A 49,312-nucleotide genomic window follows, 5' to 3' on the forward strand; every position below is an offset into this window, starting at 1 on the left:
TTCCCCAGCGGCGGCGGTGTCAGGAAGTACACGAGTGCGGAGGGCAGCAAGCTCACCGACACCACCCGCTTCGACGAGGCGAGCGGAAAGCTCGTCTCCACGATCGTGGAGACCCTCTCCCCCGGCACGCTCACCGCCGACCCGGACGTGGAGGCGGGCGGTGACGCGGACGCCGCCGCCCCTCTGGGCGTGGACACCCTCACCCCCACCTACACGTGGAAGCAGGCCGTCACCGGCACCGATTCCTGGCGGGTGACGGGGGTCGGCAACGTCGCCGACGGCGTCCTGTCGTCCGCCGGCTACGACACCAAGGGCCGCATCGCTTCGATCAAGGAAGCCGCCGCAGGGGAAACCCCCGAGCAGTCGGTGACGGTGAAGTACTCGGCCGCGACGACGGCCACCGCCGCCGCCGCGGGTGAGTTCGCGGGACGGGTCAAGGAGATCACCGTCACGACCGGTGCCACCACCCAGACCCTGGCCCGCTACGCCTACGACACCACCGGGCTGCTGCGGTCGGTCGCCAACCCCGTCGAGGGCACCGACACCGTCTCCTCCTACGACTACGACACCACCGGCCGCGTCTCCGACGTCGCCTCCCCCTCCAACGGCACCTGGGACCTGTCCTTCCCCGGCGACGCGGTCGCCCCGAACGTCGAGGCGGTGGGTCCTGCCCGTCCGACCTCGCAGTCGGTGTTCTCGGGTGCCTCCGGCATCACCGACACCACTGTGACGACGCCGCCGGCCACGGATTTCACCACGGGTGAGATCTCCGACCCGCAGGCCTACCCCCGTCACTGCAACCGTGCCACGGACTGGCTGTGGTACCTGGAGAGCGGCTGCGCGGCGTGGGCGGCGCACTACGGCTGGCACAAGCCGCTGTGGAAGCAGACCCCGACCAAGCACTGGGTCGTGGGCATCAACAACGACGGCTGCAGCACCCCCGGTCCGAACGTCAGCAAGCCGGGCGGCTTCAACTTCCGTACCGCGTGCGACATGCACGACTACGGCTACGGCCTGATCGGCAACACGTACAAGGGCTACCGCTACTACCTCGACCGCAACAAGAAGGCCGCTGTCGACAACGCGTTCCACACCACGATGAAGACCTACAGCTGCAAGGCCTACTTCATCACCAAGCGGCCCGCCTGCCGGACCTTCGCCTACGCCTACTACAAGGCCGTCGGCCTCAAGGGCAGGCCCGTCAACGGCGCCAACGCCACCTGACCCACCAAGCGTGACCGGGCCGGGTGGCAGAGCCCCACGCCACCCGGCCCCCCTCCTCCTCGCACCTGCCTTTCTCGCACACCTCTCACACACCCTTCCGGGCCGAGCCACGCCCGTTTCCCGTTGGAGCAGCATTGAAGAGACCGATATGGGCAGCGGTGGTCACCGTGATGATGACCGCGGCCATCGGCGCGGTTCCGGCCCACGCAGCCGTCGCACTCACCAGCGCCACTACGGCAGCCGCGGAAGCGGCAGTGACAGCGGTGGCCGAGGGTGATCCGATCGACCCGCCGCTGTACGACGAGACCGCCGACGGCGCCACCGTGCGCGTCAACGTCGTCACCAAGGACCGCGCCGACCTGGCCGACGCTGCGGCTGCCGGCACCACGCGGCAGTCGTTCGAGACCCTGCCCGTCGTCACCCTCGAAGTCGACCAGAAGGGGCTGCAGGACCTCGCCGCCCAGCCCGGCGTGGTCAGCGTCACCGAGGACGTTGCCTCGCGGCCCACCGCCGACGACGACAGCGTCTCTCTCAGCAGCGCGGAGGACACCGCCGACGCGGCCACGGCAGCGGGCGCGACCGGTCAGGGCGGCACGATCGCCGTCCTGGACACCGGCGTCGACACCAGCCACCCCTACCTCAAGGGCCGGATCGTCGCCGAGGCATGCTTCTCGCCGATCGTCCCCGACTCCTCCGCCACCAGCCTCTGCCCCAACGGAACCGCCCAGCAGGAGGGCACGGGCAGCGCGAACACCGGCACCGGGCCCTGCCTGACCGTCCACGGCTGCGACCACGGCACCCACGTCGCGGGGATCGCCGCCGGCAACGGCGCAAACCTCACCGGCGCACCCGCCGCCGGCACCGCCCCCGGCGCGAACATCGTCGCCATCCAGATCTTCAGCCAGTTCAACTCCGAGGACTTCTGCGGCACCCCCGAAGACACCCCCTGCGTCGCCAGCTTCGCCAGCGCCCAACTCGCAGGCCTCGAAAAGGTCCTGCAACTCAAGCAGGCCGGCACGCCCATCGTCGCGGCGAACCTCAGCCTCGGCTCCGGCCGCTACACCACCGCCTGCGACAACGACGCCCGCAAGAAGGTCATCGACGACCTCCTCACCGCCGGAGTCGCCACCGTCGTCGCGGCCGGCAACAACGCCTACGACAACGCCGTCACCAGCCCCGGCTGCGTCTCCTCCGCCATCACCATCGGCTCCACCACCGCCGACGACCAGCTCTCCGCCTTCACCAACCGCGGCCCGCTGCTGGACCTGTTCGCCCCCGGCACCAGCATCCTCTCCTCCGTGCCCGGCGGCGGCTACGCCACCAAGAGCGGCACCTCCATGGCCGCACCCCACGTGGCAGGCGCCCTCGCCGTCCTCCACCAGGCCTTCCCCGACAAGAGCATCACGAGCCTCGAGTCGCTCCTGAAGAACACCGGCAAACCCATCACCTACACAGGGGCCACCACCCCCCGCATCGACCTCACCAAGGCACTCGGTTACACGCCCGACAGGACCGGCGACTTCAACGGCGACGGCAAGTCCGACGCCGCCTACCTGTACGGCTACGAGCCCAACGCCGACGGCACCAACCACTCCGCCCTGTGGCTGCAGGCCTCGACCGGCAGCGGCTTCGCCAGCCCGGTCAAGAAGTGGGACTCGGGCGGCGGCTCCTGGGACGGAACCCTCAGCAAGCCCGTCTCCGGTGATTTCAACGGCGACGGCAAGTCCGACGTGGCCGTCCTCTACAAGTACGCCAACACCGCCGACGGACGCGGCCACTCCGCCCTGTGGACCTTCACCTCAACCGGCACCGGCTTCAACAACCCCGCCAAGGTCTGGGACTCGGGCGGCGGTTCCTGGGCCTGGGACAGCAGCAAGCTCGTGGCCGGTGACTTCAACGGCGACGGCAAGTCCGACGTGGCCGTCCTGTACAAGTACGCCAACACCGCCGACGGACGCGGCCACTCCGCCCTGTGGACCTTCACCTCCACCGGCACCGGCTTCAACGCCCCCGCCAAACTGTGGGACTCCGGCGACGGCTCCTGGACCTGGGACAACTCCGCCCTCATGGCGGGCGACTTCAACGGCGACGACAAGTCCGACGTGGCCGTCCTCTACCGCTACGCCAACACCGCCGACGGACGCGGCCACAGCGCCCTGTGGACCTTCACCTCCACCGGCAGCGACTTCAACAACCCCGCCAAGGTCTGGGACTCCGGCGCGGGTTCCTGGACCTGGGACAACAGCAAGCCCGTGACCGGCGACTTCAACGGCGACGGCAAGTCTGACGTAGCCGTCCTCTACCGCTACGCCAACACCGCCGACGGACGCGGCCACAGCGCCCTGTGGACCTTCACCTCCACCGGCACCGGCTTCAACGCCCCCGCCAAACTGTGGGACTCCGGCGACGGCTCCTGGACCTGGGACAACTCCGCCCTCATCGCAGGCGACTTCAACGGTGACGGCAAGTCCGACGTCGGCGCCTTCTACCGGTACGCGAACACCGCCGACTCACGCGGCCACTCCGCCCTGTGGACCTTCACCTCCACCGGCACCGACCTCAACAACCCGGTCAAGGTCTGGGACTCGGGTGCCGGCGACTGGTCCTGGAGCCGGACCAAGACCATCTGACCCGGACGCGACCACCTGACAGAGCGCGCCCCGCCGGAACCACCTGACAGAGCGCTCCCAGGCCCGTAACCACCCCTGGAACACCCGTCCCGGGTGGCGGAGAACACACCGCCGCCCGGGACGCCCTGCGTTCCGCGTTCCGCGTTCCGTTGTTCCACCGCGCTCTCGGCTCAGAGGTCGTACACGACTGTGACGGGCGCGTGGTCCGACCAGCGCTCGGCGTGGGTCGCCGCCCGCTCGACGTACCCCTTGACCGCCTTGGCGGCGAGCCCCGGCGTCGAGATCTGGTAGTCGATGCGCCATCCCGAGTCGTTGTCGAAGGCCCGCCCCCGGTAGGACCACCACGAGTACGGCCCCTCGACCTCCGGGTGCAGGGCCCGCACCACATCCACGAAGCCGCCGTCCCCCTCGTCGAGTACGCGCCCGAGCCATTCGCGCTCCTCCGGCAGGAACCCGGAGTTCTTCTGGTTGGCGCGCCAGTTCTTGAGGTCCGCGGGCTGGTGGGCGATGTTCCAGTCGCCGCACACGACGACCTCGCGGCCGTCGGCGGCGGCCCGCTCCCGCAGACCCTTGAGGTAGGCGAGGAACTCGCCCATGAAGCGGACCTTCTCGTCCTGCCGCTCGGTGCCGACCTCACCCGAGGGCAGATACAGACTCGCGACGGTGACCCCGGGCAGATCGGCCTCGACGTACCGGCCGCTGTCGTCGAACTCCTCCGACCCGAAGCCGACCTGGACGCGGTCGGGCTCGCGGCGGGTGTAGAGGGAGACGCCGGCGCGGCCCTTGGCAGCGGCGGGGGCGTGCGTGACGTACCAGCCCTCGGGCGCGCGGACCTCCTCCGTCAGCTGCTGCGGTTCGGCGCGCACCTCCTGGAGGCACAGCACATCGGCGGAGGTCTCGGCGAGCCACTCCACGAAGCCCTTCTTCGCGGCGGCGCGGAGTCCGTTCACATTCACACTGGTGACAGTCAGCACCCGGGCACGATACCCGCAGACCGAAAACGCCTGGCGGCGGCAACATGCATAGATGTACCTTGAGCGGTATGAATATCCGCCGGGTCTCCTTCGACCACCCCGACGCCGTCAAGCTCAACGACCAGGTCCAGGCCGAGTACGCCGCCCGCTACGAGGACGAGGGCGACGCCACCCATCTCGACCCGGCGATGTTCGATCCGCCGTCCGGCCTGTATCTGATCGCGTACGACGAGCAGGACCGCCCGGTGGCCACGGGCGGCTGGCGCGGCCACGACGAGGAGTCCGAGGAAGGCTATCTGCCCGGCGACGCCGAGCTGAAGCGGATGTACGTCGTCGAGGAGGCCCGCGGACTCGGCCTGGCCCGCCGCATACTCGCCGCCCTGGAGGAGGACGCCCGCGCCGCCGGCCGCACCCGTATGGTCCTGGAGACGGGTGACCGACAGCCGGAGGCCATCGCCCTCTACACCTCCAGCGGCTACGAACCCTCCGCGAAGTTCGGCTACTACCGCCACCACGAGGCAAGCCTCTGCTTCGCCAAGAGCCTTTAGCGGCCCGCCCGGCAGCCCTTCCGGTCAGGCCGGTCAGGCCCGCAGATAGGTGAGCACCGCCAGCACCCGGCGATGCGTCTCGTCCGCCGGAGGCAGATCCAGCTTGGTGAGAATGCCGCCGATGTGCTTGCCGACGGCAGCCTCGGAGACCACCAGCTCGCGGGCTATGGAGCCGTTGGACCGGCCCTCGGCCATCAACGCCAGCACCTCGCGCTCACGCGGGGTCAGCCGCTCCAGCGGATCCCGCCGCCGGCGCAGCAACTGTCGTACGACTTCGGGGTCGACGACCGTACCGCCGGCCGCGACCCGGCCCAGCGCGTCGACGAACTCCTGGACCTGGCCGACCCGGTCCTTGAGCAGATAGCCGACCCCGGTGCCGTCGCCGGAGTCGAGCAGTTCGGCGGCGTAGGCCCGCTGGACGTACTGGCTGAGGACCAGCACGGGCAGCGCGGGCCGGGCCTCCCGCAGCTTCACCGCCGCGTGCAGCCCCTCGTCCTGAAAGCCGGGCGGCATGCGTACGTCCGTCACCACGATGTCGGGTTCCTGCTCGGCGACCGCCGCGAGCAGCGCCTGCGCGTCCCCGACGGCCGCCACGACCTCGTGGCCGACGCGGGTGAGCAGCCCGATCAGCCCCTCCCTCAGCAGCACGCTGTCCTCGGCGAGGACTATGCGGAGCCCTCGGTTCGATCCGTCAACTGGCTCCACTCGCAAGGAATCTCCACCCGCAGCGACGTCGGTCCACCCGGCGGGCTGGACAGGGAAAGTCTGCCATCGAGCACTGACACCCGGTCGGCGAGCCCGGTGAGCCCGCTGCCGCCGGAGGCGTCCGCACCGCCCCGTCCGTCGTCCCGCACGGTGACGACGAGCCGGCCGTCGCGGTGGCCGCCGGCGACCTCGGCCCGGCTCGCCCCGCTGTGCCTGTCCACGTTGGCGAGCGCCTCGCAGACCACGAAGTACGCGGCGGACTCCACGGCCCGGGGAAGCCGGCCGGGCACGTCGAACCCCGTGACATCCACGGAGACCACGGACCGGTCGGCCGCGTCGGACACCGCGGCCTGGAGCCCGTAGTCCGCGAGGACCTGGGGATGGATCCCGTGGATCAGCTCACGCAGCTCCTCCAGCGCGCTCCCCGCCTGCTCCTGCGCCTTGGCGAGCTGATCGGCGAGCGGCCCCGGCGGCGCGTCCAGCCGGGCCAGCCCGAGCGTCACCGACAGGGCGACCAGGCGCTGCTGGGCCCCGTCGTGCAGATCACGCTCGATACGCCGGCGCTCCGCCTCGAAGGCGTCGACCAACCGGACGCGGGAGCGGGCGAGTTCGACGACCCGCTCCCCCAGCTCGACATCGCGCCCTGCGATCAGCAGCCGCGTCAGCCCGGCCCGCGCCCCGGCGACGACCCCGAGGACATAGACGCCCAGGGCCAGCAGCACCAGTCCGCCGATCGAGCAGCCGAAGGCGGTCGGCCAGTCGGTGACCGTCCACTGCTTGAGCACCTTGGCCTCCTGCCCGTCGCCGACGGTGGCCATCAGCACCGGAGTCGCGATCACGGACACGGGGAACAACAGCCCGACGCCGACGACCAGGGCGTCCACGGGCCACAACAGCCCCGCGAACAGCAGCGTGTATCCGAGCTCCCGCCAGGTCGCCCGCTCCCCCAGTCGCACCGCCAGCCAGGCCCGCAGCCCCGGCGCGACCGGCGCCCGATGCGGATCGGGCACCGGCCCTGGCTCGACGATCCGCAGCCTGAGCCGCTCGACACGGGCCACGGGTATCCCGGCCAGGGCGAGGGCGGCGAGCAGCGGCAGGCCCACCAGCACGAGGGTGAGGGTTGCGCCGGTCACCGCGAGGGCCAGGACCAGCACCAGGACGAAAGATCCGGTCACCGCCCCGCTGACCAGATAGGCGACAGCCCGCCAGGGCCACCACGACAACGCAAAACCCGGCCGGGCCATGGCCTGCCACACGTTCTTCGGATGCATACGGATCACGGTAGGAGGCACCGGCGAACCGGGCGATGGGCCCAGTGGGCGTCCTCGGGGTATGGCTGGCCCTACCCCGACACTGCGGGACTCGACCGCCCGAACCATGACATTACCTGTCGATCGTAATATTAATTACACCAGACCACAAATTACGATGGGGACACCTGGCAATGGCCCGGCGGAGTCGAGGGAGGAACTCAGTGGCGCGCTACACCAAGGAACACAAACAGGTGACGCGGCAACGGATCATCGAGCGGGCCGGCCGCCGGTTCAAGCAGGACGGCATCGACGGTTCCGGTATCTCCACGCTGATGTCGGACGCCGGGCTCACCAACGGAGCGTTCTACGCCCACTTCGAGTCCAAGGACGACCTCGTCGCCAACGTCGTCGCCCAGCAACTGCGCACACAGGTGGAGCACTACGACACCCTGCGGCCCGGCCGCGACGGACTCGAGGATCTCATCCGCGGGTATCTGTCACCCCAGCACCGGGACAACCCCGGCGACGGCTGCCCGAGCGCCGCCCTCCTCGACGAGATCGGCCGCTGCGGCGACGCGACCAAGGACGCCTACACCGACGGCGCGAGGGCCATCCTGGACGAGCTCGCCGCCCGCCTGGCACCCGGGGATCCGCAGTCCGCCCACGGTCAGGCCATCGGCATCTACACCATGGCGGTGGGAACGCTGCAGCTGTCCCGCGCGCTCTCCGACCGGAAGTTCTCCGACGAGGTCCTCGAGCGGGGAATCGAGAACGTCCTCGCCGTCGCGCGCTGCCAGTCGGTACCGACCGAGTGACCACCTGACAGACGCCAGGACACCGGTGCAGGTCAGTCACGTAGACAGGTGACCAGAGCCGCCCACACCCCACCCGGCGCCACGGCTCTGCGTCAACATCTTCGGTCTTCGGCCCGTACGCCGACCGCACGCCGACCGCACGCCGACCGCACCGCGACCCTACGGCCGGCCGAAGAACTCGAGGGCTGTCGGCACGAACTGCTCGTGGTACTGGAAGATGCCGCCGTGGCCGCCGTCGGGGTAGATCACCAGTTCGGAGTTGGGCAGGCGGCGGTCCATGTCGTAGGTGTTGGACGTCGGGACCATGCGGTCGTCGTCGCCGTTGGCGACGAGCACGGGGATCTTGATGACGGACAGGTCCTGCGGCCGTGCCAGGCCCCAGCGGTGGATGGCCTTGAGCTGGGAGAAGTAGGACTTGAGAGCGATCGCCTTGTCCCGGTCCTGGGTGCGTTCCTTGAGGCGGGCCAGGAACTGCTTGCCGGCGCGGATGCCGTTGGGGGTGCGGGTGAAGAAGAGGAACTGCTTGACGTCCTGGAAGGTGAGCAGTGCCCGGAGGGTGTCGTAGTGGGAGATCCGGGTGACGTTCTTGATGCCTTCGCCTCCGGCCGGGCCGGTGCCGGCGAGGATCAGTCTGCGGATGAGCTGCGGGTCGGTCTGGGCGATGACCTGGGCGATCATGCCGCCCATCGAGAAGCTGAGGACGTCCACCTTCTCGAAGCCCAGCGCTCGGATGAAGGTGACGGAGTCCCTGGCCATCTCCTCGATGGTCTTGGGCGTCTTGCCGGTGGTAGCGCCCACGCCCCTGAGGTCGAAGGTGATCACCCGGTGCTTGGCGGCGATGCCGTCGACGACCCGGGGGTCCCAGTTGTCGAGGACCGCGGCGAGGTGGGTGATGAAAATGATCGGCATGCCGGTGCGGGGGCCGAGGTCGCGGTAGGCGAAGGTCACTCCGTCGGCGGTGACGGTGCGGGTCTGCGCGTTCTTGTACGACGTCACCACGTCACCTCGTGTTTCGCGTGCGTTCACGGTCGTGCCCTTCAATGCGGTTTCCAGGTCTCCCGACTGCGACTGCGGTCCGGGGCCGGCGGCCGGAGGAGGTCCCGGCCGACGATTGAAGTATGACCATACTTTCATCGGGCCGCAAGTGGGCGAGCCGATCGAGACGAAGTTATTGAATTACATTCACAATGCAATACATTGGAGGAGACGACGGAGGCGAGTGGCCCTCCCGGCGGCAGAGGGGTGTGTGGGGTGCGATACAGGAAAGAGCACAAGCAGGCGACCAGACAGCGGATCATCAAGACGGCGGGCCGCCGCTTCAAGGAGGACGGCATCGACGGCTCGGGCATCACGGCGCTCATGAAGGACGCCGGGCTCACCAACGGCGCCTTCTACACCCACTTCACGTCCAAGGACGACCTCGTGGCCACCACGATCGCCGACCAGCTGCACGCCCAGAACGCGACCATCGTCGCGCACGCGGAACCGGGCCGCGCAGGCCTCGAACAGATCGTGCGCTGGTACCTCTCCCCCTGGCACCGCGACAGCCGCGACGTCGGCTGCCCCTCCGCAGCCCTGCTCGACGAGATCGGACGCTGCACACACCCGACCAAGCAGGCCTACACCGAGGGCGTACTGGTGGTCGCCGACGGCATCGCCGCCCGCCTGGCACCACACGACCCGCTCTCGGTCCGCGCCGTGGCACTCAGCTCGTACGCCATGATGGCCGGCACACTCCAGCTCTCCCGAGCCCTGGCCGACCCCCAACTCGCCGACCAAGTCCTCGATCAGGGCATCCACAACGCCCTCGCGCTACTGGACGTCGAACACGAACGCACTTGCGCGGTGCGCTGACGGACGTTGGCGGGGGGCCGGGGAGCGCACTCCGCTCGCACTCCGCACGGCCCAGGCCGCGGCAACTCCGCCGCTGGCACGACACCCTCGTGCAGGAAGAGTGGATCACTCGACAGCCGCATCCTGCACGTCGGCGACCCGGCGCCCCGTGGGCCCGCCGGACAGGGCGCGGCGACGAGGAGCAAGGCCGCAGCGCGGCAAGGCCGTTGACACACGAGGCCCGCTGATCGCACGCGCGGTACGGGCCGCCCGCGTCGCCGACAACGCCGCTGCTATCGCGGCCACCTGCCGAGCAGGACCGGGCGCACGAGATCCAAGGCGGCAGCGGAAGTTCGTAAGGGGAAGTTCGTGGGGGGGGGAAGTTCGTAGGGGGAAGTTCGTAGGATGACGGGCAGGGCGAAGCCGTAGCGCAGAGGTCGTCGCGCGCGGTCTCCAAAACCGCGAGGACGCCGGTTCGAATCCGGCCGGTTTCGCCTGGGCCTGCGGCCTTCGGCGTTAGCCAGGATCACGCTCGCCATGTCTCCTTGCTTCTGGCCGACCTGGACCGCCTGATGATGCTCTGCGGTTCGTGCTGCAGCGTCTGAACAAGTCGCCCCCAGATACGCGGCACGGCCTCGAACTGAACCGGCCTGAAGGTGTGTTGAGGACCGGACCCTTGAATCCCCAGCCTCCACTGACACTTGAGTGAAAGCCCGTGAGGCAATCCAGATCTGGAACACGGCCGTTCCGTCGATCAGGTCGGCCGCCGGTCCCTTGTTGGGCTTCTTCCGCACTCGCCGCACGGTAGGGCAGGTCGTAGCCGGGCCGCCGACCGCGGCCCGGTTCACGCCGTCAGCGGCGACGAGGGGACGAGGGGACGAGGCCATGTCATGAACGAACGCACTGACACGTTCAGCTCCGGCAGACGTGCGGTCACGTTCCGGGTCATGGGTGTCCTCGAGGTCACCGGCGGCCTCATCACCGCCTGGCGCGACGGGTTGGGAGCTACGGTAGGGGGGTGTGGGCGGCTCGGTGGTGGACGTAGTCGCTGGTGTGCTGTTCGGCCCAGCCCTGCAGGTGTCGCAGTGCGGTGGTGGCGCCGCGGGCGAGGTCGGTCAGGGCGTACTCCACCGTCGGTGGGCGGCTGGCGTGCACGGTGCGGGTGATCAGTCCACCGGCTTCGAGGTCGCGGAGGGTCTGCGCGAGCATCTTGTCGCTGACGCCGCCGGCACTCCGGCGCAGCTCGGACCAGCGTTGCGGGCCGTCCATGAGATCCACCAGGACCAGGGTGGCCCACCGGGCCGTGACCAGGTCGAACAGCTGCCTGCTGGGGCAGGAGGGATTGCGGACGTTACCTCGCGCGCTTTCCTGCACGTGCTCACCTCACCTGAAGGTATGTACTTCCCAATAGAAAGTAACTCAGTGACAGTGAGTGGGCCAACCCTGATCGTCAAGGAGTGCCTGCGATGACCGACGATGCCGTGACCCCCGCCGCGAACACCGTGACGGTGCTCGGCGGCCCCACCGCCCTGATCCACCTGGCCGGATGGACACTGCTGACCGACCCGACCTTCGACGCCGCCGGCACGGAGTACCAGGACGGCCCGGTCCTGGTGCGCAAGACCGCCGACCCGGCGCTGAAGCCCGCACAACTGCCCGCCCTCGACGCCGTCGTGGTCAGCCACACCGGGCACCAGGACAACCTCGACACCGCCGGGCGTACGGTGGCCTCCGGCGCCTCGGAGGTGTTCACCACCGTCGCCGGCGCCACCGATCTCGGGGGCGCGGCCGTCGGCCTGGAGCCCTGGCAGACCCGGACCCTGTCGAAGCCGGGCCGCACGCCGCTGAACATCACCGCGGTCCCCGCCCGCCACGGTCCCGTCGGCACCGAGGCCATCACCGGTCCGGTCACCGGCTTCCTCCTGCACACCGACGACGGGTCGGCACCGACGGTGTACGTCTCCGGTGACACCGTCGACCTGGACTCGATGAGCGACCTGGCCGGCCGGTACCGCGTCGACGTGGCGCTGCTGCACCTGGGCGCGGCCGGCTTCGAGGAACTCGGCGACATACGACTGTCGCTGACCGCGGTCCAGGCCGTCGAGGCCCGCCGCCGCCTCGGCGACCCCCTGGTGGTGGCCGTGCACGCCGAGGGCTGGGCGCACTACACCGAGGACCGCGACCACGTCCAGCAGGTCTTCGAAGACTCTGGCGTCCCCCTGCGTTGGCCCACCCCGGGCCGGCCCATCACCCTGCCGGACCCGCACACCCATTGACACCTCACCCGGCGCCGCCACCAATGCCCCTGCCTGCTCGGCGAAGAACGTGGCGAAGTGGTCGGCGCCGGGTGCCTTGTGCGGCAGAACGTTGCGGACCCAGTCTTGGGTGAGCTCGGCGCCGAGCGTGAGGACGGGTGGAGTCAACGGGCCGTAGGTGTTCTCGTCCGCGCAGCCCGAGCCCGCCAAGGGCGACCTCGTCGAGGCGTACCTGGCCCGCAGGGACGGGCGCTGGCTCCAAAGCCTTGCCCCCCCAGGTCGACACGGCCGCGCAAACTCCGCAGGAGCGGCCGCCAGCCGTCTTCGACCAGCAGGCCGAGGACGATCCAGCCGACGGCGATCAGCGCCCTGCGGAGCAGCGGACTCCCGAGGTTCACGCCTCGCACGATACGGAATGGGCGGCTCCGGGGTGACCGAGCCGCAAATGCAAGAATCCCGCCCAACTCCGAGAGTTGGACGCGATCTTGATCCGTTGACTAGCTCACCAACGGTATTGCGGTGGGGTGTTCACGAGTGGGGCTGACGTGCGGCGCCGCGAGGCCCCGAAGATCGCTCCCCATGCCACCGAAGATCATTACCCGAATGGCAGATCGAGGTGACCAGCGGCGGCCGCATCTGGTATCTCCTCGACGCTTCCCGGGCAACCTGTTGGATCACCTTCGCAGGTACGGGGCACCCACGAGCAACAGACCGGCGCTGACAGCCCCGTGAGCCGCGGGACAGGGCAGCGAAATCGACCGCCCTGTCCGCCCTCTGGCATTCAAGCCCAGAAACGACGAAGTCCCGTCCGATCGAAGTGATCGGACGGGACTTCGTGAACCGCCTACGAGCCAACTCGTGAACGGCCCCGGCCGGTCAGGAGAGGGATTTGTACGACCCCCAGCCGCTCCCGACCTTCGTAGGCGCCCCGAACGCCCCCTTCCCGTCCCCGCTCTGGCGGTACAGGTTGCCCGCGGTGTCGCGGGCGACGAGGTCGGACCGGCCGTCGCTGTTGAGGTCGCCGACGCCGACGACGGCGTTGTACGAGGCTCCCCAGGAACCGAACAGCTTCGTACGGGCTTTGAAGGTGCCCCTGCCCGTGCCGCTGAACCGGTACAGGTTGTTGGCCTTGTCCTGGGCGAGCAGGTCGCCGATGCCGTCGCCGTCGAGGTCACCGGCGCCGACGACCTTCTTGTAGCCCCGCCAGTCGGCGTACAGCCTGACCGGCGCGGAGAGCTTGCCGGCGCTGGTGCCCTTGTAGAGGTAGACGGACCCGGTGGACGCCTTGCGGGCGATCAGGTCGGGGCGGCCGTCGCCGGAGACGTCGCCGGGGGAGGTGAGGATGTCGTGCTGGGTCCAGCCGGTGGTGGCGAGGGTGGTGTACGAGGTACTCGGCGTGACCGGGTAGCCGCAGCGCGGCTTGTACAGGCGCAGCGCCCCGTTGGCCATGCGCACGAGTACGTCGTTGCAGCGGTCGCCGCTCAGGTCGCCGAACGGGACCGGCCTGATCGAGGTGGGCCAGCCGGTGCCGGTGTTCTCGCCGTTGTCGCGGCTGATCCCGCCCTTTCCGTTGCCGTCGTGGAAGGCCAGGGCGCCCGAGCCGCTGAGGGTGAGCAGGTCACCGAGGCCGTCCGGACCCTCGATGTCGGTGAAGTCGTGGCGTACCGCCGAACCGCGCTCGGCGGAGCCCGTACCGGTGGCCACCGTGACCGGGGCGGCGGTGCCGAGGCCCGTCGCCCTCAGTGTCCAGGTGTAGTCGCCGTTGGGGAAGTAACTCCCGTTCGCCGCACGCCCGTTCCAGCTCGCCGACAGCCAGGCACGGATCGCGCCGCCGGTGAACGTACGGGTGACCCGGCCGGTCGCGGTGCTCTGTTCCGAGGTGAAGGTGAGGGACCAGGAGGTGACCGGGCGGGAGAGCAGCCAGGAACCCCGCCAGGGGTGGGCCGTCGCGGTGGGTACATCCACGAGGGTGTCGTCGATCATGTTGGCGAACGCGGTCGGGGTGGACGGGGCGACGCCGGTGGTGGTGACGCGCGTCTGCTCGTACGCGTCGAACCAGGCAACCAGGCCCGTGTACTCGTCGACCGTCCAGCGGTAACGGCGGTCGGCCGCCAGACCGGTGTCCGGAATGCCGGAGGCGAGGACCCGGGTGGTGCCGGTGGACGTGTCGGTGAGGACCAGCGCGTCGGTGGTGTGGTCGTGGCGGACGGTGAACCCGTCCCCGAGGAGCACGTCACCGGGCCTGACGGCGGTCGACTTGCGGGACTTGGTGTCGTACACGCCCGCCGAGGCCGTACCGCAGGCCCAGTACACCCAGCGGCCCGCCGCCTGGAGCTCGCCCGGCACGCAGCGGAGGCCCGGCACGGTGACCGTGGCGAGGGTCTTGTCCGCCGTGAGGCTGTACGAGGTGAGCTGGCCGGAGGTGCCGGTGGCGCTCCAGAGGGTGGAGCCGGCCAGGGCGGCGGCGCGAATCGTGCGCTTCAGCTTCTGGCCCCGGCCGAACTCACCGACGTACTGGGCGGGCGTGGTGCCGCCGGAGTTGTAGACGGCGTAGTTGTCGGAGACGTCGACGATGGCGCCGCCCCCGGTGCCGAACGCCAGTGAGCTGTTGCCCCATTCCTCGTTGATGGACACCAGGCGTTCCTTGCCGCCGCTGACCCGCTGGAGGTAGACGTCCTCGGGCTCCTCGCCGTCGTTGCCCCACATGATGGAGCAGCCGGTGCCCGCATACGGGCAGACGGGGTTGACCCTCTGCCCGCTCTTGGCGGCGGACGCGGTCAGCGTGGTGCCGTTGTTCGTGGTGAGGGTGCGGACGGATGTCGCGTCGTCGCCCGAGGTGTTCTCCGCGACGCGCAGGTGGCCCCGGCTGAGGGCGATCCCGCTCTTGGAGTTCTCGTACGGGGCGACCTTGTACAGCTTCGTCAACCGCGGGGCGCCGTCCGCGCCTTCGGTGATCCGGCGGACCCACCAGTCGGCGGCGCCCGTACCGCCGGTGACCAGGGCGGAGCCGTCGGGGACCGCCAGTGGGTTGCCGTAGGTGTCGTTCAGCAGAATGCGGCTGGAGCCGTCGGCCAGGGAGACGGCGGTGCTGCCGCCGTTGGGGTCCGTCAGCACCAGCCAGTTCCCGACGAGAACGGGCACGGGGGTGTAGATGTCCTCGTCGTTGCCGGGATTCCCGGCGACCGGGACGGTCTCCTCGGCGGTGAGGTCGGCGCGCGGCTTCAGATGCAGGCCGGAGCCGGGCGTGTACCAGCCGACGCGGTCCTCGGTGAGTACGACCTCCGGGTAGCGGTCCGTGCCGGTGAAGGCCACGGTGAACGCGGCGGTGGCGAAGTCGAGATAACCGATGCTGGGCGTGCGGACACCGTCAGCCCCAAGGCTGGTGTAGGCGAGCAGCGCGCCCGTCCGGTCACCGGTCGTCTTGGGCGCGTAGCCCCCGTACCCCTCCGTCGGGAAGCCGGTCACCGTACGGTCGCGCTGCTCGCCGTCGACGAAGTCGATCAGCTCCAGCCAGGAGCCCTCCACGACGGAGCCGTCATCCAGGACGCTGTTCTCGTGGGCCGAGACCACTGTCGACCCGTAGGTGCCGATGTAGTCGCCCGACAGGTCGACAGTCTGGAGCGGGCTGCCGTCAGGCCTCCACAGCACAGGGTATTCGTCGCGCTCGCGGGGCTGCAACGCCACGATGTCCCCGCCTTGCGCGAAGAAGCCCGAAGGGCACGCTTCGTCGATCTCGTCGCAACCGGAGCGGTCGTTCGGCTCGAAGACCCCGCCGGGTCCCCGCACGGTGACGGTCGTGCCGTCCGCGTAATTCGTCCACAACAGCCCCTCGACTTCGCTCTGCCGGTGCAGGAAACCGGTCTCGCCCGCCGAGAGCAGGCGCTCGGTGCGGGGGAAGTTCAGGCTGGGATCGTCCAGGACGATCTTGGTGGTGGCGGCTGTTCCGGCCACCGTTGCGGCCTGCGCCGCGCCGCCGCCGTCGGGCGTCGCGGCGAACAGGGTAATGGTGCCGGCCGCGACGGCGACCGTGAACGCGGAGACGAGCGCGGTCGGCCCGCCCCGTCTCAGGGCGTGTCTGCCCACGTGAAGTTCCCTCCCCCGGAGGGCTCCCCAGCCCTCGCACAAGTGAGCGGACTTTACCAGGGCTTGGGACGGGCCACGATCTTGCGTCCCGCTTCGTCCACTTGGCGACGAACGGCGTCAGGATCGCCCCTGGACCTGTGGACCTGCTCGTTCTGGAGAACTCCACGCACCTGTGGAGCGCCACGCGGAGCTGGCAGAGGTATCCGAGCGCTGACGCCGATGCCTCATGGCCGCGCCGCAGGTAAAACACGGATTGCCGTCAGCGCCCTGGGACTCCGAGTTGCCTCGCGGCGGCGTCGGCGGTCTGTGCCAGCAGGATGGCGATGGTCATTGGCCCGACCCCGCCGGGAACCGGGGTGATCAGGCGGGCGCGGGTGCGGGCGGTGTCGAAGTCGACGTCGCCGATGTTGCCCGGGTTGTATCCGGCGTCGATCACCACCGCGCCGGGTTTGATGTCTTCTCCGCAGATCAGCCGGGGCTTCCCCACGGCCGCGATCACGATGTCGGCTTCCCGGACCATCGCGGACAGGTCGGCGGTACGGGAGTGGCAGTAGGTCACCGTGGCGTCCTTGGCGAGCAGGAGCATTCCGACCGGTTTGCCGAGGATGGCGCTGCGGCCGATCACGACGGCGTGCCGGCCTGCGGGGTCGACGTCGTACTCGTCCAGCAGCCGCATGATCCCGCCGGGCGTGCACGACACGAAGCCGGGCAGCCCGAAGCTCATCGCGGCGAAGGAGTGCATCGTGACGCCGTCGACGTCCTTTTCCGGGGCGATGGCCTCGAAGGCCGCGCGTTCGTCGATGTGCTCACCGGCGGGGTGCTGCAGCAGGATGCCGTGCACGCCGGGGTCCTGGGACAAGGCGGTGAGTGTGCCGACCAGTTCGGCGGTCGTGGTGGTGGCGGGCAGAGGGACATGCCGGGAGGTGATGCCGGCCTTCGCGCAGCGCGCCTGCTTCATGCGGACGTACGTCACGGACGCTGGGTCCTCGCCCACCAGCACGGTCGCCAGGCACGGCGCCACGCCGGTGTGCCGTGAGATCTGCGCCGCTCGGGCGGTGGTCTCCTCGATGATGCGCCGGGCGAGCCCAGTGCCGTTCATGAGCTGGGCCGTCTGTGTCGGGGACATGGTCGCCTCCAGGCGTCGTTGACCACTCGCCCAGGCGCACGGCATCGACCGATTCGTCAGACCGCTCCCCGGTGGTGCTCCACCTCAGCGCCAGTCACGGCCCACACAGCACTTTAGTGAACATCCACGCCACCACCGGCGCCGACGACAACACCGTCCGCGCCCCCGGCGAACAACTCCGCGAGAAGATCAAGGCCCGCGAGCCGTACCACTTCAAACTCAAGCAGGGCCCCGACGCCCACGGGGCGATCCGTGCCATGTGCCCCGCCAGCGGCCCCTGCCCGTCGGTCAACTGCGCCCGCCACGACCGCCTGCACCCCCAGGCCCACACCACGATGCCCGCCCGGGTGATCAACCTCGACGCCCCCCAGCTGCGCACCGCCCACGCGGCAGCCCGGCCGACGATCCACAACCCCGACGCCGAACGCCTCGCGCCGCCGCCAGCGGATGCCCTGCCTCCGGCGTGCGTGGGTGGCTCCTTCACCGTGCCCGCTGACTCCGAGGCCGCCGACTGGCGTCTGGCCAAGTACCGCCAGGACGTCCACTACCTCCACACGTCCTGGCTGAACGCCTACAGGCCCATCCGCAGCCACAACGAAGGGGCCAACGGCCGCCTCAAGAGCGGAACGCTCGACATCGGCAACCCCAAGCACCGGCCCGCTCACGGGCAAGTCGCCCAGGCATTCCTCCTCGCCGTCATGCTCACCGTCGCCAACCTGAGAATCCTGGAGACCTGGCTCACCGAACACGCCGGGCCCGACGAACTCACCGACGCCGACTACGACGCCACCGGCCCCCTGCCTCCACTCAGCACCCCGGCCACCGCAGCGCCGGCCGACGGCCCCGGGCGCCATCCGCCACCACGCCCCAGCTGACACCAGGCCCGTACGACAATCCCGGCTCATCCACGCACGCCGATCGCCCCACGGTCCGGCGTGCACACTCATGCCCACACGCAGACAGGCAGCCGTACGACGGCCGACAGACCGCCCCGACGTGCGCACCCAGACCTCCCAACAAGCCCTGAAACGACGAAATCCCGCCCGATCAAAATGATCGGACGGGATTTCGTGAACCGTCTACGAGCTAACTCGTGAACGGCCTTGCGGTGGACCTGTGGGGATTTGAACCCCAGACCCCCTCGATGCGAACGAGGTGCGCTACCAGACTGCGCCACAGGCCCTTGCAACGAGTGAAACTCTAGCATCCCGATCCGGGTGCTCGGAAATCCGTTCCGCGTCGGTCGGGCGAGGTCGCCGCACGCGCCCTCACCTGGCCGGACGGCGGCCGGGAACAGCCCCGGAGCCCCCGGCGCAACCGTGTGCCGCTCGCTACTCGTTGGCCGCCCGGGGCCGCTCGCCGTCCTCGTACTGGTCGAACAGCGGGGTGCGGCCCCGTTCGCGGGCCCGGCGGGCGGAGGCCGCGCGGCGGGCGTCGGTGCGGCCGTCCGAGTCCTCCCCGTCGGTGTCGGCGTCGGTGTCGGACTGCGGTCCCGAGGACAGGGCCGGCTCCGCTTCCGTCTTGTCCTCGGTCACCGTCGACTCGTCCGCCGGCGACTCCGACTCGCGGCCCACCGTGCTGGACCGCGCCGAACTCCAGGCGTCCGGTGCGCCGAGGTCCACCTCGGAGGTTGCCCGGGGGGCGACCGGTGCGGTCACGTACGTCGGCAGTGGCACCGGGACCGGGTCCCAGCTGTCGCCGTGGCCGGGGCGGCGCTGGCGTTCGCGCTGCTGGTCGACCCACTCGGCGTGATCGGTCTGCTCGACGAGCGCACGCCGGTCGGCGGCGAGCGCGGACAGGCCGGGGTCGGTCTCCGGCTCCGGGTGCTCGTCCTGCTCCTCGGCGCCGGGGTCGGTGGACGGCCGCCGCCGGGGCTGGCGTTCACGCAGTCGCTGGGCGGCGAGCTCGGCCTGGCGCCGGTCCATCTGGTAGGCGAAACGGCGCCGTTCCTGCGTACGCAGATAGGCGATGTATCCGCTCAGCATGATCGCCGGGACGGCGGGGGCCCAGAGCAGGGCGAGGCCGCCGACCGCCGCGACGATCGCGCCGAGCGTGAAGGCGAAGAAGAGCATGACGGTCGTACGCCGTCGGCGCGCGAGCACCTTCGAGCGCCGGGCGCGCGCGGCGGCTTCCGCCGAGGTGCCCGCGCTACGGCGAGCCGCCGGTACGCGCTCGCGCCGCCGTTCCCTCGCCGGAGCCGACGCGTGGGCCTGCGCCTGCTGCTGCTCGCGCTTGGGTGCCCTCGGCTGTTCCTGCGCCGGCGCCGACGACTGCTCCTGCTGGGCCTGTGCCTGTACCTGGGCCTTTGCCTGGGGACGGGTCGGGGGCATGGCGAAGGCCCGGACGTCCACCGAGTCGGTGACACCCTCCGGGTCCACGGCGCTGTGCTCCTCCTCGTCGGTGGAGCGCGCCCGCAGGTCCTTGGCGTACCGGCGCTCCATGCCCGCCCGTCCGGACAGGAGCCGGATGGCGGTGCTGAAGCGTTCCGTCGGACGAGCCTCGTTCAGCTCGTCCTGCCTACGGAGCCACATCGGCACCAAGTAGGCGGCCCAGGCCCCGACAATGACTGCGTAGATGAGGCCGCTGCTGCTCACGCCTCACACGGTAGAGGGGTTTGCGTGAGGCCATCTGCCAATTGAGCCGGTGTGTCGCACGATCTGGCTGATATTTCGAGCTTTTTTTGTGATCGATGCGATCAGCGGGTCATCGAGGGCGCCCATTTGGCCCCCCAAGTCGATCGACAACCGCCCCTCTCGATTACTTTCGAACACTTATTCAATTTACGCTGGATTCCGCGGCGTCCTCTGGGATCGTGCCCGCTGCCAGCGGCTCAGCAACCCCTCCGGCACCTCTTCCGCGGTGAGCGCGAAGACGAGATGGTCGCGCCAGGCCCCGTCGATGTGGAGATAGCGGGGTCTGAGGCCCTCGTCACGGAATCCGAGTTTCTCCACGACCCGGCGACTCGGCCCGTTCTCGGGGCGAATGCAGACTTCGATGCGGTGCAGTCCGACCGTACGGAAGCAGTGGTCGACCGCCAGTGCGACCGCCGTGGGCATCACACCGCGACCGGCGACGGCCTCGTCCACCCAGTAGCCGACATGGCCCGAGCACATCGAGCCCCAGGTGATGCCGGCGACCGTCAACTGCCCGACCAGTTGCCCCTGGTACTCGATGGCGAACGGCAGCATCCGGCCCGCGTTCGCCTCAGCGCGCAGATGGCGGACCATCTGGCGGTAGGTCGGCCGGTGGGCGATCGGGCCGCTGGGCGTCGGCGGCGGGATCGTCGCCTCCCAGGGGCGCAGCCAGTCCCGGTTGCGCCGGTTGATCTCGCGCCAGGTGCGCTGGTCGCGCAGCCTGACGGGCCGGAGGACGACATCGCCTTCCACCAGCTCCACGGGCCAGGACGGGCTGTTCAGCTCGCACCCCCGCTGGTCTTGCCGGGTCTGGAGTGATCGCCGCCCCGGATCTGGTCGACTGCGTGCTTCAACAGGGGCTCCAGGACGGCCAGTCCGTCCTTCACCCCGCCGGTGGAGCCCGGCAGATTGACGATCAGCGTGCCCTTCGCGACTCCGGCGAGCCCGCGCGACAGCGCCGACGTGGGCACCTTGTCCCGGCCGAACGCCCTGATCGCCTCGGCGATGCCCGGGACCTCCTGGTCGAGCACCGCGCGGGTGGCCTCCGGGGTGCGGTCGGTGGGCGAGATGCCCGTGCCGCCGGTGGTGAGGATGACGTCGTACCCGGCCTCGACACCGGCCCGCAGGGCGCTTTCCACCGGGTCGCCGTCGGGCACGACCCACGGGCCGTCGACGGCGAAGCCGAACTTCTCCAGGCCCGCCGCGAGCAGGGGGCCGCCCTTGTCCTCGTAGACGCCCGCCGCCGCGCGGTTGGACGCGGTCACGACCATGGCGGCGTAGGGCGCGAGCAGCGGGCCCCCGAACCCGTCAGGCAGCGTCGGTGTCATGATCTGCTCCAGGTGCCCGACTTGCCGCCGGTCTTCTCCTCCACCCGTACGTCCGTGATGACCGCTCCCTTGTCGACCGCCTTGACCATGTCGATCACGGTGAGCGCGGCGACCGAGACCGCCGTGAGGGCCTCCATCTCGACGCCCGTGCGGTCCGTCGTCTTCACGGTGGCCAGGATCTCGACGGCGTCGTCCGCGACCGACAGGTCCAGTTTCACACCCGACACCGACAACGGGTGGCAGAGTGGGATGAGGTCCGGGGTGCGCTTGGCGCCCATGATGCCCGCGATCCGCGCGGTGGCCAGGGCGTCTCCCTTGGGGACGCCCTCACCGCGCAGCAGTTCGATCACGCGGGGCGAGACGAGGACCCGGCCGCTGGCGCGGGCGGTGCGGGCGGTCACGTCCTTGCCGGACACGTCGACCATGCGGGCGGCGCCCGTCTCGTCGATGTGCGTCAGTCGTTCGTCCTGCGTGCTCATGTGCTGCGGCGCTCCCGGTCGGGCCTGTTGTGCGCGACACGGTACTCCCCACGCACGCCCTTCAGCCGCCCCCGCCCGCCGCTCAGCCCAGCAGGACGACCTCGACCTCGGCCCCGGGCTCCACGGACTCCTGCGCCTCGGGTACGACGATCAGCGCGTCGGCGTGGGCGAGAGCCGCGATCAGATGGGATCCGGCGCCGCCGACGGGCCTCACCCGGCCGTCGGCGTACTTGGCGCGCAGGAACTGGCGGCGCCCGGAAGGCGAGGTCAGCGCCTTGTCCGTGTCCAGGACCGCTCTGGTCGTGGGCCGGTGGATGTCGGTGAGACCCATCAGGGCACGGATCGCGGGGCGCACGAACAGTTCGAAGGAGACGTACGACGACACCGGGTTGCCCGGCAGGGCGAGCAGCGGGGTGTGGTCGGGGCCGACGGTGCCGAAGCCCTGGGGTTTGCCGGGCTGCATGGCGAGCTTGCGGAAGTCGACGCCGGCGCCGGGTTCGTCCTCGTCGGAGACGTGCGAGAGGGCTTCTTTGACGACGTCGTAGGCGCCCACGCTGACGCCGCCGGTGGTGACGACGAGGTCGGCGCGGACGAGCTGGTCCTCGATGGTGGAGCGGAGGGTCTCGGCGTCGTCGGCGACCGCGCCCACACGGTAGGCGATCGCTCCGGCGTCGCGGGCGGCGGCGGTGAGGGCGAAGCTGTTGGAGTCGTAGATCTGGCCGTTGCCGAGCTTCTCGTCGGGCTGGATCAGCTCGCTGCCGGTGGACATGACGACCACGCGCGGGCGCGGGCGCACGCGTACGGTGCCGCGGCCGATCGCGGCGAGCAGGGCGATCTGCGGCGGGCCGAGGATCGTGCCCTCGGCGAGGGCGCGGTCGCCGGAGCGGACGTCGCTGCCCTGGGCGCGCACGTGCGCGCGTGCCGGTGCGGGGCGGTGCACGCGTACCTGGCCCTGGGCGCCGTCGGGGTCGGTGCTGCGGGCGCGCATCCCGGTGACGGGTCCCTCACCGAGGCCCCCGTCGGTCCATTCCACGGGGACGACGGTCTCGGCTCCGGGCGGCAGGGGGGCGCCGGTCATGATGCGGGCGGCCTGGCCGGGGCCCACGTGGAGCAGTCCGTCCTGGCCGGCCGCGACGTCGCCGATGACCGTGAGGGCGGCCGGGTACTCCTCGCTCGCGCCCGCGACGTCCGCGACCCGGACCGCGTACCCGTCCATGGAGCTGTTGTCGAACGGCGGCAGGGAGACCTGCACCGTGACGTCCTCGACCAGGACGCAGCCCTGGGCGTCGAGGAGTTGCAGCTCGATGGGTTCGAGGGGGCGGACGGTCGCGAGGATGTCCTCCAGGTGTTCGTCCACCGACCACAGGTGGTCCTGGCCGGTGGTGCGGGGCGCGGCGCTGGTCAACGTTGCTACATCTCCTCGGCTACGTAACTGCGAAGCCAGGTCCGGAAGTCCGGGCCCAGGTCTTCACGTTCGCATGCGAGTCTGACAATGGCACGCAGGTAGTCGCCACGGTCCCCGGTGTCATAGCGGCGGCCCTTGAAGACGACGCCGTGCACGGGGCCGCCGACCTTTTCGTCCTGGGCGAGCTGCTGGAGGGCGTCGGTGAGCTGGATCTCGCCGCCGCGGCCGGGCTCGGTCTGGCGGAGTATGCCGAAGATGTGCGGGTCGAGGACGTAGCGGCCGATGATCGCGTAGTTGGACGGGGCGTCGGCGGCCTCCGGCTTCTCGACCAGGCCGGTCACCTTGACGACGTCGCCGTCGTCGGTGGTCTCGACGGCCGCGCAGCCGTACATGTGGATCTGCTCGGGGGCGACCTCCATGAGGGCGATCACACTGCCGCCGTGCTGTTCCTGGACCTCGACCATGCGCTTGAGGAGGGGGTCGCGGGGGTCGATGAGGTCGTCGCCGAGGAGGACGGCGAAGGGTTCGTGGCCGACGTGCGGGGCGGCGCACAGGACGGCGTGCCCGAGGCCCTTGGGGTCGCCCTGGCGGACGTAGTGCATGGTCGCGAGGTCGCTGGACTCCTGGACCTTGGCGAGTCGCGCGGCGTCGCCCTTCTTCTGAAGAGCCGACTCCAGCTCGTAGTTGCGGTCGAAGTGGTCCTCGAGGGGACGCTTGTTGCGTCCTGTGATCATGAGGACGTCGTCGAGGCCGGCGGACACGGCCTCCTCGACCACGTACTGGATCGCCGGCTTGTCGACGACCGGCAGCATCTCCTTGGGAGTGGCCTTGGTGGCCGGCAGGAACCGGGTGCCGAGGCCTGCTGCGGGGATGACAGCCTTGCTGATCCTGGGGTGCGACTCAGTCATGCGGGCAACCTTAACCGGTGCCTTTGGGCTGATTCTGTGGCTTGGATCAACTGGCACTCATATCGGCATATGAAGCACATGAGAGCACCGGAAACGATAGTGGGAGAGCCATGGGGGCAGAGCCGGACAAGCGGACATTGCGGCGCGACTTCCTCGCGGTGCGAGGCGGATTGACGGCCGCCGACGTCCAGGAGGCGGCGACGGCACTGGCCGCCCGCGCACTCGACCTGCCCGAACTCGCGCACGCGCGCACGGTGGCCGCGTACGTCTCCGTCGGTACCGAACCCGGCACCCGCACACTCCTGGACGCCCTCCACGCGCGCGGGGTGCGGGTGCTGCTGCCGGTCCTCCTCCCGGACAACGACCTCGACTGGGGCACGTACGCCGGGGAGGGCTCCCTCGTGGAGGTGCGGCACGGCGGGCGGATGGCCCTGCTGGAGCCGGCCGGCGAACGCCTCGGCGCGGACGCCGTGACGAGCGCAGACGCGGTCCTGCTGCCCGGCCTCGCCGTGGACGACCGCGGGCTGCGGATGGGGCGCGGCGGCGGCTCCTACGACCGGGTGCTGGCCCGCCTGGAGCGCGCGGGCGCCGATCCGGCCCTGGTGGTGCTGCTGTACGACTCCGAGGTGGTCCCCCGGGTCCCCGCCGAGCCGCACGACCGGCCGGTGCACGCGGTGGTCACCCCGTCGGGGGTACGCAGGTTCCGTACCCGCCCCTGAAGCGGAACCGGCCCTCCACGCGTGCGTGGAGGGCCGGTCTGGGACTCGGGGACTACCGCGGGCTCATGACGGCTTCAGGACCAGCGTGTCGCTCGTGCTGTCGTCGACCGCCTTGTCCGTGAAGGACCAGTCCAGCAGTTCGCCCTTGACCCAGTCGCTCGTCTGGTCGGTGTAGTGGTCGCTGAAGGCGTGCCCGGAGGCTCCCGTCAGGTTGATCCACTTCGACTTGTCGAGGTCGCCGAGGTTGACCACCATCCGCATCGACGGCACCCAGACGACGCCGTAGCCGCCTGCCGCGTTCCAGCCGGTCGCGTTGACGGTGGCCTCGCCGCCGCCGAGCTTCCAGGGGCCGCGGTTGAGGATGTACTGCACGAAGCCGGGGCCCTCGGTGCCCAGGGTCTGGTTCTTCAGGAACAGGCGGTGCAGCCTGCCCCAGCTCCAGGTGTCGATGTCCTTGCCGAGCTTGGCGGTCAGCTCCCAGCGGGCGTCGGTCATGGCACGCGCGAACAGCTGGTCGCGGTTGGTCGCGGCCTTCTCGGTGCGGGTCTTCGGCGTGCTCCACCAGTCGTTGTTCTCGTCGTTGATGATCTTTCGGACCACCTCGAACCAGCGGTCGCCGCCGTCCGGCTGCGCCTGGTCCGCGTCCCGCTGACCGCACTCGAGCACCGGCTGGTCCGCGTCGGCGGGGCCGGTGGTGTTGACCGGCTTGACGTACAGGCACTGGCCCTTGACCCGCACCTCCTTGGGCAGCTTGTTGCCGAAGGCGAGCTTGAGGATGTTGCGCCAGACCGAGTTGAAGTAGGCCGCCGCGGCGGAGTCGGGGTCCTGGGTGTAGTCCCAGCCCACGAGGAGTTTCTGCGCCTCACGGACGTACTTGTCGTCGACGTCGATCGCCAGCAGCTTGGGCACCAGCAGCTTGGCGATCTCGCTGCTGTTGTCCAGCTGCATCTGGCGCATGTCGTCGGTGGAGATCTTGCCGCCGCCCTTGATCTTCGAGGTGATCAGGTCGGCGATGCGCTGGCTGCGGGTGCCGTAGCCCCAGTCCTTGGTGAGCGTGTAGGGGTACTTGGCCTGGTCGACGACGGCCTGGTTGGCCGTCACGATGTAGCCGCGCCTGGGATTGAACTCAAAGGGCAGTTCGGACTGCTTGAGATAGCCGGTCCAGCGGTACTTCGAGTCCCAGCCGGGCATCGGGACCGAGCCGTCGTCGCCCGCCACGCGCGTGGGGATGCGTCCCGGCAGCTGGTAGCCGATGTTGCCCGTGGTGTCCGCGTAGACGAGGTTCTGCGAGGGCACGTCGAAGGAGGCCGCGCCCTTGCGGAACTCGGTCCAGTTCGACGCCTTGTCGATCAGGAAGACGGCGTCCATGGAGGTGCCGGGCACGAGCGCGGTCCAGCGCAGCGCGATGCCGTAGCCGTCGCCCCGGTCGGGGGCCGCGGCGTCGACGGTGGCCTTCTTGCCGACCTTGACGAGCTCGTCGTCACGGTCGGACAGCAGGGGCCCGTTGTCGGTCTCGCGGACGACGATCGTCTTGGACGCGCCGCCCGCGACCTTGATGGTCTCCTCGCGCGTGACGAACGGCTTGGTTTTGCCGTCGACCAGGTAACCGTCGCCGGAGAGCTTCTCCAGGTAGAGGTCGGTGACGTCGGCGCCCGAGTTGGTCATGCCCCAGGCGATGCTGCCGTTGTGGCCGATGATCACACCGGGCATGCCCGCGAAGGTGTAACCGGAGACGTCGTACTGGCACTTGGCGGAGACGCTGCGGCAGTGCAGGCCCATCTGGTACCAGACCGACGGCAGCGACGGCGACAGGTGCGGGTCGTTGGCCAGCAGCGGCTTGCCGGTGATGGTGTGGGCGCCCGCGACCACCCAGGAGTTGGAGCCGATGCCGTTGCCGTTCACCCCGACGGCCGTCGGGACGTCGTCCAGGACCCGGTAGAGGCCCTCCAGCTGGCTCTGGTAGGCCGCGGAGTCGGCCGCCGAGGTTCCGGACGCACCCGAGGACGCCGACTGCGTGCTCGCGGCGCTGCCGCCCTGCACGAAGGTCTGCGTCGCGGCGTCGTAGGCGCCTTCCTGGACGATCGGCTTGTTCCGGCTGTACGGGTACTCCGGGTACAGGTCGGCGATCTGCTTCGGGCCGAGGCGGCTGGTCAGCAGGGAGCGGTCGATCTCGTCCTGCATGTTGCCGCGCAGGTCCCAGGCCATCGCCTTCAGCCACGCGATCGAGTCGACCGGGGTCCACGCCTGCGGCTTGTAGTCGTTCTCGAACCCGAGGGCCGCGTACTCCAGGGAGATGTCCGCGCCGTCCTTGCCGTCGAGGTAGGCGTTGACCCCCTTGGCGTAGGCCTGCAGGTACTTCTTCGTGGCGGGCGACAGGGTCTTGTCGTACTCCTCCTTGGCCACCCGGTCCCAGCCCAGGGTGCGCAGGAACTCGTCGTTGTCGACCTGCCCCTTCCCGAACATCTCGGAGAGCCGGCCCGACGTCATGTGACGGCGTACGTCCATCTCGTAGAACCGGTCCTGCGCCTGGACGTAGCCCTGCGCCATGAACAGGTCCTCGTCGGAGGACGCGTAGATCTGCGGGATCCCGTAGCTGTCGCGCTTGACGTCGACGGGCCCCGACAGGCCCTGGAGGGAGATCGAGCCCTTGGTCTGCGGGAAGGAGGCCCGGACGGTACTGACGGACCAGTACGCGCCGTAGGCGAAGCCGCCGATGATCGCCAGAACCAGGACGATTACGAACAGTCGGGCTCTGCGCCCCTTCTTCCTGCCGGACTTGCCCGGCTTGTGTCCGGAAGAGCTGGTGGTGGTGGGGGGCATCGCTGTCCTTGCTGTCCTAACGCGAGCGGCAGGCGGTACTGGAGTGCTGGAGCAACCATAGGCGCAGGGCCCGACGCGACTTGACGCGGAGTCGGGTACGCGAACGGACGGGCGTTCGATCATGCCTCTGGAAGCGTCAAGAAATCGTCAAGAGTTAGGTAAGGTAACAAAGTACTTGGGTACGCGGTGGCCTCACTTCGTGTCCGATGTACGTGACCCGCGCGCGTGCCGCGCCCGGGCCCAGGAAGGGAACGGCCCGCTGACTGTCCACCACCTCAACCAGCTCCTGCTCGTCTGCTCGCTCGTCCTCCTCGTCGCTGTGGCAGCGGTTCGGATCTCCTCGCGCAGCGGGCTCCCCAGCCTGCTCGTCTACCTGGGGATCGGCATCGCCATGGGCCAGGACGGCATCGGCGACATCCACTTCGACAACGCCGAACTGACCCAGGTCATCGGGTACGCGGCCCTGGTCGTGATCCTGGCCGAGGGCGGACTCGGCACGAAGTGGAAGGAGATCAAACCCGTCCTCCCCGCCGCCTCCACGCTGGCGCTGGTGGGGGTCGCGGTGAGCGTGGGGGTCACCGCGACGGCCGCGCACTACCTGGTCGGGCTGGAGTGGCGGCAGGCGTTCATCATCGGCGCGGTGGTGTCCTCGACGGACGCGGCGGCGGTGTTCTCCGTCCTGCGGAAAATCCCCCTCCCCGCGCGCGTGACGGGCACCCTGGAGGCCGAGTCGGGCTTCAACGACGCACCGGTGGTCATCCTGGTCGTCTCGCTGTCCACCGCGGGCCCGGTCGAGCACTGGTACAAGCTACTGGGCGTCATCCTCCTGGAACTGGCCATAGGCGCGGCCATAGGCATCGCGGTCGGCTGGCTCGGCGCCTGGGGCCTGCGGCACGTGGCCCTGCCCGCCTCCGGCCTCTACCCCATCGCCGTGATGGCGATCGCGGTCACCGCCTACGCCGCCGGCGCCCTGGCCCACGGCAGCGGTTTCCTCGCGGTCTACCTGGCCGCCGTGGTCCTCGGCAACGCCAAGCTGCCGCACTGGCCGGCCACCCGTGGCTTCGCCGACGGCCTCGGCTGGATCGCCCAGATCGGCATGTTCGTGCTGCTCGGCCTCCAGGTCACCCCGCACGAGATGGGCGACGACATCTGGCCCGCGCTCGTCATAGGCCTCGCCCTGACCATGGTCGCGCGCCCGCTCAGCGTGATCGTCAGCCTGACGCCGTTCCGGGTCCCGTGGCAGGAGCAGACCCTGCTGTCCTGGGCCGGGCTGCGCGGCGCGGTGCCCATCATCCTGGCGACGATCCCCATGGTGAGCGGCGTCGAGGACAGCCGTCGGGTCTTCAACATCGTCTTCGTTCTGGTCGTCGTCTACACCCTCGTCCAGGGCCCGACGCTCCCCTGGCTGGCCCGCGAACTGCGCCTCGGCAAGGGCGCGGAGGCCGCCGACCTCGGCATCGAGTCCGCGCCCCTGGAGCGGCTGCGCGGGCATCTGCTGTCGGTCGCGATCCCAGAGGGCTCCAAGATGCACGGCGTCGAGGTGGGCGAGCTGCGGCTGCCGCCGGGCGCCGCCGTCACCCTCGTCGTCCGCGATGAAAAATCGTTCGTTCCGCTGCCGACGACCATCCTGCACCGCGGCGACGAACTCCTCGTGGTGACCACCGACCCGGTCCGCGACGCCACGGAACGACGGCTGAGGGCCGTCGGACAGGGCGGCAAGCTGGCGCAGTGGCTGGGCACGGGCGGCAATGGAGCAGGCCGCTGAGGGACGCCGATTCGTTTCGAGGGTGTTTCTTATCGTACATTCGACCGGTTCGCCACTCCTCGGGATGAGATGGCGTCCCTTCCCGCACGAAGCGTCCGCAGGAGCCAGTCATCACCGGTAAGTTCAGCGTGTCCGACAGCGAGACCGTCGGGCCTACCGCCGGACGGGCGGAAAGTGACGCCGGTGGAGGCCCATGTAAGACCAGTTCCCCTCGGGGAGGGGCAGGGGCCTATGAAGCAGGAACCCATGGTCGTGTCGCCCAGCGGCACGGACCGAAATCGTCTGCCCGGCAGGCGAGGACGTCAACAGGCAGCGGAAAGGCCAGGGCTGCCTCATCCAGGGTCACTCCCGACCAACAGGGTGATCGTCCGGGGTACAGGAACCTCCTGCACACCCCGGGCGCCTGGCATTTCCTGCTCCCCGGCTTCGCCGCGCGACAGCCGTTCGCGATGCTCACCATCTCCATCGTGCTGCTCGTCCAGCACACCACCGGCTCCTACGGGACCGCAGGCGCCGTGGCCGCCGTCACCGGCGTCTCCATGGCCCTGTGCGCGCCCTACGGGGGCCGTCTCGCCGACCGCCACGGCCAGCGCGCGGTCCTCGTCCCCGGCGTCACCCTGCACGCCCTGGCCGGCCTCACCCTGACGGCGCTGGCGCTCACCGGCGCCCCCCTGTGGACCCTCTTCGCCGCGGCGGTGCTCACCGGCGCCTCCACGCCCCAGATCGGGCCCATGGTGCGCGCCCGCTGGGCGACGAAGCTCCAGGACTCGCCCCTGATGCCGACGGCGGCCGCCTTCGAGTCCGTCACGGACGAGCTGACCTTCGTCTTCGGCCCCCTCCTCGCCACCGCCCTGTGCACCGCCGTCGACCCGGCGGCCGGCCTGGTCACCGAGGCCGCGCTGACCCTCCTCGGCGGCCTCCTGTTCGCCGCGCAGAAGAGCACCCAGCCGCCCGTCGCCACCGCCGGCCCGCTCGGCGGACCGCACGCGCGCGTGGAGCACGTCTCCGCCCTGCGCGTGCCCGGCGTACGCGTCCTGATCGTCGCCTTCCTGGGCATCGGCGCCGTCTTCGGCGGTATGCAGGTCTCCCTGGCCGCGTTCAGCGAGTACACCGGCAACCCCGGCCTCAACGGCGTCCTGTACGGGGTCTTCGCCGCCGGCAACATGCTCTCCGGCCTGGTCTGCGGAGCCGTCGCCTGGCGCATGGCCCCGCAACGGCGCCTGGTCGTCGGGTACACGGCCCTCGCGGTCACCGCCTCCGGCCTGTGGACGGCTCAGTCCGTGCTGACGCTGGCCGGACTCGGCCTCCTCGTCGGCATGTGCGTCGCGCCCGCGCTGATCACCGGCTACACCCTCGTCGACGGTCTCGTCCCGGCCGGCGCCCGCACCGAGACGTTCACCTGGCTGACCGGTTCGGTCGCCCTCGGCCAGGCGGCGGCCGTCACCGTCGCCGGCCGGCTGGAGGACAGCCTCTGGGACGGCGCCGGGTTCCTGGTGCCCATGGGGGGCACGTTGCTCGCCCTCGCGACCCTCCTGGCCCTGCGGTCACGGCTCGCATCAGGGGCGACGACCCACCCCGTGAGCCGGACCGTGACACGTGGCGTCCATCACCGCGTGCCGGTGACAGTGGACTGATCCCCGGGAATACGTCACACTGGACCGTCGTTAGCACTCATCGAGTGAGAGTGCCAGGAGGAAGACACAGTGCCGACCTACCAGTACCAGTGCACCGAGTGCGGCGAGGGCCTTGAAGCGGTGCAGAAGTTCACCGACGACGCCCTGACCGAGTGCCCCGCCTGCAATGGCCGCCTGAAGAAGGTGTTCTCCGCGGTCGGCATCGTCTTCAAGGGCTCCGGCTTCTACCGCAACGACAGCCGCGGCTCCTCGTCGAGCAGCGCGCCCGCGTCGAAGCCGTCGACGGCCTCTTCTTCGACGTCGTCGTCCTCGGACTCGTCGTCGAGCTCGTCGAGCTCCTCGTCGTCCGGTTCGTCCTCGTCGTCCAGCAGCTCCTCCTCGGGCTCCAGCAGCTCGTCGAGCACCAGCTCGGCCGCGTAGGCACCGCCTCCCGCTCCAGATGACCCTGTCGTCGTACGACGACGGGGTCTTCGGCGTTTCCACGCGCCCGACGGCAGGTCCTAGGGTGCGGGCATGGTGAATCAGGCGAATCCCGCGGGCGCCGAGATCGGCGTGATCGGCGGCTCCGGCTTCTACTCCTTCCTCGACGACGTCACCGAGATACAGGTGGACACGCCGTACGGATCCCCCAGCGACTCCCTGTTCCTCGGCGAGGTCGCGGGCCGCCGGGTCGCCTTCCTGCCCCGCCACGGGCGCGGCCACCATCTGCCGCCGCACCGCATCAACTACCGCGCCAACCTGTGGGCGTTGCGCTCGGTCGGCGTCCGCCAGGTGCTCGCACCGTGCGCCGTGGGCGGTCTTCGGCCGGAGTACGGCCCGGGCACCCTGCTCGTACCGGACCAGCAGGTCGACCGTACGAAGTCCCGGGTGGGGACCTTCTTCGACGGCATTCCGCTGCCCGGCGGCGCCGTCCCCAACGTGGTGCACGTGTCCCTCGCCGACCCCTACTGCCCCGTCGGCCGCAAGGCCGCCCTGGCGGCGGCACGCGGACGCGGCTGGGAGCCGGTGGACGGCGGCACGCTGACCGTGATCGAGGGGCCGCGCTTCTCCACCCGCGCCGAATCCCTCTGGTACCGGGCCCAGGGCTGGTCGGTGGTGGGTATGACGGGCCATCCGGAGGCGGGGCTCGCCCGTGAACTGGAGCTCTGCTACACGTCGTTGGCCCTGGTCACCGACCTCGACGCGGGCGCGGAGACCGGCGAGGGCGTCTCGCACGACGAGGTGCTCCAGGTGTTCGCGGCGAACGTGGACCGGATGCGGGGCGTGCTGTCCGACGCGGTGGCCGCACTGCCTGCGAGCGCGACCCGGGACTGCCTGTGCACGAAGGCGCTGGGCGGGATGGATCCGGGCTTCGAACTGCCGTGACCAGGTCCGATACGGGATGTGCGGGGGCGGAACTCCCCGTTCGGGTGAGCGAGTTGTCCACAACCGGTGAGTAACACACAGGCCTCAGCGGGATTCGCCGAAAACCCTCATCGTGGGAGCGCAAGCAGCTCCCTCGTCACAGGTGGTGGTTCCCGTGTCCTGCGTACGTCCCGTGCCTTCCGTGGCTCCCGTTTCCGCACGTTCTGTCCCGCTCGTCCCCGCGCCCTGCGAGGTGCCCCACTTCGCTCCCGTGCGGGTGCGCGGAGGGCGGTATCGACTGCGGCGCCTGGTACGGCACCGCAGGCGGGCGCTGACGCTGGGCCTCGCCGTCACGGCGGCGGCGATCGTCGCGGCCGGCCCACGCCAGGCGGCGGGTCCACCGCCCGATGTGGGACGGGTGCGGGGGCACCCGGTGGCGGATCCCGTACGGGCGCGGCCCACCGTCGAGATGGTGACGGCGCCGGTACGGATCGCCGACGCGGCCACCGTGCGGCTGCTGCGGCCCGGTGACCGGGTCGATGTCATCGCCGCCGAGGAGTCACCGACGGGCACCGACGCCCGCGTGGTCGCGCGCCGGGCCCGGGTGACGCAGGTGCCGCAGGCCCCCACCGCCCAGGAGAGCGCGGCCGAGGGCGGGGCGCTGGTCGTGCTGTCGGTGCCGCGCACCACGGCGTCCCGGCTGGCCGGCGCGGGTGTGACGGCACGGTTGGCGGTGACCCTGTGGTGAGCCGACGTGTGATCGTCTCGAACCGTCTGCCGTCAAGTACCTCGTTGGGGTGGGCCAATTGGACACGCCTGCCGGGCGTTGACGTAGGTTGCGGAGCTGTTTGTTCCATTATCTGCGTGCACGAGAAGAGGCCCCGCGGTGAGCGAGAAGAAGCAACCGAGCGTCTGGGAGGGCTTCAAGGCCTTCCTGACGCGCGGCAACGTCGTCGATCTGGCGGTCGCGGTAGTCATCGGTACGGCGTTCACCAACATCGTCAACTCGGTGGTGAAGGGCGTCATCAACCCCATGGTGGGGGCGTTCGGGACCAAGGCCCTGGACAACTACAGCTCGTGCGTCAAGGCCCCCTGCACGGGAACCGGCGACACCGCGACCGGCATCCGGATCCTGTGGGGCTCGGTCCTGGGCGCCACACTCACGTTCCTGATCACGGCGGCCGTCGTCTACTTCCTGATGGTCCTGCCGATGGCGAAGTACCTGGCCCGGGTGAGCGCACGCCAGAAGGCGAAGGAGGGCGCGCAGGAGGTCATCGAGGTGAGCGAACTGGAGGTCCTCAAGGAGATCCGCGACGCCCTGGTGGCCCAGCGGGGCTCCGGGCACACCGAGCGGTAGGGGCCAGTCAGAGGTGGTGGGGCGGCTTCTCGTCGAGGAAGCGCTTCAGGTCGGCCGCGCTGTCGCCGCCGCCGTCGGCCGGGCGCTCGCCCCATCCCCGGTCCGTGTCGTCCGACGACTGCTGGTCCAGGGGGTCGTCGAAGATCAGCACGGGCTTCGGGGCGCGCGGCTCGGGGGCGGTGGGGCTGCTCATGGCTCCAGGGTACGTGCCGCCCGCCGGGCCCTGTTCGGGCCGGGCGGCGCCCGCCGGATCACGATCACGCTCCGGCGCCGGGCTTCCGCCTGCGTGCCAGGTGCTCATCTGCTCTGCTGGGTCGTATGACGTCCAGTTCCTCACCCGTGTCCGACGTACCCGAAACACCCGACGCACCGGGCACCTCGGCGGGTGGCGGCCACGGTGCGCCCCTGCGCAGGCTGACCGCGCGTGGACGCGGCGAGTCGCACCGGGTCGCCTCGCCGCTGGAACTCTTCTTCGACCTCTGCTTCGTCGTGGCGGTCGCCCAGGCGGGCGTCCAGTTGGTGCACGCGATCGCCGAGGGGCACACGGGCGAGGGCATCCTCAGCTACGCGATGGTCTTTTTCGCCATCTGGTGGGCCTGGATGAACTTTTCGTGGTTCGCCTCGGCGTACGACAACGACGACGTGCTCTACCGGGTTGTCACGCTGGTTCAGATCGCCGGCGTCCTGGTGCTGGCGGCCGGGGTGTCGCGGGCCTTCGAGGACCACGACTTCCTGGTGGTCTGGCTCGGCTATCTGATCATGCGGCTGGCGATGGGCGCCCAGTGGCTGCGGGCCGCCCGCGCGGCCGAGGGCGCCGAGCGGACGACGGCACTGCGGTACGCCGGCGGGGTGCTGCTGTGCATGGCCGGCTGGCTGGGACTGGTGGTCCTGCCGGAGGCCGGCCGCCCCTGGGTGTTCCTGGTGATGGCGCTCGTCGAACTGGCGGTGCCCGTCTACGCGGAGAGGAGCTTCACCACTTCCTGGCACCCGCACCACATCTCCGAGCGGTACGGGCTGTTCACCATCATCGTGCTGGGCGAGGCGATCGCGGCGGCGACGGTCGCCGTGAAGTCGGGCGTCCAGGAGAACGACGCGCTGGCCGATCTGCTGCCGATCGCGGCGGGCGGGCTGCTGATCGTGTTCTCCGCCTGGTGGATCTACTTCGCGGTCCCCATCCACGGCCGGCTGCGCTCCAGCAGGCAGGCGTTCCTGTGGGGCTACGGCCACTATCTGATCTTCGCGTCGGCCGCGGCGATCGGCGCCGGCCTGGAGGTCGCGGTCGAGCAGGCGATCGGCAAGGCGCACCTCTCGGCGTCCGCCGCTTCGGCCGCCGTGACCCTGCCGACAGCGCTCTATCTCGTCACCGTCTGGGCCCTGCACTCGCGCTACTTCAAGGTGGGCATCGCCGAGCAACTGGTCCTGCCGTCCGCGGCGTTGCTGGTGATCGTGTGCACGTTCCTGGGCGACTGGGCGGTGCTCGCGGCGGGCCTCGTGTCGGCGCTCGCGGTGGCGGCCGGCGTGACACTGACCGCCCGGACGGCGAGTGGGAGCACCGGGCGCGTCTGACAGGAGAGGAGTGTCGGAAGGGGACTGTGGACAACACTGGGAGTCATGACAGTTGACGCTCTGACAGATGTGGCCGGCCTGCGCGTGGGGCACGAGACGCGTATCGGCGACGGGTGGCTCACCGGGACGACGGTCGTGCTCGCACCCGAGGGCGGAGCCGTGGCCGCCGTGGATGTGCGGGGCGGGGGGCCCGGCACCAAGGAGACCGATGCCCTGGATCCGCGCAACGTCGTACGAGGTGTCGAGGCGGTTGTGCTGACGGGTGGCAGCGCGTACGGGCTGGACTCGGCGTCGGGGGTGATGGCCTGGCTGGAGGAGCGGGGGCGCGGGGTGCGGGTGGGGCCCGACCCCGGGCACGTGGTGCCGGTGGTGCCCGCCGCCTGTGTCTTCGACCTGGGCCGGGGTGGCGACTTCCGGGCCCGGCCGGACGCGGCCACCGGTCGGGCGGCCGTCGAGGCGGCGGCCTCGAGCGAGCCCGGCGCGCCCGTGCCGGAGGGGTGTGTGGGCGCGGGTACGGGGGCCGTGGTCGGGCACCTCAAGGGCGGTGTCGGCACCGCGAGCACCGTGCTCGGGTCGGGGATCACGGTGGCGGCGCTGGTGGTGGCCAACGCGGCGGGGTCCTCGGTGGATCCGGAGACGGGGGTGTTGTACGGGGAGTTGTTCGAGGGGCGGCGGGTCGACTGTCCGGCGGCCGGTGTGCACGAGGCGGCGCGGCGGCGGCTGGCGGAGGTCGCCGCGCAGGCCCCGCTGCCGCCGCTGAACACCACGCTCGCGGTGGTCGCGACCGACGCGACGCTGTCGAAGGCGCAGGCCCAGAAGGTGGCCGGCACGGCGCACGACGGCATCGCACGTGCCGTACGGCCGGTGCATCTGCTCAACGACGGGGACACGGTGTTCACGCTGGCGACAGGGGCGCGCCCACTGGACGAGAACAATCCCCTCGCCCTGAACGAGATCCTCGCGGCGGGCGCGGACCTGGTGACCCGAGCGATCGTCCGTGCGGTACGCGCGGCGGGCCCGGTGACGGGACCGGGCGGGCAGTGGCCGTCTTACGGGGAGTTGTACGGGGAGCGGTAGGGAGGGGAGGGCGGGAGGGGGTGCCCCTGTCTGCTTCGGTCGAGGTCCTGGCTCAGGATGACAGCATGACGACCTGGGTCCGCGCCTACTACGAGGACGACGATCTGTGGCTGTACTTCGAGGCCGATGACGAGGGCTGGGCCGTGCGGCAGGTGGAGGTCCGGGGGCAGGACTCGCGTCCGGTGACGGCGGCCTCCTTGGACGAGGTGCTGCACTTGCGTGATCATGCGGATCTCGCGGCGATGGGCCGCTATGAACGGCAGTACGGCGTTCTCGCCGAAGGTCCCGTGGACGGCTGGCAGCACCAGCCGCAGGCTGCCGAGATCTCTGCGGAGGAGTTCGAGCTGCTGTGGCACGAAGCCCGGCGGGCTCTCGGTAATTCAGGCTGACCGGGCGGCCCCTGTCGGCCGGGGGCAAACGATGGCGGCGCCAGTGACTGGGCACCGTTTCTTCTTGGTTGAGCTGGGATTGTCGCGGTTCTGTCACGTGATGGGTGCGAGGGCGGTCGGTTGGGAACCCGCGCCGCCGGTGTTTCCCTCTTTCTTCACGCAACGGAGCGGATCACCCGAAAAAGCCCGGACACCCCGGATCACACAAACCTGGAGCAGCCCGTGACAACGCCGGACACAACAGCTCGGCGCGCACTGGGGGCCTGTGCCGTCCTGATCGTCGGCGCGCTGACCCTCACCGCGTGCGGTGGTGGCAACAGTGGCAACAGCGGAAACGACGACGGCAAGGGGGGCAAGGGCGGCAGCGGTTCCGTCGCGACGTCGGGCGCGCGGATCGACATCTCGGCGAAGAACGGTTCGGCGGGCGCGTCGATCAACACGACCGGTGTGAAGGTCAGCGGTGGCACGCTGACCGACGTGAGGATGACCGTCGCGGGGACGGGAACCGCCGTGGCGGGCGCGATATCCGGGGACGGGCGAAGCTGGCAGCCGGCGCAGCAGTTGGAGCGTGGGACGCGGTACCGAATAGCGGCGACCGCGAAGGACGGTGACGGTCGTACCAGCAGCGCCGACTCGACCTTCACGACGGTCACCAAGGCGAACAGCTTCATCGGGACGTACACGCCGGACAACGGGACGACGGTCGGGGTGGGGATGCCGGTGTCGTTCACGTTCGACAAGCCCATCAGCGACCAGGCCGCCGTGCGGTCGCACATCACGGTCACGTCGAGCAGCGGGCAGCAGGTGGTCGGGCACTGGTTCGGGGCGCAGCGGCTCGACTTCCGGCCCGAGGAGTACTGGAAGGCCGGTTCCAAGGTCACGATGAAGATCGACCTGGACGGCGTGAAGGGCGCCAACGGCGTGGTCGGGGTACAGAAGAAGACCGTGACCTTCACGATCGGGCGCTCGCAGGTGTCCACGGTCGACGTCAACACGCAGACCATGACGGTCGTACGGGACGGGCAGACCGTCAAGAGCATCCCGATCTCGGCGGGCAGCCCGGAGTTCACCACGTACAACGGGCAGATGGTGATCTCCGAGAAGCTGCGGGAGACGCGGATGGACAGCCGTACGGTCAATCTGGCCAACGCGTACGACATCAAGGATGTCCCGAACGCGATGCGGTTGACGACCTCCGGGACCTTCATCCACGGCAACTACTGGTACAACAAGGGCAATCCGCCCTTCGGTCGCACGGGTACGAGCCACGGGTGCGTGGGGCTGCAGGATGTTCAGGGGGCGCAGGGGAACACGCCCGCCAAGTGGTTCTTCGACAGCTCGATGGTCGGGGATGTCGTCATCGTCAAGAACTCCCCCGACAAGCAGGTCGCGCCGGACAACGGTCTCAACGGCTGGAACATGCCGTGGAGCGAGTGGACGACGGGGGCGGCTGGGGCGGCTTCCTGACGGAGCATTTGACGGTTTTCGAGGGCCGCGCGGGAACTTTTCGCGCGGCCCGGGCGTCTTCAGGACGTGGGTTTCTCGGTTCCCGGACATGATGTCCGATCGAGGGGCTACGGTATGCACCCACAAGGTGACATGCAGCAACGCCGGGAGATGCCTTGAGCGTTCCGTACGAGACGGCAGCGTACGAACCACCCGAGTCGCCCGAGTCTCCGGAGGAGCATCTCGAGCGGCTCCTGGGTCGTGCGTTGAACTCCTTCGAACTGCCCGATGACGCCATACGGCGGCTCGAGTGCGCGCTGGCGCACGACAGTTCGCTGCACTCCGCGCACCACAGCGCGGGGCTGCACCGCGAGACGTACCGCCACACCTGGCTGCTTGCCGACGGTTCGGCGCTCACTCTGTGGGAGCTGGTGCACAACACGGCGCCCGGCGCGGGTCCGCAGGCCGAGGTGTACGTCGACGAGGAGGAGCTGCGCGCCGCGACGGCCCGGCTTCCGTTGCCCGCCGACACCCCTGACTTCGAGCTGCCGGTGATGGTGCAGCTCGCGCCGGTCCTCCAGCCGGGGCACATGTATGTCCCCGACCACTCTGCGGATCACGCGCGCAGGTTACTCAGGCGGGCGGAGAACGCGGACCGGCCGGGGGGCGACATCGCCGAGCTGCTGGAGACGGCGTTCGCGCACCAGATTACCCAGGCGTTCGGGCGGCCGTGCCGCGCGGGCCGGGCCGGGCTCGGTTTCTCGCTCTACGAGCATGCCTTCCTGCTGCCGGGCGGCGAGGAGGTCTCCCTGTGGGAGGTCGAGCACACGGCCACGCCCGACGGCCGGCACATGTGCGAGGTGTATCCGACGGAGGACGGGGCGCGGGACGCGATGGAGCGCCGGGCGGCGCGGACGTCGTAGCTCGGCCGGAGGTACCAAACATCCCGGCGCGGACGTCGTAGCGCGGCCGGAGTCACCGAACATCCCGGCGCGGACGTCGTCGTAGCGCGGCCGGAGGTACCAACACCCCGGTGGGCCGGTCGTCCTGACGACCGGCCCACCGGGGTGTTGGTGTGTTCGTCGCGGTCTCAGGCCGCCACCGGCTCCTTCTTCTCGACCGAGGTGGCCGCGCTGCCCTCGGCGGCCTCCGCCGCCGTAATGCCCGGTGCCTGCTTGCGCATGCTCTTGAGGGTGATCACCAGGGCGGTGGTGACGCAGGTGCCTGCCGCGATGGCGATCAGGTAGAGGAACGGGCTGCCGATCAGCGGGACCACGAAGATGCCGCCGTGCGGGGCGCGGAGCGTGGCGCCGAAGGCCATCGACAGGGCGCCGGTGACCGCGCCGCCCGCCATCGAGGCCGGGATGACGCGCAGCGGGTCCGCCGCCGCGAACGGGATCGCGCCCTCGGAGATGAAGGAGGCGCCCAGTACCCAGGCGGCCTTGCCGTTCTCGCGCTCGGTCTCGGTGAAGAGCTTCTTGCGGACGGTGGTCGCGAGCGCCATGCCCAGCGGCGGGACCATACCCGCGGCCATCACCGCGGCCATGACCTTCATCGCGGCGTCGCTCGGGTCCTGGACGGCGATACCGGCGGTGGCGAAGGCGTAGGCGACCTTGTTGACGGGGCCGCCGAGGTCGAAGCACATCATCAGGCCGAGGAGTACGCCGAGCAGGACGGCGTTGGTGCCGGAGAGGCCGGAGAGCCAGTCGGTCATGCCCTTCTGGGCCTCGGCGATGGGCTTGCCGACGACGACGAACATCAGGAAGCCGACGATCAGCGAGGAGATCAGCGGGATCACCACGACGGGCATGATGCCGCGCAGTACCGGCGGGATCCTGATCTTCTGGATCGCCAGGACGATGCCACCGGCCAGCAGACCGGCGACCAGGCCGCCGAGGAAGCCGGCGTTGATGTTGAACGCGATCATGCCGCCGACGAAGCCGGGGACGAGGCCGGGGCGGTCCGCCATGCCGTAGGCGATGTAGCCGGCCAGGACCGGGACGAGGAAGCCAAAGGCGACTCCGCCGATCTGGAACAGCAGGGCGCCCCAGCTGTCGACCTGGGTCCAGGAGAAGTGCTCCATGACCGAGGGCGCCTTGTTGATCTCCCAGCCGCCGATGGCGAAGCCGAGGGCGAGCAGAAGGCCGCCGGCGGCGACGAAGGGGACCATGTAACTGACGCCGGTCATCAGCCACTTGCGCAGCTTGGTGCCGTAGCTGTCGCCGGAGTCGCCGGCCCGTTCGACGGGGGTCCCGGCGCCGCCGCCCGTGGCGCTCGCGGTGACCTCGCCGCGCTCGGCCTTGCCGCGTACGTCGGCGATGAGCTGGGCGGGCTTGTTGATGCCGGCCTTGACGCCGACGTCGACGGTCGGCTTCCCGGCGAAGCGTTCCTTCTCCCGTACGGGCACGTCGTGGGCGAAGATCACGCCGTCCGCGTCGGCGATGACCGCCGGGTCGAGGCGGGTGAAGCCGGCGGAGCCCTGTGTCTCGACGACGAGTTCGACGCCCGCCTCGCGGCCGGCGTTCTCCAGGGACTCGGCCGCCATGTACGTGTGGGCGATCCCGGTCGGACAGGAGGTGACGGCGACGATACGGAACGGGCGCACGTCGGGGTGGTCGGGGTGGGTGTCCGCGACGGTTTCGGCGGAGGCCGCCGCCGAAACCGTCGCGGAGTCTTCGGTGGCCGCGGCGGGGGGCTCTTCGCCGCGGATCAGGGCGGCCGCGCTCACCGCGTCGCTTACCGAGCGCAGGGCCGCTGTGAACTCGTCGTTCATTAGCTGGCGGGCCAGCGACGAGAGGATCGTCAGATGGGCGTCGTCGGCGCCGGCGGGGGCCGCGATCAGGAAGATGAGGTCGGCGGGGCCGTCCGCCGCGCCGAAGTCGATCCCGGCGGCGCTGCGCCCGAAGGCGAGCGTCGGCTCGGTGACGTGTTCGCTTCGGCAGTGCGGGATGCCGATGCCGCCGTCGAGGCCGGTCGGCATCTGCGCCTCGCGGGCGGCCACGTCGGCGAGGAAGCCGTCGAGGTCGGTCACCCGCCCCTTCGCCACCATGCGCTCGGCGAGGGCACGGGCCGCCGCGTCCTTGGTCTGGGCGGACAGGTCGAGGTCGACCAGGTCCGCGGTGATCATGTCGCTCATCGCGGGCTCCTTCGCACGCGTATCGCCCGGGGAGTGGGGTGGGCGGGGCTGGGGACGGGGGTGCTGCGGGTGCAGCGGGTAGCGCGGGGCGGGTGGTGGTGGGGGTCCGGGGGAAGACCGGCGGTTGCGGCGGAGCCGGGGAAACCCCGCCGCGTCGGGGCCGGTTCAGGGGGGACGGGCGGTGGGGAACTCGCGGTTCGGGCTCCCTCAACGGGACGGACGCCGGCGGGCAACCGACCGGCGACGGTGGCAAACGCCGGCGGGGCCGCTGCACGGAGGCCACGGGGGCGGGCCTTCACGACACCCGCTCCCCCAGCAGCATGGACACCGCAAGCCAACCGGACGCCGGCCGCATCACCTGCGGCGCCATACGGCCTCGGCACCGTCCGGTCGCGGAGGACACACGGGCCGGAGCTCATGAGGCCGGCTCCCTCGGCGGCATGCGAAATGCCGGTCGGCCGACGCGCGCCTGTCGCACCCGCTTCCCCAGCAAGGTCGAAACCACCGGCGGACCAGGCACCGGCCGCATCGCCCGCCACGCCCGACGGGCGGGGCGGCGTCTGTCCGTGGAAGACGCGCGGGCGGGGCCTCATGGCACCCGCTTCCCCAGCAACGTCGAAACCACCGGCGGACCAGGCACCAGCCGCATCGCCCGCCACGGCCGACGGGCGGAGCGGCGTCTGTTCGCGTAGGGCGCGTGGGCCGGCGGTCATGACGCCGGCTCCCTCAGGGCGCGGTCCATCGGGATCTCGTTCGTCACCGACACGGCCGGCAGGTCGAGGTCCGATGGGGTCGGCATGACGCTGCCGGGGAGTTGGACTGCTGCGGCGCCGTGGGCGACTGCGGAGGTGAGGGCCTCGGGGCCGTGGCCGCCGGCGATCAGGAAGCCGGCGAGGGAGGAGTCGCCCGCGCCGACGTTGCTGCGGACCGTGTTCACTCGGGCGGTGCCGAACCAGGTGCCGGAGGCTTCCACGAGGAGTTGTCCGTCGGCGCCGAGGCTGGCGAGGACGGCGGCCGCGCCGAGTTCGCGCAGTTCCTCGGCGGCCTTGACCGCGTCGCCGATGGTGGCGAGAGGGCGGCCGACCGCCTCGGCGAGTTCCTCGGCGTTCGGTTTGACGACGTCAGGGCGCTCACGCAGGGCCGCCAGCAGGGCGGGGCCGGAGGTGTCGAGGGCGATCCGGGCGCCCGCGGCGTGCGCACGGGCGACGAGGTCGGCGTACCAGGAGGGTGCGAGGCCGCGCGGGAGGCTGCCGCAGCAGGCGATCCAGTCGGCGTGGGCCGACTGCCCGCGTACCGTCTCCAGCAGCAACTCCTGTTCCACGAGGGAGAGTTCGGGGCCGGGTGCGTTGATCTTCGTCAGTACGCCGTCCGCCTCGGCGAGGGCGATGTTGGAGCGGGTGGCCCCGGCGATCGGTACCGGCGCGACCTCGATGCCCTGGGCGTCGAGCAGGTCGGCGACGAGCGCGCCGGGCGCTCCGCCCAGGGGCAGTACGGCGACGGTGCGCTGCCCGGCGGCGGCGACGGCCCGCGAGACGTTGACGCCCTTGCCGCCGGGGTCCATCCGCTCACCGGTGGCGCGGATGACCTCACCCCGGTCGAGCGACGGGACCTCGTACGTTCGGTCGAGGGACGGGTTGGGTGTGACCGTGAGGATCATGCGCGCACCACTTCCGTGCCGCCGCGCTCGAGGTCGGTGGCGTCCTCGGGGCTCAGCCCGCTGTCGGTGATCAGCAGGTCCACGTCGCCCAGGTCCCCGAAGCGGGCGAAGTGTTCCTCGCCGTGCTTGGTGGAGTCGGCCAGGAGCACCACCCTGCGGGCGGCGTCCACAGCGGCCCGCTTCACGGCGGCCTCGGCGAGGTCGGGCGTGGTCAGCCCGTGCTCGGCGGAGAAGCCGTTGGCGGCCACGAACAGGACGTCGGCGCGGATCTCGCCGTACGCCCGCAGTGCCCAGGCGTCGACGGCGGCGCGGGTGCGGTGCCGGACGCGGCCCCCGACGAGGTGCAGCTGGATGCCGGGGTGGTCGGCGAGGCGGGCCGCGATCGGGAGGCTGTGGGTGACGACGGTGAGCGTCGCGTCCAGCGGGATGGCGGCGGCGAGGCGGGCGACGGTCGAGCCGGCGTCGAGGATCAGGGTGCCCTCGGTGGGCAGTTCGGCGAGGGCCGCCTTGGCGATGCGGTCCTTCTCGTCGGCGTAGGTCGACTCGCGCTCGGTGAGGTCCGGCTCGAAGTCGAGGCGGCCGGCCGGTATGGCCCCGCCGTGCACGCGTCGCAGGAGGCCGGCGCGGTCGAGGGCCTTGAGGTCCCGGCGGATGGTCTCCGCGGTGACCTGGAACTCCTCGGCCAGGGACAGCACGTCCACCCGCCCGCCGTCACGGGCGAGCCGCAGGATCTCCTGCTGCCGCTCCGGTGCGTACATGTCCGTTTGCCTCCGACCGATGCCCGAACCTGTTTACTTTGTGGATTCAGTCGGAGGCTACGCCCTGATTTCCGGAAAGTAAACAGGTTCGGGCATTAGGTGGGCACAAACGGGCATGACCCCAGCAGCGCCCGCACGCGTCGCGCTCAGTGCACGAGCTGCGGCTCCCGGTCCTTCTCGCCCTCGCCCTCGCCATCGTCCTCGGCCTCGGCCGGCGCTTCCGCCGTCTGCTCGGCGCCCGCGGCCGGCCGCCTCGGCAGTGCGAACATCACCACGAAGATCACGCCCATCAGCCCGGCCACCCAACCGAGCGCGTGCTGGAAGGCGTTGACGAACGCCGGTCCCACCTCGCTGCGCGCGAGCCGGTCCCCCATCGCGCCGAAGAACACCACCGACACCAGCCCGAGTCCGAGCGCGTTGCCCATCTGCTGCACGGTGTTGATGAGCCCGGACGCCGACCCGGCATGCTCCCTGGGCACCTCCGACAGGACCATGTCGGTCAGCGGGGCCACGATCAGGCCCATGCCGGCGCCCATCACCACCAGCGGGAGCGCCATCTGCCAGGAGGCGATGGCCAGGCCGTACCGTCCGGCCTCCCAGATGTAGATCAGCACGCCGAGGCCCATCACCAGGGCGCCCGCCTGGAGCACCCGGCGCCCGAAGCGCGGGACCAGCAGCTGTACGGACATCCCGGCCGCCGCCGACACCGCGATCGAGAACGGCACCCCGGTCAGCCCGGCCCGCAGTGGGCTCCAGCCCAGCCCGAACTGCATGTACATCGTCCAGACCAGGAAGAAGATGCCCAGGCCGATCCCGAAGACGATCTGCACGGCGATGCCCGCGGCGAAGCTCTTCACCTTGAACAGCGACAGTTCGATCAGCGGCGAACCGTCGATCCGCGCCTTGCGCCGCTCGTACGCCACCAGCGCGCCGAAGACACCGAGCGCGCCCACCATCGAGAGGTGGCCCCACAGCGGCCAGCCCAGCTCACGCCCGCGCGTCAGCGGGTAGAGCAGCATCAGCAGGCCCAGCGTCACGAGGGCGACGCCCACCAGGTCCAGCTTGAGGGCCCTCGGCGCCTTCGACTCCGTGATGAAGCGGTGGCCGAGGACGAGGGCGGCGATGCCGACCGGCAGGTTGATCAGGAAGATGGGCCGCCAGCCGAGGCCGAACAGGTCCCACTCGGTGAGCAGCGCGCCCAGCAGCGGGCCGGTCACCGCGCCCAGGCCCACGATCGCGCCGAAGAGGCCGAACACCTTGCCGCGTTCGTGTGCCGGGAAGGTCGCGTGGACGATCGACAGGACCTGCGGCACCATCATCGCCGCCATGCCGCCCTGGAGGATGCGGGAGGCGACCAGCATCTCCGCGTTCGCGGCGAAGCCGCAGAGGGCGGAGGCGAGGGTGAAGCCGCCGATGCCGACGAGGAACAGCCGCTTGCGGCCGTGGATGTCGCCGAGGCGTCCGCCCGTGACGAGACCGGCGGCGAAGGCGAGCGCGTAACCGGCGGTGATCCACTGGATCTGGCTGAAGGAGGCGCCTGCCTCGCGCTGGATGGACGGGATCGCGACGTTGACGATCGTGACGTCGACGAGGTCCATGAAGGCCGCGGTCATCACGATGGCGAGGGCGAACCAGCGTCGCCGGTCCGGCACGACCGTTGGTGTTTCGGTGGAGGTCATGAACTCAAGCTAGAACCCCATTAGGTCAGGTTGTGTCCTAGTGGTGAGGCATCCTCGAACTCATGACGACGGACATGGACACGGACTCATGACGACGGACACACCGGCCCGGCTCCTTCAGCTCCTCTCACTGCTCCAGACACCCCGTGAGTGGCCCGGCGGCGAGCTCGCCGACCGGCTGGGGGTGTCACGGCGTACCGTGCGGCGGGACATCGACCGGCTGCGTGAACTCGGCTATCCCGTGCAGGCGTCCAAGGGTTCCGACGGCGGATACCGGCTGGTCGCCGGCAAGGCGCTGCCGCCGCTGGTGCTCGACGACGAGGAGGCGGTGGCCATCGCGGTCGGGCTGCGGGCGGGCGCCGGGCACGCGGTCGAGGGGCTGGACGAGGCCTCCGTCCGGGCGCTGGCCAAGCTGGAGCAGGTCCTGCCCTCGCGGCTGCGGCGGCGCGTCTCCACCCTCCAGGCCGCCACCACTCCGCTGACCAGCGGGGACGGCGCGGTCATCGCCCCCGAGACGCTGACCGTGATGGCCTCGGCGGTGGCCGGCCAGGAGCGGCTGCGGTTCGCCTACCGCGCCAAGGACGGCACCCCCACCAAACGCCTGACCGAGCCCCACCGGCTCGTGTCGACCGGCCGCCGCTGGTATCTCGTCGCCTACGACCTCGACCGCGCCGACTGGCGCACCTTCCGCGTCGACCGGGTCAGCGACCCCTTCGCCACGGGCGCCCGCTTCGCCTCGCGCGAGCTGCCTACGGGCGACGCGGCGGAGTATCTGCGCCAGTCGATGCGCACACAGCGGGAGACCTACGTGTTCGAGGTGACGTTCGCCGCCCCGGCCGCGTTCGTCGCCGCCCGCGTCCCGGCCTGGCTGGGCACCCCCGAGCCCGTCGACGAGGACAGCTGCCGTATCCGTTCCTCGGTCGGTGACCCGGTGGAGTGGCTGGCGGTGCGGCTCGCGTCGGTCGAGTGCGAGTTCACGGTCCGGGAGCCGCCCGAACTGGTCGAGCACATACGTGAGTTGGGCGCCCGGATGACCAGGGCGACGGGCGGCTGACCGATCGCCCTCACGCGTTCGCGGCGCCGCTCCAAGGAAAGTCCCGCAGGGCCCGAAGGTTGCGCACCGCCAGTGCCGCCGGGCCCGAAGGACCGTCGGCCGGGGCGTCCCCGGCCGCCCAGGTCTCGAAGGCGACGCGTACGGCGGCACTGGCGACGGCGGCCGCGAAGCGGGCCTCGGGTGAGTCGGCGGGGTCCGCGCCCCGTGAGGCCAGCGCCTGGGCAAGCGTGTGTTCCGCTGCCCGGCAGCACTCGGCCCACACCCGCAGCAGGCCGGGGCTCTCCTGCGCCAGCCGGAGCAGGGTGCGGGCCCAGTCGAGGGAGCCCGGCGACACGACGTCGCCGGGTGTCAGCACCCGCAGTGCCGCGTGTTCCAGGGCCTGCGGCACGGACAGCGCGGCCGGGGCCTCGCGCACCGCCCCGGCCCACCATTCGATGCCCGCGCCGAAGACAGGGCCGACGGCCTCTTCCTTGGTGGCGAAGTACCGGTAGAAGGTGCGCGGCGCGACCCCGGCCGCCTGGGCGATGTCCTCGGCGCGGGTGGCCCGCAGCCCGTTGGTCACGAAGAGCCGTGCCGCCTCCCGGGCGATCTCCATCCGGGTCGCGTACTTGCGCCGCTCGGTGAGCGAACCGGCAGGGCCGGAGGAGGTGGCGGAAGTGGAGGAAGTGGAGGAAGTGGGGTGGGACACGGACGCCACGTTATGCCGCTGTGGCACAATCTGCCATTCGGGCGGGCCACCCCGGTGTTCAGGTACGGGGTGCCCCGCCCCTGACGCGTGGCGAGGCCGTCGGGCCGGGCGGACCTGGGCAGAAGTGAGCCGGGCCCCGGCACCTGGGGGGGGTTAGGTACCGAGGCCCGGCTAGGGAGGTCCCGACGCTGGGGGGGGTTGCGCCGGGACTTGGCTCAGGGGATCCGGGGCGTTGCCGCCCGGACCCGTGTCCTGGGCCCTGAGGTCTTGTGCCCCGGACCCGAGGGTTTGAAGCAGCCTGACACCGCAATCTTTGCGCGGCCTCCCGCCACCCCGCGCACGCACCACCGAACAGTCGCACGCCACCCGGCGCACGCACCACCAAACGCGCCCCCAGTACCGATTCCGGTACGCCGATCCGACCGCCTTTAGGGGCGCGGGGAACTGCGCGACCAGCCCCCACCGGCCTGCGGGCAACAACCCGCCGATCCAGCGGAGCTACTCGTGGAACTACGCCGCCGCGTCGAACCCGGTATCCCGAGCCAACTTCTTCAGTTCCAGCAACGCATGCTTCTCGATCTGCCGAATCCGCTCTCGGGTAAGCCCGTGCTCCTTACCCACCTCCGTCAGCGTCCGCTCCCGCCCGTCGACGATCCCGTACCGCATCTTGATGATGGAAGCCGTGCGCTGGTCTAGGCGCCCGATCAGGTCGTCCAGTTCCTCGCTGCGCAGCAGCGTCAGCACGGACTGCTCCGGCGACACCGCCGACGTGTCCTCCAGGAGGTCGCCGAACTGGGTCTCGCCCTCGTCGTCCACCGACATGTTCAGGGAGACCGGGTCACGCGCCCAGTCCAGGACGTCGGTCACGCGCTCCGCGGTCGTGTCCAGCTCGGCGGCGATCTCCGCGGGCTCCGGGTCGCGCCCGTTCTTGCGGTTGAACTCGCGCTGCACTCGCCGGATCCGGCCCAGTTCCTCGACCAGGTGGACGGGGAGGCGGATCGTGCGTGACTGGTCGGCTATGGAACGGGTGATGGCCTGCCGGATCCACCAGGTGGCGTACGTGGAGAACTTGAAGCCCTTGCGGTAGTCGAACTTCTCGACCGCGCGCACCAGGCCGGCGTTGCCCTCCTGGATCAGGTCGAGGAGAGGCAGGCCGCTGCGGGGGTAGCGGCGCGCCACGGCGACGACCAGCCGGAGGTTGGAGCGGATGAAGATGTCCTTGGCCCGCTCGCTCTCGGCGACGAGCGCCTCGAGTTCCTCCACGGTGGCGTCTGCCTTGGCGTCCGTCTCGCCGTCGAGGATCTGCCGCGCGAACACACCGGCCTCGATGGTCTGCGACAGCTCGACCTCCCTCGCGGCGTCGAGCAACGGGGTCCTTGCTATCTCGTCCAAGTACATGCCGACCAGGTCGCGGTCGGCGATCTCGCCGCCATGGGCGCGAACACTGCGTGCGCCGCCGACGGTCCCGCCGGTGGCGGAAGACGTACGACGGGCGACGGCACGGGTTGCCATGCTTGCTCCCTTGCGATGTGGGGTCAGCGGGTGGTCGTTGTTGTCCCTGTTGGTCTGTGAACGCTCAGCACACTCCTCGCGTGCCCGGCATCCGAAGGAAACAACGCCTGGAATCAGGACAGAATTCCCACGCAGGCCCCCTATTTTCTGATCTTGCAGTACCCTGTGCCGCCACACGAGGAGGCATGATGTCGTCGGAATGTACTGAGGTGCAGGTCAGACCAGGTGTCGAGGCTGACCTCAAGGCCCTCACCGACCTCTACAACCACTACGTGCGCGAGACTCCCACCACGTTCGACACCAAAGTCTTCACACCGGAGGAACGCCGTCCTTGGCTGTTCTCCTACCCTGTAGACGGCCCGCACCGCCTGTTGGTTGCCACGGACATGGACTCACAGCGGATTCTGGGGTATGTCACATCGGGCCCCTTCCGCGCGAAGCCGGCGTACGGCACCACGGTGGAGGTGACCGTCTATCTCGCGCCGGACGCGGGCGGGCGCGGTATCGGCACC

43 protein-coding genes, 2 tRNA genes, 1 pseudogene and 1 riboswitch are annotated in these 49,312 nt (G+C 70.4%); of the genes and pseudogenes, 24 read left to right on the top strand and 22 right to left on the bottom strand.

Annotation, left to right across the window (positions count from 1 at the left end; all coding sequences use genetic code 11):
- On the top strand, window positions 1–1,224 hold a 1,224-nt coding region (locus ABZ855_RS44255; RefSeq protein ID WP_360818345.1), incomplete at its 5' end, for a phospholipase A2.
- A 134-nt stretch (window positions 1,225–1,358) separates the two neighbouring features.
- Window positions 1,359–3,854, top strand: a complete 2,496-nt coding sequence (locus tag ABZ855_RS44260; RefSeq protein WP_360818347.1) for a S8 family serine peptidase — start codon at window positions 1,359–1,361, stop codon at window positions 3,852–3,854.
- A gap of 170 nt (window positions 3,855–4,024) precedes the next feature.
- Here ABZ855_RS44260 and ABZ855_RS44265 read toward each other — a convergent pair whose 3' ends face one another.
- On the bottom strand, window positions 4,025–4,828 hold the full coding sequence (locus ABZ855_RS44265) for an exodeoxyribonuclease III (protein WP_360818350.1): 804 nt from the start codon (window positions 4,826–4,828) through the stop codon (window positions 4,025–4,027).
- 68 nt (window positions 4,829–4,896) lie between these two features.
- Between ABZ855_RS44265 and ABZ855_RS44270 the strand changes: the two genes are divergently transcribed.
- A complete protein-coding gene (locus ABZ855_RS44270; RefSeq protein ID WP_319209294.1) occupies window positions 4,897–5,376 on the top strand; it encodes a GNAT family N-acetyltransferase in 480 nt (159 codons plus the stop codon).
- A gap of 33 nt (window positions 5,377–5,409) precedes the next feature.
- Here the strand turns inward: ABZ855_RS44270 and ABZ855_RS44275 are convergent, their stop codons facing one another.
- Both ABZ855_RS44275 and ABZ855_RS44280 read right to left on the bottom strand, forming a co-directional pair.
- The gene (locus ABZ855_RS44275) at window positions 5,410–6,081 is read right to left on the bottom strand and encodes a response regulator transcription factor (RefSeq protein ID WP_360818354.1); all 672 of its coding nucleotides are present in this window, start codon (window positions 6,079–6,081) and stop codon (window positions 5,410–5,412) included.
- Complete coding sequence (locus tag ABZ855_RS44280) at window positions 6,042–7,352, bottom strand: sensor domain-containing protein (RefSeq protein ID WP_360818357.1); 1,311 nt, start codon at window positions 7,350–7,352, stop codon at window positions 6,042–6,044. The genes ABZ855_RS44275 and ABZ855_RS44280 overlap by 40 nt, the downstream gene beginning before the upstream one ends.
- A 203-nt stretch (window positions 7,353–7,555) precedes the next feature.
- Here ABZ855_RS44280 and ABZ855_RS44285 point away from each other — a divergent pair, with 203 nt between their 5' ends.
- The gene (locus tag ABZ855_RS44285; protein ID WP_360818360.1) at window positions 7,556–8,149 is read left to right on the top strand and encodes a TetR/AcrR family transcriptional regulator; all 594 of its coding nucleotides are present in this window, start codon (window positions 7,556–7,558) and stop codon (window positions 8,147–8,149) included.
- A gap of 159 nt (window positions 8,150–8,308) precedes the next feature.
- Here the strand turns inward: ABZ855_RS44285 and ABZ855_RS44290 are convergent, their stop codons facing one another.
- Window positions 8,309–9,175, bottom strand: a complete 867-nt coding sequence (locus ABZ855_RS44290) for an alpha/beta hydrolase (protein ID WP_360818363.1) — start codon at window positions 9,173–9,175, stop codon at window positions 8,309–8,311.
- Between the two features lie 225 nt (window positions 9,176–9,400).
- Between ABZ855_RS44290 and ABZ855_RS44295 the strand changes: the two genes are divergently transcribed.
- The 3 genes and pseudogenes from ABZ855_RS44295 to ABZ855_RS44305 all read left to right on the top strand — a co-directional run.
- On the top strand, window positions 9,401–10,003 hold the full coding sequence (locus ABZ855_RS44295; protein WP_360818366.1) for a TetR/AcrR family transcriptional regulator: 603 nt from the start codon (window positions 9,401–9,403) through the stop codon (window positions 10,001–10,003).
- A gap of 398 nt (window positions 10,004–10,401) precedes the next feature.
- Window positions 10,402–10,476 (top strand) — tRNA-Trp (locus ABZ855_RS44300).
- A 396-nt stretch (window positions 10,477–10,872) separates the two neighbouring features.
- Window positions 10,873–10,965, top strand: a pseudogene (locus tag ABZ855_RS44305) (limonene-1,2-epoxide hydrolase); the annotation flags it as partial.
- Between the two features lie 22 nt (window positions 10,966–10,987).
- Here the strand turns inward: ABZ855_RS44305 and ABZ855_RS44310 are convergent.
- Window positions 10,988–11,356, bottom strand: coding sequence for a helix-turn-helix domain-containing protein (locus ABZ855_RS44310; protein ID WP_360818369.1), 369 nt, complete (start codon window positions 11,354–11,356; stop codon window positions 10,988–10,990).
- Window positions 11,357–11,448: 92 nt separating this feature from the next.
- On the opposite strand from ABZ855_RS44310, the gene ABZ855_RS44315 reads away from it, so the two are divergent.
- A complete protein-coding gene (locus ABZ855_RS44315; RefSeq protein WP_360818372.1) occupies window positions 11,449–12,258 on the top strand; it encodes an MBL fold metallo-hydrolase in 810 nt (269 codons plus the stop codon).
- An 855-nt stretch (window positions 12,259–13,113) separates the two neighbouring features.
- Here ABZ855_RS44315 and ABZ855_RS44320 read toward each other — a convergent pair.
- Together ABZ855_RS44320 and ABZ855_RS44325 are read right to left on the bottom strand one after the other, a co-directional pair.
- Window positions 13,114–16,320, bottom strand: a complete 3,207-nt coding sequence (locus ABZ855_RS44320; RefSeq protein ID WP_360818375.1) for a VCBS repeat-containing protein — start codon at window positions 16,318–16,320, stop codon at window positions 13,114–13,116.
- A 259-nt stretch (window positions 16,321–16,579) separates the two neighbouring features.
- On the bottom strand, window positions 16,580–17,446 hold the full coding sequence (locus ABZ855_RS44325) for a tetrahydrofolate dehydrogenase/cyclohydrolase catalytic domain-containing protein (protein WP_360818378.1): 867 nt from the start codon (window positions 17,444–17,446) through the stop codon (window positions 16,580–16,582).
- A 21-nt stretch (window positions 17,447–17,467) separates the two neighbouring features.
- A riboswitch (ZMP/ZTP riboswitch) is annotated at window positions 17,468–17,554 on the bottom strand.
- An 8-nt stretch (window positions 17,555–17,562) separates the two neighbouring features.
- Here ABZ855_RS44325 and ABZ855_RS44330 point away from each other — a divergent pair.
- A complete protein-coding gene (locus tag ABZ855_RS44330; RefSeq protein ID WP_360818381.1) occupies window positions 17,563–18,321 on the top strand; it encodes a hypothetical protein in 759 nt (252 codons plus the stop codon).
- A 234-nt stretch (window positions 18,322–18,555) separates the two neighbouring features.
- Here ABZ855_RS44330 and ABZ855_RS44335 read toward each other — a convergent pair.
- The 7 genes from ABZ855_RS44335 to galU all read right to left on the bottom strand — a co-directional run bounded on the left by ABZ855_RS44335 (window position 18,556) and on the right by galU (window position 24,199).
- Window positions 18,556–18,629: transfer RNA gene (locus ABZ855_RS44335), tRNA-Ala, on the bottom strand.
- 148 nt (window positions 18,630–18,777) lie between these two features.
- Window positions 18,778–20,040 carry a gephyrin-like molybdotransferase receptor GlpR gene (gene glpR / locus ABZ855_RS44340; RefSeq protein ID WP_360818384.1) on the bottom strand — a complete coding sequence of 421 codons (1,263 nt, stop codon included), beginning with the start codon at window positions 20,038–20,040 and terminating at the stop codon, window positions 18,778–18,780.
- A 186-nt stretch (window positions 20,041–20,226) separates the two neighbouring features.
- Window positions 20,227–20,832, bottom strand: coding sequence for a GNAT family protein (locus ABZ855_RS44345; RefSeq protein ID WP_319209359.1), 606 nt, complete (start codon window positions 20,830–20,832; stop codon window positions 20,227–20,229).
- A 26-nt stretch (window positions 20,833–20,858) separates the two neighbouring features.
- Window positions 20,859–21,407, bottom strand: coding sequence for a MogA/MoaB family molybdenum cofactor biosynthesis protein (locus ABZ855_RS44350; protein ID WP_360818387.1), 549 nt, complete (start codon window positions 21,405–21,407; stop codon window positions 20,859–20,861).
- The gene (gene moaC / locus ABZ855_RS44355; RefSeq protein WP_319209269.1) at window positions 21,404–21,886 is read right to left on the bottom strand and encodes a cyclic pyranopterin monophosphate synthase MoaC; all 483 of its coding nucleotides are present in this window, start codon (window positions 21,884–21,886) and stop codon (window positions 21,404–21,406) included. Before moaC ends, ABZ855_RS44350 begins: the two co-directional genes overlap by 4 nt.
- An 82-nt stretch (window positions 21,887–21,968) precedes the next feature.
- Complete coding sequence (glp, locus tag ABZ855_RS44360) at window positions 21,969–23,291, bottom strand: gephyrin-like molybdotransferase Glp (protein WP_360818391.1); 1,323 nt, start codon at window positions 23,289–23,291, stop codon at window positions 21,969–21,971.
- A gap of 5 nt (window positions 23,292–23,296) precedes the next feature.
- Window positions 23,297–24,199 (bottom strand): UTP--glucose-1-phosphate uridylyltransferase GalU, encoded by a 903-nt coding sequence (gene galU, locus ABZ855_RS44365; RefSeq protein ID WP_360818394.1) that lies wholly within the window; start codon window positions 24,197–24,199, stop codon window positions 23,297–23,299.
- 110 nt (window positions 24,200–24,309) lie between these two features.
- Between galU and ABZ855_RS44370 the strand changes: the two genes are divergently transcribed.
- A complete protein-coding gene (locus tag ABZ855_RS44370) occupies window positions 24,310–24,918 on the top strand; it encodes a 5-formyltetrahydrofolate cyclo-ligase (RefSeq protein WP_360818396.1) in 609 nt (202 codons plus the stop codon).
- A gap of 63 nt (window positions 24,919–24,981) precedes the next feature.
- Here the strand turns inward: ABZ855_RS44370 and ABZ855_RS44375 are convergent, their stop codons facing one another.
- On the bottom strand, window positions 24,982–27,738 hold the full coding sequence (locus ABZ855_RS44375) for a penicillin acylase family protein (RefSeq protein WP_360818399.1): 2,757 nt from the start codon (window positions 27,736–27,738) through the stop codon (window positions 24,982–24,984).
- Window positions 27,739–27,937: 199 nt separating this feature from the next.
- Here ABZ855_RS44375 and ABZ855_RS44380 point away from each other — a divergent pair, with 199 nt between their 5' ends.
- The 6 genes from ABZ855_RS44380 (at window position 27,938) to ABZ855_RS44405 (ending at window position 33,838) form a co-directional block, all read left to right on the top strand.
- Window positions 27,938–29,503, top strand: a complete 1,566-nt coding sequence (locus ABZ855_RS44380) for a potassium/proton antiporter (RefSeq protein WP_360818402.1) — start codon at window positions 27,938–27,940, stop codon at window positions 29,501–29,503.
- A 386-nt stretch (window positions 29,504–29,889) separates the two neighbouring features.
- Entirely contained in the window at window positions 29,890–31,137 is a 1,248-nt protein-coding gene (locus tag ABZ855_RS44385; protein ID WP_360818458.1) for an MFS transporter, read from the top strand.
- A gap of 69 nt (window positions 31,138–31,206) precedes the next feature.
- Window positions 31,207–31,557: an FmdB family zinc ribbon protein gene (locus tag ABZ855_RS44390; protein WP_360818405.1), complete on the top strand. Its 351-nt coding sequence runs from the start codon at window positions 31,207–31,209 to the stop codon at window positions 31,555–31,557.
- Between the two features lie 93 nt (window positions 31,558–31,650).
- The gene (locus tag ABZ855_RS44395) at window positions 31,651–32,502 is read left to right on the top strand and encodes an S-methyl-5'-thioadenosine phosphorylase (protein WP_360818409.1); all 852 of its coding nucleotides are present in this window, start codon (window positions 31,651–31,653) and stop codon (window positions 32,500–32,502) included.
- 181 nt (window positions 32,503–32,683) lie between these two features.
- Window positions 32,684–33,229, top strand: coding sequence for an RcpC/CpaB family pilus assembly protein (locus ABZ855_RS44400; protein ID WP_360818412.1), 546 nt, complete (start codon window positions 32,684–32,686; stop codon window positions 33,227–33,229).
- Window positions 33,230–33,367: 138 nt separating this feature from the next.
- Window positions 33,368–33,838, top strand: a complete 471-nt coding sequence (locus ABZ855_RS44405) for an MscL family protein (RefSeq protein WP_360818415.1) — start codon at window positions 33,368–33,370, stop codon at window positions 33,836–33,838.
- 7 nt (window positions 33,839–33,845) lie between these two features.
- Here the strand turns inward: ABZ855_RS44405 and ABZ855_RS44410 are convergent, their stop codons facing one another.
- Complete coding sequence (locus ABZ855_RS44410; RefSeq protein WP_360818418.1) at window positions 33,846–34,031, bottom strand: hypothetical protein; 186 nt, start codon at window positions 34,029–34,031, stop codon at window positions 33,846–33,848.
- 125 nt (window positions 34,032–34,156) lie between these two features.
- On the opposite strand from ABZ855_RS44410, the gene ABZ855_RS44415 reads away from it, so the two are divergent.
- The 5 genes from ABZ855_RS44415 (at window position 34,157) to ABZ855_RS44435 (ending at window position 39,239) form a co-directional block, all read left to right on the top strand.
- On the top strand, window positions 34,157–35,404 hold the full coding sequence (locus ABZ855_RS44415) for a low temperature requirement protein A (RefSeq protein ID WP_360818421.1): 1,248 nt from the start codon (window positions 34,157–34,159) through the stop codon (window positions 35,402–35,404).
- 45 nt (window positions 35,405–35,449) lie between these two features.
- On the top strand, window positions 35,450–36,481 hold the full coding sequence (locus ABZ855_RS44420; RefSeq protein ID WP_360818424.1) for a P1 family peptidase: 1,032 nt from the start codon (window positions 35,450–35,452) through the stop codon (window positions 36,479–36,481).
- A 65-nt stretch (window positions 36,482–36,546) separates the two neighbouring features.
- Window positions 36,547–36,870, top strand: coding sequence for a hypothetical protein (locus ABZ855_RS44425; RefSeq protein WP_360818427.1), 324 nt, complete (start codon window positions 36,547–36,549; stop codon window positions 36,868–36,870).
- A 222-nt stretch (window positions 36,871–37,092) separates the two neighbouring features.
- Complete coding sequence (locus tag ABZ855_RS44430; protein WP_360818430.1) at window positions 37,093–38,337, top strand: Ig-like domain-containing protein; 1,245 nt, start codon at window positions 37,093–37,095, stop codon at window positions 38,335–38,337.
- Window positions 38,338–38,492: 155 nt separating this feature from the next.
- Window positions 38,493–39,239, top strand: a complete 747-nt coding sequence (locus tag ABZ855_RS44435) for a DUF6227 family protein (RefSeq protein ID WP_360818434.1) — start codon at window positions 38,493–38,495, stop codon at window positions 39,237–39,239.
- A gap of 167 nt (window positions 39,240–39,406) precedes the next feature.
- Here ABZ855_RS44435 and ABZ855_RS44440 read toward each other — a convergent pair whose 3' ends face one another.
- Window positions 39,407–41,452, bottom strand: a complete 2,046-nt coding sequence (locus ABZ855_RS44440) for a fructose-specific PTS transporter subunit EIIC (protein ID WP_360818437.1) — start codon at window positions 41,450–41,452, stop codon at window positions 39,407–39,409.
- Window positions 41,453–41,892: 440 nt separating this feature from the next.
- Here ABZ855_RS44440 and ABZ855_RS44445 point away from each other — a divergent pair, with 440 nt between their 5' ends.
- A complete protein-coding gene (locus ABZ855_RS44445) occupies window positions 41,893–42,144 on the top strand; it encodes a hypothetical protein (RefSeq protein ID WP_360818440.1) in 252 nt (83 codons plus the stop codon).
- Between the two features lie 17 nt (window positions 42,145–42,161).
- Here the strand turns inward: ABZ855_RS44445 and pfkB are convergent, their stop codons facing one another.
- The 3 genes from pfkB to ABZ855_RS44460 all read right to left on the bottom strand — a co-directional run bounded on the left by pfkB (window position 42,162) and on the right by ABZ855_RS44460 (window position 45,546).
- Window positions 42,162–43,109, bottom strand: a complete 948-nt coding sequence (pfkB, locus tag ABZ855_RS44450) for a 1-phosphofructokinase (protein WP_360818443.1) — start codon at window positions 43,107–43,109, stop codon at window positions 42,162–42,164.
- Complete coding sequence (locus tag ABZ855_RS44455; protein WP_360818446.1) at window positions 43,106–43,867, bottom strand: DeoR/GlpR family DNA-binding transcription regulator; 762 nt, start codon at window positions 43,865–43,867, stop codon at window positions 43,106–43,108. The genes pfkB and ABZ855_RS44455 overlap by 4 nt, the downstream gene beginning before the upstream one ends.
- Before the next feature lie 146 nt (window positions 43,868–44,013).
- Window positions 44,014–45,546, bottom strand: a complete 1,533-nt coding sequence (locus ABZ855_RS44460; protein WP_360818449.1) for an MFS transporter — start codon at window positions 45,544–45,546, stop codon at window positions 44,014–44,016.
- An 88-nt stretch (window positions 45,547–45,634) separates the two neighbouring features.
- Here ABZ855_RS44460 and ABZ855_RS44465 point away from each other — a divergent pair, with 88 nt between their 5' ends.
- Complete coding sequence (locus ABZ855_RS44465) at window positions 45,635–46,600, top strand: YafY family protein (protein ID WP_360818452.1); 966 nt, start codon at window positions 45,635–45,637, stop codon at window positions 46,598–46,600.
- 10 nt (window positions 46,601–46,610) lie between these two features.
- Here the strand turns inward: ABZ855_RS44465 and ABZ855_RS44470 are convergent, their stop codons facing one another.
- Together ABZ855_RS44470 and ABZ855_RS44475 are read right to left on the bottom strand one after the other, a co-directional pair.
- Window positions 46,611–47,195, bottom strand: coding sequence for a TetR family transcriptional regulator (locus tag ABZ855_RS44470; RefSeq protein ID WP_360818461.1), 585 nt, complete (start codon window positions 47,193–47,195; stop codon window positions 46,611–46,613).
- A gap of 603 nt (window positions 47,196–47,798) precedes the next feature.
- Window positions 47,799–48,800 (bottom strand): sigma-70 family RNA polymerase sigma factor, encoded by a 1,002-nt coding sequence (locus ABZ855_RS44475; protein WP_360818455.1) that lies wholly within the window; start codon window positions 48,798–48,800, stop codon window positions 47,799–47,801.
- Window positions 48,801–48,988: 188 nt separating this feature from the next.
- Here ABZ855_RS44475 and ABZ855_RS44480 point away from each other — a divergent pair.
- Window positions 48,989–49,312 (top strand): N-acetyltransferase family protein (locus tag ABZ855_RS44480; protein WP_360818464.1); only part of this gene is annotated, 324 nt, incomplete at its 3' end.

Origin of the sequence: Streptomyces sp. NPDC047042 (genome assembly GCF_040644035.1) — a bacterium.
Taxonomy (GTDB): Bacteria; Actinomycetota; Actinomycetes; order Streptomycetales; family Streptomycetaceae; genus Streptomyces.

What these genes read in the sequence shown, in the direction of transcription:
- ABZ855_RS44270 (WP_319209294.1), top strand. Translation starts at nt 4,897, where the DNA reads ATGAATATCCGCCGGGTCTCCTTCGACCACCCCGACGCCGTCAAGCTC.
- ABZ855_RS44280 (WP_360818357.1), bottom strand. Translation starts at nt 7,352, where the DNA reads ATGCATCCGAAGAACGTGTGGCAGGCCATGGCCCGGCCGGGTTTTGCG.
- ABZ855_RS44315 (WP_360818372.1), top strand. Translation starts at nt 11,449, where the DNA reads ATGACCGACGATGCCGTGACCCCCGCCGCGAACACCGTGACGGTGCTC.
- ABZ855_RS44325 (WP_360818378.1), bottom strand. Translation starts at nt 17,446, where the DNA reads ATGTCCCCGACACAGACGGCCCAGCTCATGAACGGCACTGGGCTCGCC.
- ABZ855_RS44350 (WP_360818387.1), bottom strand. Translation starts at nt 21,407, where the DNA reads ATGACACCGACGCTGCCTGACGGGTTCGGGGGCCCGCTGCTCGCGCCC.
- moaC (WP_319209269.1), bottom strand. Translation starts at nt 21,886, where the DNA reads ATGAGCACGCAGGACGAACGACTGACGCACATCGACGAGACGGGCGCC.
- galU (WP_360818394.1), bottom strand. Translation starts at nt 24,199, where the DNA reads ATGACTGAGTCGCACCCCAGGATCAGCAAGGCTGTCATCCCCGCAGCA.
- ABZ855_RS44370 (WP_360818396.1), top strand. Translation starts at nt 24,310, where the DNA reads ATGGGGGCAGAGCCGGACAAGCGGACATTGCGGCGCGACTTCCTCGCG.
- ABZ855_RS44375 (WP_360818399.1), bottom strand. Translation starts at nt 27,738, where the DNA reads ATGCCCCCCACCACCACCAGCTCTTCCGGACACAAGCCGGGCAAGTCC.
- ABZ855_RS44395 (WP_360818409.1), top strand. Translation starts at nt 31,651, where the DNA reads ATGGTGAATCAGGCGAATCCCGCGGGCGCCGAGATCGGCGTGATCGGC.
- ABZ855_RS44410 (WP_360818418.1), bottom strand. Translation starts at nt 34,031, where the DNA reads ATGAGCAGCCCCACCGCCCCCGAGCCGCGCGCCCCGAAGCCCGTGCTG.
- ABZ855_RS44415 (WP_360818421.1), top strand. Translation starts at nt 34,157, where the DNA reads ATGACGTCCAGTTCCTCACCCGTGTCCGACGTACCCGAAACACCCGAC.
- ABZ855_RS44420 (WP_360818424.1), top strand. Translation starts at nt 35,450, where the DNA reads ATGACAGTTGACGCTCTGACAGATGTGGCCGGCCTGCGCGTGGGGCAC.
- ABZ855_RS44425 (WP_360818427.1), top strand. Translation starts at nt 36,547, where the DNA reads ATGACGACCTGGGTCCGCGCCTACTACGAGGACGACGATCTGTGGCTG.
- ABZ855_RS44440 (WP_360818437.1), bottom strand. Translation starts at nt 41,452, where the DNA reads ATGAGCGACATGATCACCGCGGACCTGGTCGACCTCGACCTGTCCGCC.
- ABZ855_RS44445 (WP_360818440.1), top strand. Translation starts at nt 41,893, where the DNA reads ATGCGAAATGCCGGTCGGCCGACGCGCGCCTGTCGCACCCGCTTCCCC.
- pfkB (WP_360818443.1), bottom strand. Translation starts at nt 43,109, where the DNA reads ATGATCCTCACGGTCACACCCAACCCGTCCCTCGACCGAACGTACGAG.
- ABZ855_RS44455 (WP_360818446.1), bottom strand. Translation starts at nt 43,867, where the DNA reads ATGTACGCACCGGAGCGGCAGCAGGAGATCCTGCGGCTCGCCCGTGAC.
- ABZ855_RS44460 (WP_360818449.1), bottom strand. Translation starts at nt 45,546, where the DNA reads ATGACCTCCACCGAAACACCAACGGTCGTGCCGGACCGGCGACGCTGG.
- ABZ855_RS44465 (WP_360818452.1), top strand. Translation starts at nt 45,635, where the DNA reads ATGACGACGGACACACCGGCCCGGCTCCTTCAGCTCCTCTCACTGCTC.
- ABZ855_RS44470 (WP_360818461.1), bottom strand. Translation starts at nt 47,195, where the DNA reads ATGGAGATCGCCCGGGAGGCGGCACGGCTCTTCGTGACCAACGGGCTG.
- ABZ855_RS44475 (WP_360818455.1), bottom strand. Translation starts at nt 48,800, where the DNA reads ATGGCAACCCGTGCCGTCGCCCGTCGTACGTCTTCCGCCACCGGCGGG.